The 57,671-nt window shown below is 64.6% G+C and carries 49 protein-coding genes and 2 pseudogenes (2 of these 51 cut by a window edge); 30 read left to right on the top strand and 21 right to left on the bottom strand.

The features are described 5' to 3' along the window. The 3 genes in view from K1X41_RS06355 to K1X41_RS06345 are tightly spaced (at most 2 nt apart) and all read right to left on the bottom strand, a layout consistent with a single transcriptional unit that may run on beyond the window. Window positions 1-682: the 5' portion of a glycosyltransferase gene (locus K1X41_RS06355; protein WP_220175606.1), read on the bottom strand. Its footprint begins 488 nt before the window's first position; the window shows 682 of its 1,170 coding nt (coding positions 1-682); its start codon is at window positions 680-682; its stop codon lies off the left edge, out of view. 2 nt (window positions 683-684) lie between these two features. Next, on the bottom strand, window positions 685-1,857 hold the full coding sequence (locus K1X41_RS06350; protein WP_220175605.1) for a glycosyltransferase: 1,173 nt from the start codon (window positions 1,855-1,857) through the stop codon (window positions 685-687). Then, complete coding sequence (locus tag K1X41_RS06345) at window positions 1,841-3,088, bottom strand: hypothetical protein (protein ID WP_220175604.1); 1,248 nt, start codon at window positions 3,086-3,088, stop codon at window positions 1,841-1,843. Before K1X41_RS06345 ends, K1X41_RS06350 begins: the two co-directional genes overlap by 17 nt. 154 nt (window positions 3,089-3,242) lie before the next feature. On the opposite strand from K1X41_RS06345, the gene K1X41_RS06340 reads away from it, so the two are divergent. Further along, window positions 3,243-3,917: a GCN5 family acetyltransferase gene (locus K1X41_RS06340; protein ID WP_133617698.1), complete on the top strand. Its 675-nt coding sequence runs from the start codon at window positions 3,243-3,245 to the stop codon at window positions 3,915-3,917. 15 nt (window positions 3,918-3,932) lie between these two features. On the opposite strand, the gene K1X41_RS06335 is transcribed toward K1X41_RS06340, so the two are convergent. Continuing rightward, window positions 3,933-4,835, bottom strand: a complete 903-nt coding sequence (locus K1X41_RS06335; RefSeq protein ID WP_133617697.1) for an LpxD N-terminal domain-containing protein — start codon at window positions 4,833-4,835, stop codon at window positions 3,933-3,935. A gap of 108 nt (window positions 4,836-4,943) precedes the next feature. On the opposite strand from K1X41_RS06335, the gene K1X41_RS06330 reads away from it, so the two are divergent. Further along, window positions 4,944-5,900, top strand: coding sequence for a Gfo/Idh/MocA family protein (locus tag K1X41_RS06330; protein WP_133617696.1), 957 nt, complete (start codon window positions 4,944-4,946; stop codon window positions 5,898-5,900). Window positions 5,901-5,996: 96 nt separating this feature from the next. Here K1X41_RS06330 and K1X41_RS06325 read toward each other — a convergent pair whose 3' ends face one another. Continuing rightward, window positions 5,997-6,200, bottom strand: a complete 204-nt coding sequence (locus tag K1X41_RS06325) for a DUF6752 domain-containing protein (RefSeq protein WP_133617695.1) — start codon at window positions 6,198-6,200, stop codon at window positions 5,997-5,999. Next, window positions 6,197-7,774, bottom strand: a complete 1,578-nt coding sequence (locus K1X41_RS06320; RefSeq protein ID WP_220175603.1) for a class I SAM-dependent methyltransferase — start codon at window positions 7,772-7,774, stop codon at window positions 6,197-6,199. The genes K1X41_RS06325 and K1X41_RS06320 overlap by 4 nt, the downstream gene beginning before the upstream one ends. A gap of 54 nt (window positions 7,775-7,828) precedes the next feature. Between K1X41_RS06320 and glf the strand changes: the two genes are divergently transcribed. Continuing rightward, the gene (gene glf, locus K1X41_RS06315) at window positions 7,829-8,968 is read left to right on the top strand and encodes a UDP-galactopyranose mutase (RefSeq protein ID WP_220175602.1); all 1,140 of its coding nucleotides are present in this window, start codon (window positions 7,829-7,831) and stop codon (window positions 8,966-8,968) included. A 734-nt stretch (window positions 8,969-9,702) separates the two neighbouring features. Next, window positions 9,703-12,003, top strand: a complete 2,301-nt coding sequence (locus tag K1X41_RS06310; protein WP_220175601.1) for an S-layer homology domain-containing protein — start codon at window positions 9,703-9,705, stop codon at window positions 12,001-12,003. A gap of 77 nt (window positions 12,004-12,080) precedes the next feature. Here the strand turns inward: K1X41_RS06310 and K1X41_RS06305 are convergent, their stop codons facing one another. From K1X41_RS06305 to K1X41_RS06295, 3 genes are all read right to left on the bottom strand, one after another. Beyond that, window positions 12,081-13,985, bottom strand: coding sequence for a glycosyltransferase (locus K1X41_RS06305; RefSeq protein WP_132206376.1), 1,905 nt, complete (start codon window positions 13,983-13,985; stop codon window positions 12,081-12,083). Window positions 13,986-14,097: 112 nt separating this feature from the next. Next, window positions 14,098-14,421 (bottom strand): hypothetical protein, encoded by a 324-nt coding sequence (locus K1X41_RS06300; RefSeq protein WP_258566678.1) that lies wholly within the window; start codon window positions 14,419-14,421, stop codon window positions 14,098-14,100. Further along, window positions 14,418-15,809, bottom strand: coding sequence for an O-antigen ligase family protein (locus K1X41_RS06295; RefSeq protein ID WP_133617689.1), 1,392 nt, complete (start codon window positions 15,807-15,809; stop codon window positions 14,418-14,420). The genes K1X41_RS06300 and K1X41_RS06295 overlap by 4 nt, the downstream gene beginning before the upstream one ends. Window positions 15,810-15,909: 100 nt before the next feature. Here K1X41_RS06295 and manA point away from each other — a divergent pair, with 100 nt between their 5' ends. The 5 genes from manA (at window position 15,910) to K1X41_RS06270 (ending at window position 22,343) form a co-directional block, all read left to right on the top strand. Next, complete coding sequence (gene manA, locus K1X41_RS06290; protein ID WP_133617688.1) at window positions 15,910-17,172, top strand: mannose-6-phosphate isomerase, class I; 1,263 nt, start codon at window positions 15,910-15,912, stop codon at window positions 17,170-17,172. A gap of 109 nt (window positions 17,173-17,281) precedes the next feature. Further along, window positions 17,282-17,731, top strand: coding sequence for a hypothetical protein (locus tag K1X41_RS06285; protein ID WP_220175792.1), 450 nt, complete (start codon window positions 17,282-17,284; stop codon window positions 17,729-17,731). Then, on the top strand, window positions 17,731-18,669 hold the full coding sequence (locus K1X41_RS06280; RefSeq protein WP_133617686.1) for a bifunctional riboflavin kinase/FAD synthetase: 939 nt from the start codon (window positions 17,731-17,733) through the stop codon (window positions 18,667-18,669). Before K1X41_RS06285 ends, K1X41_RS06280 begins: the two co-directional genes overlap by 1 nt. Before the next feature lie 248 nt (window positions 18,670-18,917). Continuing rightward, window positions 18,918-21,080 (top strand): DEAD/DEAH box helicase, encoded by a 2,163-nt coding sequence (locus K1X41_RS06275; protein WP_133617685.1) that lies wholly within the window; start codon window positions 18,918-18,920, stop codon window positions 21,078-21,080. A gap of 225 nt (window positions 21,081-21,305) precedes the next feature. Next, window positions 21,306-22,343 (top strand): 6-phosphofructokinase, encoded by a 1,038-nt coding sequence (locus K1X41_RS06270; protein ID WP_220175600.1) that lies wholly within the window; start codon window positions 21,306-21,308, stop codon window positions 22,341-22,343. Window positions 22,344-22,366: 23 nt separating this feature from the next. Here K1X41_RS06270 and K1X41_RS06265 read toward each other — a convergent pair whose 3' ends face one another. Next, window positions 22,367-22,642: a glutaredoxin domain-containing protein gene (locus tag K1X41_RS06265; protein WP_132206392.1), complete on the bottom strand. Its 276-nt coding sequence runs from the start codon at window positions 22,640-22,642 to the stop codon at window positions 22,367-22,369. Window positions 22,643-22,928: 286 nt separating this feature from the next. On the opposite strand from K1X41_RS06265, the gene K1X41_RS06260 reads away from it, so the two are divergent. The 5 genes and pseudogenes from K1X41_RS06260 to ilvA all read left to right on the top strand — a co-directional run bounded on the left by K1X41_RS06260 (window position 22,929) and on the right by ilvA (window position 28,719). After that, window positions 22,929-24,317 (top strand): inorganic phosphate transporter, encoded by a 1,389-nt coding sequence (locus tag K1X41_RS06260; RefSeq protein WP_132206394.1) that lies wholly within the window; start codon window positions 22,929-22,931, stop codon window positions 24,315-24,317. Further along, window positions 24,314-24,610: a hypothetical protein gene (locus K1X41_RS06255; RefSeq protein WP_132206396.1), complete on the top strand. Its 297-nt coding sequence runs from the start codon at window positions 24,314-24,316 to the stop codon at window positions 24,608-24,610. The genes K1X41_RS06260 and K1X41_RS06255 overlap by 4 nt, the downstream gene beginning before the upstream one ends. Window positions 24,611-24,766: 156 nt before the next feature. Continuing rightward, on the top strand, window positions 24,767-26,170 hold the full coding sequence (locus K1X41_RS06250; protein ID WP_220175599.1) for an aldehyde dehydrogenase family protein: 1,404 nt from the start codon (window positions 24,767-24,769) through the stop codon (window positions 26,168-26,170). Window positions 26,171-26,280: 110 nt separating this feature from the next. Then, window positions 26,281-27,477 carry an AI-2E family transporter gene (locus tag K1X41_RS06245; RefSeq protein WP_243642973.1) on the top strand — a complete coding sequence of 399 codons (1,197 nt, stop codon included), beginning with the start codon at window positions 26,281-26,283 and terminating at the stop codon, window positions 27,475-27,477. After that, window positions 27,477-28,719, top strand: a pseudogene (gene ilvA, locus K1X41_RS06240) (threonine ammonia-lyase). Before K1X41_RS06245 ends, ilvA begins: the two are co-directional and overlap by 1 nt. A gap of 367 nt (window positions 28,720-29,086) precedes the next feature. Here ilvA and K1X41_RS06235 read toward each other — a convergent pair. After that, window positions 29,087-29,686 (bottom strand): TetR/AcrR family transcriptional regulator, encoded by a 600-nt coding sequence (locus K1X41_RS06235; protein ID WP_132206402.1) that lies wholly within the window; start codon window positions 29,684-29,686, stop codon window positions 29,087-29,089. A 163-nt stretch (window positions 29,687-29,849) separates the two neighbouring features. Between K1X41_RS06235 and K1X41_RS06230 the strand changes: the two genes are divergently transcribed. After that, window positions 29,850-31,562: an amidohydrolase gene (locus K1X41_RS06230; RefSeq protein ID WP_220175598.1), complete on the top strand. Its 1,713-nt coding sequence runs from the start codon at window positions 29,850-29,852 to the stop codon at window positions 31,560-31,562. A 28-nt stretch (window positions 31,563-31,590) separates the two neighbouring features. Continuing rightward, window positions 31,591-33,003, top strand: coding sequence for an APC family permease (locus tag K1X41_RS06225; RefSeq protein ID WP_132206406.1), 1,413 nt, complete (start codon window positions 31,591-31,593; stop codon window positions 33,001-33,003). Between the two features lie 120 nt (window positions 33,004-33,123). On the opposite strand, the gene K1X41_RS06220 is transcribed toward K1X41_RS06225, so the two are convergent. From K1X41_RS06220 to K1X41_RS06210, 3 genes are all read right to left on the bottom strand, one after another. After that, complete coding sequence (locus tag K1X41_RS06220; RefSeq protein ID WP_220175597.1) at window positions 33,124-34,635, bottom strand: aminotransferase class I/II-fold pyridoxal phosphate-dependent enzyme; 1,512 nt, start codon at window positions 34,633-34,635, stop codon at window positions 33,124-33,126. 133 nt (window positions 34,636-34,768) lie between these two features. Beyond that, the gene (gene greA / locus K1X41_RS06215; protein WP_132206408.1) at window positions 34,769-35,254 is read right to left on the bottom strand and encodes a transcription elongation factor GreA; all 486 of its coding nucleotides are present in this window, start codon (window positions 35,252-35,254) and stop codon (window positions 34,769-34,771) included. Between the two features lie 125 nt (window positions 35,255-35,379). Next, window positions 35,380-35,817: a DUF4307 domain-containing protein gene (locus K1X41_RS06210; protein ID WP_258566676.1), complete on the bottom strand. Its 438-nt coding sequence runs from the start codon at window positions 35,815-35,817 to the stop codon at window positions 35,380-35,382. An 85-nt stretch (window positions 35,818-35,902) separates the two neighbouring features. Here K1X41_RS06210 and mca point away from each other — a divergent pair, with 85 nt between their 5' ends. From mca to recQ, 3 genes are read left to right on the top strand one after another with little or no spacing between them, the layout of a single operon-like run. Further along, entirely contained in the window at window positions 35,903-36,772 is an 870-nt protein-coding gene (gene mca, locus K1X41_RS06205) for a mycothiol conjugate amidase Mca (protein ID WP_132206412.1), read from the top strand. Beyond that, window positions 36,769-37,041, top strand: a complete 273-nt coding sequence (locus K1X41_RS06200; RefSeq protein WP_220175595.1) for a hypothetical protein — start codon at window positions 36,769-36,771, stop codon at window positions 37,039-37,041. Before mca ends, K1X41_RS06200 begins: the two co-directional genes overlap by 4 nt. 5 nt (window positions 37,042-37,046) lie before the next feature. Continuing rightward, a complete protein-coding gene (gene recQ / locus K1X41_RS06195) occupies window positions 37,047-39,143 on the top strand; it encodes a DNA helicase RecQ (protein ID WP_220175594.1) in 2,097 nt (698 codons plus the stop codon). Window positions 39,144-39,156: 13 nt separating this feature from the next. Here the strand turns inward: recQ and trhA are convergent, their stop codons facing one another. Beyond that, window positions 39,157-39,876, bottom strand: coding sequence for a PAQR family membrane homeostasis protein TrhA (trhA, locus tag K1X41_RS06190; protein ID WP_220175593.1), 720 nt, complete (start codon window positions 39,874-39,876; stop codon window positions 39,157-39,159). 146 nt (window positions 39,877-40,022) lie between these two features. Here trhA and K1X41_RS06185 point away from each other — a divergent pair, with 146 nt between their 5' ends. The 4 genes from K1X41_RS06185 (at window position 40,023) to K1X41_RS06170 (ending at window position 43,859) form a co-directional block, all read left to right on the top strand. Further along, the gene (locus K1X41_RS06185; RefSeq protein ID WP_207907478.1) at window positions 40,023-40,808 is read left to right on the top strand and encodes an isoprenyl transferase; all 786 of its coding nucleotides are present in this window, start codon (window positions 40,023-40,025) and stop codon (window positions 40,806-40,808) included. Window positions 40,809-40,811: 3 nt separating this feature from the next. Then, on the top strand, window positions 40,812-41,618 hold the full coding sequence (locus tag K1X41_RS06180; RefSeq protein WP_220175592.1) for an SDR family NAD(P)-dependent oxidoreductase: 807 nt from the start codon (window positions 40,812-40,814) through the stop codon (window positions 41,616-41,618). Between the two features lie 94 nt (window positions 41,619-41,712). Continuing rightward, window positions 41,713-43,248: an amidohydrolase gene (locus K1X41_RS06175; protein ID WP_258566675.1), complete on the top strand. Its 1,536-nt coding sequence runs from the start codon at window positions 41,713-41,715 to the stop codon at window positions 43,246-43,248. Next, entirely contained in the window at window positions 43,143-43,859 is a 717-nt protein-coding gene (locus K1X41_RS06170) for a nucleoside phosphorylase (protein WP_258566721.1), read from the top strand. The genes K1X41_RS06175 and K1X41_RS06170 overlap by 106 nt, the downstream gene beginning before the upstream one ends. Before the next feature lie 223 nt (window positions 43,860-44,082). Here K1X41_RS06170 and K1X41_RS06165 read toward each other — a convergent pair whose 3' ends face one another. The 3 genes from K1X41_RS06165 to K1X41_RS06155 all read right to left on the bottom strand — a co-directional run bounded on the left by K1X41_RS06165 (window position 44,083) and on the right by K1X41_RS06155 (window position 45,566). After that, complete coding sequence (locus K1X41_RS06165) at window positions 44,083-44,412, bottom strand: DUF1905 domain-containing protein (RefSeq protein ID WP_220175591.1); 330 nt, start codon at window positions 44,410-44,412, stop codon at window positions 44,083-44,085. Between the two features lie 10 nt (window positions 44,413-44,422). Next, a complete protein-coding gene (locus K1X41_RS06160; RefSeq protein WP_133617672.1) occupies window positions 44,423-44,914 on the bottom strand; it encodes an S-ribosylhomocysteine lyase in 492 nt (163 codons plus the stop codon). A gap of 346 nt (window positions 44,915-45,260) precedes the next feature. Further along, a complete protein-coding gene (locus tag K1X41_RS06155) occupies window positions 45,261-45,566 on the bottom strand; it encodes a hypothetical protein (protein WP_220175590.1) in 306 nt (101 codons plus the stop codon). A 355-nt stretch (window positions 45,567-45,921) separates the two neighbouring features. Between K1X41_RS06155 and K1X41_RS06150 the strand changes: the two genes are divergently transcribed. Continuing rightward, window positions 45,922-46,479, top strand: coding sequence for a phosphorylase family protein (locus tag K1X41_RS06150; protein WP_220175589.1), 558 nt, complete (start codon window positions 45,922-45,924; stop codon window positions 46,477-46,479). A 147-nt stretch (window positions 46,480-46,626) separates the two neighbouring features. Continuing rightward, window positions 46,627-47,334 (top strand): annotated as a pseudogene (locus tag K1X41_RS15445) (GntR family transcriptional regulator); the annotation flags it as partial. A gap of 205 nt (window positions 47,335-47,539) precedes the next feature. Here the strand turns inward: K1X41_RS15445 and K1X41_RS06135 are convergent. Genes K1X41_RS06135 through K1X41_RS06125 form a run of 3 tightly spaced genes read right to left on the bottom strand, consistent with a single transcriptional unit; the run spans window position 47,540 to window position 51,316 of the window. Continuing rightward, the gene (locus tag K1X41_RS06135) at window positions 47,540-49,198 is read right to left on the bottom strand and encodes a dipeptide ABC transporter ATP-binding protein (protein WP_220175588.1); all 1,659 of its coding nucleotides are present in this window, start codon (window positions 49,196-49,198) and stop codon (window positions 47,540-47,542) included. After that, window positions 49,195-50,340, bottom strand: coding sequence for an ABC transporter permease (locus tag K1X41_RS06130; RefSeq protein ID WP_220175587.1), 1,146 nt, complete (start codon window positions 50,338-50,340; stop codon window positions 49,195-49,197). Before K1X41_RS06130 ends, K1X41_RS06135 begins: the two co-directional genes overlap by 4 nt. Before the next feature lie 13 nt (window positions 50,341-50,353). Next, window positions 50,354-51,316 carry an ABC transporter permease gene (locus K1X41_RS06125; protein WP_132206440.1) on the bottom strand — a complete coding sequence of 321 codons (963 nt, stop codon included), beginning with the start codon at window positions 51,314-51,316 and terminating at the stop codon, window positions 50,354-50,356. Window positions 51,317-51,441: 125 nt separating this feature from the next. On the opposite strand from K1X41_RS06125, the gene K1X41_RS06120 reads away from it, so the two are divergent. The 5 genes from K1X41_RS06120 to K1X41_RS06100 form a co-directional block, all read left to right on the top strand. Continuing rightward, window positions 51,442-53,091 carry an ABC transporter substrate-binding protein gene (locus K1X41_RS06120; RefSeq protein ID WP_133617668.1) on the top strand — a complete coding sequence of 550 codons (1,650 nt, stop codon included), beginning with the start codon at window positions 51,442-51,444 and terminating at the stop codon, window positions 53,089-53,091. Beyond that, window positions 53,088-53,657, top strand: coding sequence for a hypothetical protein (locus tag K1X41_RS06115; protein WP_220175586.1), 570 nt, complete (start codon window positions 53,088-53,090; stop codon window positions 53,655-53,657). Before K1X41_RS06120 ends, K1X41_RS06115 begins: the two co-directional genes overlap by 4 nt. After that, on the top strand, window positions 53,654-54,697 hold the full coding sequence (locus tag K1X41_RS06110; RefSeq protein ID WP_220175585.1) for a M17 family metallopeptidase: 1,044 nt from the start codon (window positions 53,654-53,656) through the stop codon (window positions 54,695-54,697). The genes K1X41_RS06115 and K1X41_RS06110 overlap by 4 nt, the downstream gene beginning before the upstream one ends. A 76-nt stretch (window positions 54,698-54,773) precedes the next feature. Next, window positions 54,774-56,132, top strand: coding sequence for an aspartate aminotransferase family protein (locus K1X41_RS06105; protein ID WP_220175584.1), 1,359 nt, complete (start codon window positions 54,774-54,776; stop codon window positions 56,130-56,132). A gap of 77 nt (window positions 56,133-56,209) precedes the next feature. Next, on the top strand, window positions 56,210-57,671 hold the 5' portion of the coding sequence (locus K1X41_RS06100; protein ID WP_133617666.1) for a xylulokinase. Its footprint extends 5 nt past the window's final position; 1,462 of the gene's 1,467 nt are visible here — the first part of the coding sequence; the start codon lies at window positions 56,210-56,212; its stop codon lies off the right edge, out of view.

Raw genomic sequence — 57,671 nt, 5'->3', positions numbered from 1 at the left:
AGCCGGGGTGAGTCTCGGAAAACAGCGCGAATGCCTCGATCAGGATGTCTGCGCCGTGGAGTCCCGTGTAGGTCCCGGCGTAAATGAAGAGTTTCTCGTGCGGGACCTCTCGATATCCGAACACGGAAGTGTCCGCACCGAAGCCAGCAACGTCGATCGGGGTCGTGACCCCAAGCTGCCTGACCCGATCGACGACTCCGTGTGAGATCGTGACGAGCTCAGCGGCACCCCGCATCGCAAACTTTTCGAGCAAGCGCAGCACCTTGACCACGACACCGGAGCTCGTTGCCTGCGCCGCCGCATCAGACCAGATGTCCGCAGCGTCGTAGACATAGGGAATCTGTCGCAGCGCACACACGACTCGGACGACGGCGCCAGTGGTGGGCGGTGGCTCAACAAACACGGCGGCCGGGCGGCGCGAGAACAGCAGCCGGAAGGCGAGCGGGATATCAAAACTCATGTACTGCAGGTAGCCGCGCACGTACCCGTTCGCGTCGCGCAAGACCGGAAAGGTCTTCACCCGCTCGCCGCGCGAGGCTTCGCCTTGACCGGGCAGTGGTTTTGCGGTGAGTACCTCGACCTCGTGGCCCCCAGCCGTCAGCGCGTCAGCGACAGAACCGAGGAAGAACGACGCAGCCGACGGTTCGGGCCGGTAGATCCTGGTAGTAATAATGATCCGCATTGTTATGCGTCCAAAAAGTGCTGCATCAGCGCGTTGCGCGAGTAGTCGCCGCTGTGGAGCCGGCGCACGAACTCGGGCCCCTGCGCCGCGATTTCCCGGTAGTGATCCCGCCTCGCAGCGATGTCACGGAGCATCGATTCAATGGTGCCTGGAGTCGTCTCAGGAATCGGGAGCGCCATGCCGGCGCGAGATTCCACCTCGGCTCGGACCTGGTCACTCACGTGGGCGAGGACGATCCGCCCAGAGGCCATAGTTTCACAGGCAGCGACCCCGTAGTCCGCGCCGCGGAACTGGTCCAACACCACATCTGCGTCTGCGAAGATTGCGGGCATCTGATCGTTCGGGATCCCGCGCAATTCGACATACTCAATGAGGCCTTCATCGTGCAGCCGCCGAGCGATCGGGGCGATGAGCGTTGTGCCCTTCGGAATTGGATTCGTTGGTGCGTGCACGACCTTGAGGCGGTCGCGCACCAGCAGCGGCTCATCGTTCGACCACCTCTCTGGATCAATAATGACTCCGAGGAAATGCGCCTCAGGCACATCAAGTAAGAGGCCCGCGGTCGAGACGAAGGTTGGCACGCCGAGATCGTCGATCAACTTGAGGTTCTTGCTGACGACCTTTTCTACCAGCTCAGGGGCGACCCATTCGTCGGTGTGGAAATAGGACCACTCGTGCAGCTCGGCGTGACGCGAGGGCAAACGAATGTCAGTGCCATGCCCCACGATCGCGAGTTTCAGGCCCGCTTCCTGCAATTCGGCCGCCTGCCGGTACATATCGCCGGAGTAGCGACCACCGAGGATCGGAAAGCACGCCTCGATCAGCACGTGAGTGTACTGCTCGGACAACGTTTCCAGCATCGACCGCTGCCAGGATCGTGAATGCTCAGCAGTCCGCCACGGAACGGTGTAGTCCGAGGCATATCCCAGCGGGTTGTTCGCTTCATGGACATAGTTGCGCGCGGAAACCCGTCCGGTCTCCTCGACTGCGCGGGACCAACGATACCCCTGGCCAGCATAATTCACCGGCCCAACGAGGAGACGGATCGGCATCTGCGGATCGGGCACTGGCGGCGGCGGTGGGACCGCTCCGCGCAGGCGGTCAACGCCGGAGGCGATTGCGTCTTGTGCAAGCTTTGGCGTGAGATTCCAGAGTCGTTCAGCTGCTGGGTGCACCGACCGGGTCCTTTCGATCGTCGAAATGTGCGTCAGGCGCAGCGAGCCAGTGCTCGCGGAGTGCCTGCGCCGACATGCGGCCGTCGTGCACGGTCCGCACAAAGTCAATACTGCGTGTCGCTTGCGCGGAAAGATCTGAGAGTGCCGCGAGTCCCCGCAGCACCTGCTCCAGCGAGTCCGGTGTCGCCTCAAGGATGGGAAGTTCAAGCCCGCTCGCCTCTTGAACTGCCGAGCGTACCTGCGCCGAAACTTGGCCGATTGCCAGGCAGCCAGCGGCCATCGCTTCACACGCGGCAACACCATACGACCCGGCACGGAACTGATCCAAGAGGACGTCTGCCTCAGCAAACACCGCGGGCATCTCGGCGGACGGGACGCCCTGGATCAAACGAAACTCGATCAGGCCCTCGGCTTCGAGTCGTTCGATCGTCGGCATAATCATGGCGGTGCCCTTGTAGGCCGCGACTGAGGGCGCGTGTACCACTCGGAGCGGTGCGGCAGGCGGTCGCGCCACGCGGTTCGGTGCTGCCCAGCGATCCAGGTCGACCATGACGGGACACCAGACAGCGTGCGGCAGATCCACCAGCAGATCGGGAGTGGACACGAACACGGGACGACCGCTGTCGGTGACGAATGCAATATTGCGCGCGGCCAGCTGCTCAGCGCGGGGGAGATACACCGCTTCGTCAGCGTAGTAGGAAAGTGGATTGCCGTCGATGTGTCGCGACGGAAGACGCGCGTCCGTGCCGTGTGCCAGGTACGCAACACTGACACCGCGTGCGCTCAGGGCTGCTGCTTGCGCGGCAACAGAGCGTCCCATGAAGCGACCGAAGGGAGGTTCCTCGGCCTCGATGAGCACGTGGGTTGCGCTCGCCGCAGCCTCGAATTGGCGCTGCTGCCAGTCTGCATCGTTGTGGTAGGTGCCGACCGGCACCAAGAGGTCAGCGTCGAACGCGAATCCACCTGGCACTTCCATCGCCATATTGCGTGCGGAAATGCCAGGATCCATCTTTTCGAGCGCGCGCGCCCACGCCTTGCCCTGGCCTGCGTAGTTCACAGGGGCGATCAGCACGCGAGTGGGGGCATCGGCAAACTCGGTCGCCGGAACCGAACCAAGGGGGGCTGGGCTTCCGAGGCGGCGTGCCGCGATCTTGCCCAGCACGCTCATCGGGGCGTCGGCGAGGCTGTCAATCCAGTGGTTTACCCACGCGGGAAGGCGGTTGCGGTTCACGATGCGGGAAAAGCCACTCGGTTCAGTGTTGCCATGCGTGCAATCCTACCGCGGGGTCTCGTTTCCGAACCCGGGTCACGTAGCATGGGGAAGATTGTGTTCTTGACAGACCCGAGCCGGCGCAAGCTGGCCGCGACCTGGACGGTAGGCCGGCGTGACCTCAACTGCAACTGAAACGTACGACTACTCGCTCAGGTCGTACGCCGACACGCTCCGTGCGTATCGCGAGGCCGGATACGCGGTGACCGGGTTCGAACGGTACTTGGCTGCCCCGCAGGAGAAGCACCTCGTATTGCGACACGACATCGACAACACGATTGAGCAGGCCATGCGCGTGGCGCGCGTTGATGCTGAGGCTGGATGCTCGTCGACGTTCTTCCTGCGCGTGCACGCGCGCGGCTACAATCTCATGAGCTTGCAGTCCCTGCAGTTCATTCAGGAGATGGAGGCGCTTGGCCACGAAGTCCAGCTCCACCTCGAAGGTGGTCTGAGCGACTGGCTCGGCGGGGACAACTGGTCTTGGGCTGAACGCCAGCGCGCGGTGTTCGAAGCAGCGGTGGGGCGCCCACTCGGCGGATTCAGCTCTCATGAACCGGCTCGTATGGGTGGCATGGACTTCGCGAACGCGCTGCGCGAAAAGTGGAACGACACCGTCGCTTATCACGCTTACGAAGAACGGTTCATGATGCCGAACATGAAGTACCTGAGCGACTCCAGCGGGCGCTGGCGCGAGGGGCACTTCGGCCAGTGGGTCGGCAAAGAGCCGCTCATGCAGGTGCTCACGCACCCGTTCTGGTGGTTCGAGAAAGTCCCAGCCGAGAACTACTAGCGGCCCGGCGCGGCGCTACTTCTTGTTGTCGCCGAGCCGCTTCGCGGGGTTCCCGACCCGGACCTCGTTCTCCGGGATCGACTTCAGGGCTACCGCCCCGATCCCGAGCAGGGAATCCTTGCCGAGCGTGAGCCCCTGAATGATTGAGGCGTTCGGACCTATCCAGACGTCATCCTCGACGACGACGCTGCCGGACACCTCTGCGCACGCAGTGATGATCACGTTGCGGCCGATCCGGCAGTTGTGCGCAATGTGCACGTGGTCATCGATCTTCGTGTAATCCCCGATCACGGTGGGAGCGATCGTGCCGGAGCACACCGTGGTGAAATTGCCGACCTCGGTGTGAGCGCCCAGGCGCACGGAGCCGATGTGGGGCACATGGAAATTGTTGCCATTGGCGTCCTTCTCGATGCCGAAGCCCTCCTCGCCCACCACTGCCTGGCTCTTCACCAGCGCGTGCGGGCCGACCACGACGTTGCGCCCGATCACGACGTGATCCCGAATCTCCGCGTGTGCTTCGATGATCACACCGGCTCGGATCACGCTGTACTCGCCGATGTGTGCAGTGTCGTGCACGATCGCCGTCTCGTGCACCCGGGCGGTCGCAGCGATCCCCGGTTCCATCTGTGGGGCGAAGTGTCGCGCCACAGTCTGGCCGAATGCGGCGCGCGGGTTGGCTACGGGGATGATCGCACCTCGTGCAGGAGCAGGCAATTCGACTCCTTCGGGCGCCAGCACTACGGCGCCAGCGGCGAGTGCCGCGCCGAGCGGTGCCGCAAAACGCTCGACATCGCCGACGAAGGTGAGCGTGTCTGCGGTGGCGTCGACAAGTGGAGCCGGGACCGAGATTCTGAGGTCCGCGCCAATGAGATCGGCGGTGAAGTCGTCTGCGAGCGCGCGAGCGGTGAGGTCCGTCATGTCCCCCACTGTAGCTCGGCAAGGGAATCCCTGCTTCGGACCCCGTAAACTGGAGAGGTTCGTCTCGACGCCTCGGGAACGGATCGCTGGAAGTGTTGGAGGAGACGCATGGCAAACCCGAACATCGTGCTTTTCGGAGCTGGAACGATGGGCCGCAATCACGCTCGGATTATTTCCGCCTCCGCGCGCGCCAACCTCGTCGGCATCGTCGACCCGTTCGAGCAGAACGGGCGCGCGGCAACTGACCTCTACGGCGGCGACTGGTTCCCAGCAGCCGAGGAAGCGCTCAAGCACGCTGACGCGGTGGTTGTCGCGGCGTCGACCGAGTACCACTACGACATCGCGCGTCAGATCTTGGACGCCGGCATTCCGGTGCTCATTGAAAAGCCGATCTGCCCCTCGCTCGAGCAGACCGAAGAGATTCTGACCATCGCAGAGCAGCGTGGCGTCCCCGTGCAGTGCGGCTTCCTTGAGCGCTATAACGCCGGCGTGATCGCCGCGGAGTCGCTCATCGAGGATCCAGTGTATGTTCGTGCCGAGCGGCACTCGCCGTACTGGGCGCGCATTAAGACCGGTGTTGCCTGGGACATGCTCGTGCACGACGCAGACCTCGTGTCGCGTCTCTTCGGTTCAGTGTCTCCGTCCACTGTGAGCGCAGAACTCGGGTACTTCCATCCGGAGTCGCAACCGGGAGCTGAAGACGTCATCGACATGACCCTTCGGTTCCCGAACAACGGAATCGCCTCCGCCTCTGCGAGCCGGATCGGTCAGCGTAAGGTGCGTCGTCTCACGATCCAGTCGCTCACCTCCATGGTTGAGGTGGATCTGCTGCTCCGGAGTGTCACGAAGTATCGTCACGCCAATATCGAGAGCACGGATGGCCGCGCCGGATTCAAACAGATGACGGAGATGGAGGTGCCAGAGGTCTCTGGCCTCGAGCCCCTCGCAGCGCAGTTCGAGCACTTTGTTGATCTCGTCCAGGGTACGGTCGACATGGACGAAGAGAGACGGAGCATTCTGCCTGCACACCGCATCATCGCGTCGGCGCTCAGCTCCGAGGCCTAAGCGTCGCTCTCGGCCCCTGGAATGATCCCGCGCGACTGCGCGTCGGTGGTCGCGTGAGCTTTCGGGCCACGTGATCAGCGGGCACGCCGCTCACCGCTACGGAGACAGCTGCTGCTCCACCAGGTCGACGAGTTCGGCGACACGGAGGCTGTCGCGGCGAAGCTCATCAAGTTCGGCCTCGAGCTGTGTGATGCGCTCGCGCTCGGTTTGTAGCTCAGCTTGCAGGCTGCGAATGTGTGCGCCGGAGAGGCGGTTGCGGAGCCGGGTGAGCGGACTGGCCGTGGCGTGTGGTTCTTTCATGCTGCCCTCCCTGGGCGTGAGGTAGGAGTTGCGTGAGAGCCGAGGTGCACTCTGGCCCCGATCGGGCGGCGCTCAGCGAAACTCGGAGCAGTTACGGGGAGCGGCACAAATTCGACGCGGAGTCCGTAGGACGCAGCCTCGGCGCTGAGTTCCCCTTCAGTGAGGTGCCAGCCGGTTGGGTCATCGAAGTGAACGTCTGGTGCATGGTGAGCATTGAAGGTGAACCGAGCGCTGCCACCGCTGCGGAGCGCCATTCGCAGGAGACGCCACCCCTGTTCCCGGCCGCGGTGTCCGAGCTGTTCGAAGAGATGGTTTGCAACGGCATCAAAAGGGCCCGAAACTCCGTTCGCCCGGGGTGCAGCGAGCGCCGTGAGCCGGTAAAAGTTTGTGTGGGCGAACGTCACAGAATCACCGTTCATCGCTCCAGCGCGACTCACGTGCAGGCCCACATCTGAATAGTCGAGTCCGAGGGCGTTCGGGCCAGGGTGGGCTGCGGCGAGAGCACGCGTCAAGACGCCGTCTCCGCAACCCAGATCGACCAGGGTCGACGAGGAGAATGCTGCGACTTCCGCGAGTAGCCACGCTGCACCAGAGGCCCACTGTGGATCTCCGCCGCGGACGGCGCCGTGCGCAAACCGCTCGTCCCAGAACTCACGGTGCAGATTAAAAGATCCGAACCAGTTTTCAAACCGGCGGCGAGTCGCCACCGGGGTCTCGAGCACATACCCAGGGATCGGCGTACGCCAGTTCGCATCGTAGTTTACGGTGAGCCAGCGTGCCGGGTCCGCCGGGGCAGGGAACTGCAGTCGGTTGATCTCAACGGATCCGAACGGGAGGAGTTCGTCGCGGCGCATGTCACCCCGGACATGGAACGGTTGATTGATTTTCCCGTCTGTCGTGAAGAACGCGGCAAACACGTCGATGTAGTGCTCTACGGCGCCGCTGTCGTCGCGGAACAGCAATTGCATATGTGTTGCGCTGTGGCGACGCAGCTCGTAGCCTGCTGCAACGAGTTGAGATCCAACGCGGAACGCTTCGACCGCGACATCTGCGGGCGAATCATGTTCTGAGAGATACGCAATATCTGCGTCGTCATCGTGGGGGAGAAGCTTTCCGGTCCGCACCGCTCCGAGCAGCGTGCCGCCAACAACGAAGGGTCGCAGCCCGAGCCCTTCGAGCAGAGCTATGAGTCGTGCAGAGCGTTCAAGGATGAGCTCCTGGACCTCTTCACCCAGGGCTTCGAGCGCGACACCGAGCCGACCCCACTTGTTAATCACAAGCGGAGCGCCGACCTCATCGGTGACCCTGGTACGTCCGGCCTCATCGTCAAACATCGTCTCGGACGCAGCAAGCTCGACGCTGGAGCCGGAGTCGTGCACGCTGAGTCGAGTACGTCCAGTAAGGAATGGCTGGAGCGCTTGCGGCCACGCGAATCGGTGCGGCCCACCGGCCGGATCCTCGTCACGAACATCGATCGACCACACGCGTGCGCCGTCAAAACAGATATCGATAGATGCGGTGCCAGCAGAGATCTCATCGACGATGAGGAGAAGTGGGGTGGCGGATACGTTCATAGAATGAGTGCCGTTCGGCGAATCTCACCATTCTAGCCTCGTATGATGGAGATCATGGATCTTCTCGTCGTTGGATCAGGTTTCTTCGGGCTCACGATTGCTGAGCGCGCCGCAAGCGCTGGCAAGAAAGTGGTCGTCATCGACCGCCGCTCACACATTGGCGGCAACGCCTACTCCGAAGCGGAGCCGGAAACTGGGATCGAAGTGCACCGCTATGGTGCCCACCTGTTCCACACTTCGAATGAAACGGTGTGGGAGTACGTGAATCGCTTTACGAGCTTCACGAATTACGAGCACAAGGTGTACTCGAATTTCCAGGGCGAGGTCTATCCCCTCCCGATCAACCTCGGGACCATCAACCAGTTCTTCCGTGCCGCCTATGGCCCGGACGCTGCGCGTGCACTCATCGCTGAGCAGGCAGGCGAGTTCGACACGAAATCGGCACAGAACCTCGAAGAGAAGGGGATCTCGCTGATCGGTCGCCCACTCTACGAGGCGTTCATCCGCGACTACACTTCCAAGCAGTGGCAGACGCCGACAACCGAGCTGCCGGCCGAGATCATCAGCCGACTGCCCGTGCGGTACACCTACGACAACCGCTACTTCAACGATACGCACGAGGGTTTGCCGACTGACGGCTACACGGCCTGGCTGGAGAAGATGGCGGATCACCCCAACATCGAAGTGCGCCTCAACACTGACTTCTTCGATGAGTCGCAGCCGCTCAACAAGCGGGCGATTGCTGGCACGGTGCCCGTGGTCTACACGGGGCCGGTTGACCGCTACTTCGACTACGCGGAGGGCGAGCTCAGCTGGCGCACGCTCGACTTCGAGCAGGAGGTGCTCCCGACCGGAGATTTCCAGGGCACCAGTGTCATGAACTATGCGGGATCTGACGTGCCCTACACGCGCATCCACGAGTTCCGCCACTTCCACCCTGAGCGCGAGTACCCGGCGGACAAAACAGTCATCATGCGCGAGTTCTCGCGGCCTGCAACCAGGGACGATGAGCCCTACTACCCAGTCAATACTCCCGAAGATCGTGAGCGCTTGCTGAAGTATCGCGAGTTGACGAACGCCGAGAACGGGGTGCTATTTGGAGGGCGACTGGGGACCTATCAGTACCTCGATATGCATATGGCCATCGGCTCGGCGCTGACAATGTTCAACAACAAGCTGTCCGAGATGCTCTAGTACGAGATCTCCTCTTCACGCCGGTGGGGTCCGCGTCTGCGGATCCCACCGGCGTTGTGCTGCGTGTAGCAACACCTCGCACTGCGCTGTGAGATGCGCCATTTCCGCAGTGTCGCGGAGAGAGGGCTGGGCCTGCGCTCTGCGAGTAGGCGTCCAGAATGCTGATCCGAACATGGGTATTGCTCGCAGCTTGGGCACGGCAGAGGGCTGGGAGTAGTGCCGGTGTACGCTTTCGCAGTCGGTGCTCGCACAGGGGGCTCGGCCGTTGAAACTCAGCCACCACCTCGTCTCCGCACAGGCCACTCGTCGTGGTTCGGGCGAGTTCAGGGAACGATTGGAGCTCTTGGCACGAGTTCCGCCTGATTCCGGATCGAGTGTGCGCTGCTCGCGTGTGGTTCACCCCGGGAATGAGCGCGGAGGAAATCGCTCTGATGACCCTCCGTGAAATCTCGGATCTTGCCGGTTTCATGCAAAGCGTGAAGCGCGCAATCAGGATCTTGGCCCGATTGAGTTCCCTTCGCTTGGCTGCGCCGTATGCATTCCGAATTCACAGGAATCAGTGTGGCCGATTAAAGTAGCTGTGCGGGGATTCCCGACATTCCACAAGACGAGAGGGTGCCGTGCGCTCAATCCCTACAGTTCTCTTGGGCAGCGCCTTGGCGCTTCTGCTCGCCGTCAGTGCGGCGCCTGCCAATGCCGTTCTGCCTCCGCAGGGAGATCCTGCATCGCCAGAGATGAGTGAAGTGCTCCCTGGCGAAGTGGCACCCGACTCAGCAGTCTCAGAGGAGCTGCCAGCCACTCCAGAGGCAACGGAACCTTCAGTCTTGGACGATCCTGCGACTGATTCGACAGACGAACCTGCCTCCGCCACACCGCCGTCTGGCGAGCACGCTGAAACGACGGATGCAGCGGACCACGACGATGCCGGTACCGAGGACTCCTCCGAGATACTCTCCGTATCGCCCGAAACCCTTCCGGTGACAGGCTTGATCGTCGTGATTCCAGGCGAAGCGCCGAGCAGCCAGCGCCCACTTGCGGGGTCTGAGGCGGATGGGCACGTTGACGGCACCGATGGCGTCGAACGCGACGCGGCTGCGACCGTGTCTGACCGAGTCATGGTTGCTACAGATGAAGGTCCCCTTGTGGAGATCGATCCTGCGCTCGCTGGTGCTGAACCGGAGACCGGGGAGCGATTCGAGGGGCTCGTTGAGCTCGATGAGACGATCCGTGCGACCATTGATGCTCAGATTGCCGAGGGCGGTGCGCTTGCAGTCGGCGACGCCCTCGAAGCTGTGGGCCTCGCTGCATCCGCGTCGCAAGTGTTGGCTCCTGTTTCAGGCTCTGTTGTGGAAGAGTCAGTCGTGAACGCTGCACCTGCCACGAAGGCTCACGATGTGGACCTGATCTTCTTCACCGGTGGCGCGAATCCCTCGGACAACGATCTCAAAGCGCTCGTGACCTCCGCCAGCACCTACTGGAAGCAGCAGACGAACGGCGCGATCAGTCAGCTGAAGGTCAATTACAAAGCGAAGAAAGCGCCAACAGGAAACACGAAAACGCTGCGGTGCAGCCCGAAGTACACTGAGAACCTCTGGAACCAAGGCGCGAAAGCCTTTGGCAAGACTTCGCAAAGCTATCTCACCTCTGGGCGGCACCTTGTCGTGATCGTCGATGACAATTGCGGGTCCCTTTCGGGCGGTGTCGCCGGCTGGGGCACATACGGGAAGAGTCTTCACTCTGGCGGCATGGTATGGGCAGATATCGGACAACGAGGCGGTGCCGCTGTCTCACTGGCGAATGGCCTCATCGCTCACGAAATCGGCCACAATCTGAGCCTCGGCCACGGGAACACCCGGTCATGCACCGGGTCCGCCACAGACGCGAAGCAGTCGTCCGCTGGCAAGCCGGCCTCGCCCTGTGTGGACCTTGAGTACGGTGACGTCTACAACGTCATGGGGTATGGCTCAAGCGTCGGTGGAGTGAAGCCTCCTGCGCTGCCGATCTCTCAGAAGAGCATGTTGGGAGTAGCACCGGCAGGCTCAGTGAAAACGGTGAACGCAGCGGGCGGTCGTTCGCAGACCTTCACGCTCCAGCCGGGTGGAGGGCTCTCGGGGCTCCGAGGCTTGAAAATTGAGAGCCCCACAGGGGGAAGCTACTTCGTTGAGTACCGCAACATGTCTGGGCAAGATTCGGGTCTCGGGCTCCAAGCAGATTCCTGGCTCTATTTGGACAGCGGTGCGCAACGCACCTTCATTCGAGACCAGGGCGTGCGGATCATGCGGACGCACACGCAGGCGTATAGCTCCACGCAAAACATCCGCACGAGCACTGTGATCCCGGTTCGAGACACGGTCGGTGGCCGCGATGGTTTGGCGCAGCTGATGCGACCGGGCAAGAACTCTACGCCGTGGAATTCTACGGCCCGCGTTTCCGTTGTATCCACCGGGGCCACTGCCACAGTACGCGTTGACTTTACCCCGTTTATCGATGTGCCGTACGTCCACAAATTCGCCACGGAAATCAACTGGATGAGCACATCCGGGCTCTCTACTGGTATCGACGCGGGCGGTTCGCAGCGTAAGTATGCGCCAAGTGCAAACGTAACTCGCGAAGCCATGGCGGCGTTCCTCTATCGGCTCGCGGCTCCGTCGAATTACACAGCCCCGCAAACCTCTCCGTTCAAGGATGTGCCCAAGAGTCACCAGTTCTACAAGGAAATCGCGTGGATGTACACGTCGGGACTCTCGACTGGAATAAGTGTGGCGGGAGGTCGCAACTACGCCCCGAAGTCGAGCGTGACTCGCGAAGCGATGGCTGCGTTTATGTACCGGCTGAAGGGTGCGACGTATCCTGGTGCGGCCCAATCTCCGTTCACAGACGTGAAAAAGGGACAGCCGTTCTACAAGGAGATCACCTGGATGTATGACGCAAAACTCACCACTGGAATCGTCGTGAATGGGAAGCTGACCTACAACCCGAAGGGGAAAGTAACGCGAGAAGCGATGGCCGCATTCTTGCACCGCGCGACGCACTAAGCGCGAGGAGAAATGCCAACGGCGCCGGGATCATCGTGATCCCGGCGCCGTTGGCATTTCAACACCAAGCCAGTGACTTAGCGCCCGTCGAAGGTCTTGCGCCACTCCTCAACCGAAGTGATCTGCGGCAGCGCAGCGCGGTACTCCGCTGAGAGCCGATCCCAGTCTTTGGCAATCTTCCGGCTCAAACTCCGGGATTCGCGCAGCAGACGCCGGAACTTTGCCTTGTCGTGGCGGTACCACATCTTTCCGCTACCGTCAGCTGCGCCAACGATCACGCTCGAGTGGTGCGGGATTCGCCACCACAGGGCGTCGCGCTTCGAGTACTCCAAATCGGGCGCGAGCTGATCCGCTTCCGCGCTTTCGCGGCGCCAGTGCTTTGGCACCAAACGGAGCGTGAACAGTCCGAGCTTCACCCCGGTGGGGTAGTCCTTCGGCTTCTCCAGCAGCGGCAGCGCGCGGCCACCGACGGCAATGGGGGTCTCAGGATCTCCCGGCCGGTACACGTGGGTCTCGGGGAAGTCCTTGGCTCGTGCGCGTGCCGCCGGCATGTCCTTCCCGATGTCGTCGTGCATGCCAGCCGGGCCGCGCAGCACAGAGCGCATGCCGTCCACGGCGAGCTGCGTTGCGTAGTACTGCATGTTGAGCAGCTTCTTGAGATCCTGTCTGCCCGCGTTCTGCAGCAGCTTGCCGCTCCCTGGCCGGTCCGAGTGCAGCAGTCCCGCCACGATCCGGTTGCGAGTGTGGAAGAACGCCTGCCAATCTTGCGAGTCGTCCTTGTCAAGCCAGGAGACGTGCCACAGTGCGACGCCGGGGAGCGACACCGTGCGGTACCCGGCAGCCTTCGCCCGCAGCCCGTACTCGGCATCGTCCCACTTGATGAAGACCGGAAGCGAGAGCCCGATTTCGGCAATGATCTGTTTCGGGATCATGCACATCCACCAGCCGTTGTAATCCGCGTCGAGGCGGGCGTGCATCCACTTCGTCTGCCGGAGGTTGCGCTTGCGGAAGTCGTGGCGGTGCTGCTCCTCGAATGACGGCCCCCACATAAAGGGATCTGGGCGGACCACCTCAGCCCACGCGTGCAGCACCGGCTTGTCGAGGAGATCGAACATGTGTCCGCCGACGATCACGGGCTCGCGGCTGAATCGACCGAACTGTAGCGCTCGCAGCGCGCTCTCGGTCTCGAACTCGACATCGTCGTCGAGCAGCAGGAGGAAGTCGGTGTCTTCCCGCTCAAGCGTCTCCGCCATCGAGCGCGAGAAGCCGCCCGAGCCGCCGAGGTTGCCCTGCTCGATCACCTGCAATTGCTCCCCGAGCGCAGCAGCGACGGCGTCGAAGCCTGCTTCATCGCGCACCTTCTGTGTGCCCTGGTCGACGAGGAAGATTCGGTCGATGCCCGCAAGCAGCGCTGGGTTCTCCGCAATGTTGGCGAGCGTTGCAACGCAGTAGTCCGGCTTGTTGTAAGTCGTCATGCCGAGGCTCAGCTTGCCAGTGAGCTTCGGCTCAGCATCGGTGGTCCACGCGCCGGATTCGAGCACGAGGTCATCGGTGCTCGCGATCAGATCGAACCAGTACCAGCCCCCGTCGCTGAACATCGTCAGCGGGAGTTCGAAGACCGACTCGACGCTGCCGGTGACGGGGCGTGAATCGACGCGCTGCTGCACCCCGCCGGCATTCGAACGATAAATGATGATCGTGCCAGGGCCGCTCGTGCGCAGGGTGAGCCGGACACTGTCGACGACGGTCCAGCGCTGCCAGTAGGCCGCGGGAAATGCGTTGAAGTAGCTCGCAAACGAGACCCGCTGGCCGGAACGGACGCGCGAGCTTGAACGTGAGATGACGTTGTCAATGTGTGCGTTCTCACTGAGCCGAACGTGCCGGCCCCCGATCTTGGACCAGGTCTCCGCGTCTGCATACAGCGGCAGCACATCAGGGTCCTGTGAGAGCGGGAAGACGATCGACTGCAGCGTTGTCGGCATGAAAGACACGCCTCACTTTCCGGAAAGCTCGGGAATAGGCCAGCGGCTAGTCTACCGCCGGTTCCTGCTCATTCCGTGGTGAGGTGCTCGCCTGCCCGCCACACGGCCACGGTCAGCTCGGGGACAGCCGCCGCGATGATTCGCAGCAACTCGAACTCCACGCGGTCCGCGTTGCGGCGGTGTGCCTCCGCTTCCGGCCCCCAGCGCGCGCAGCGAGGCGGGCGAGGCCGAACTCGGCGAGCCGGCCGCTGTCCTCGAGGAGCTCATCCCGCAGGGCAAGCACCACGAAATCGTCGACTTCAGGAGCTTCCTCCACAGCAATCGCCGGATCCTCGCCGCCGCGCACGCGCCGCTCGAGGATGGTGTCTCGTTCGAGCCGGGCATCGCTCCGGAGCTGCTGGAGCCGATCCGCGCTGACCTGCAACATGGCGCTCATCGTGGGCTCGTTGGGATCGCACCGGTAACGGGATCGCGTGGGATCGGGATTCGGCGCCACGGTTGTTTGCGCGGTTCGGCGTCGAGGGACGGGAGCTGGAAGTCATACCGGGACTTCACTGCGATGAGCACGAGGAGCACCCAGTTGCCCTCGATCAATAGTCTGCTTTCGGTGAGCGACTGCACCAGCAGCGCCACGATCACGAGGAACGGCCAGAGTGCGCTCGTTGCGTAGGGCAGCGGCGGGCCGAAGCCGCGTCGCGGGGCGTCGACTGCCCGGAACCAGACCCGCCACATTGTGAGCAGCACGAGCGGAACGAAGGCGAGTAGCCCGGCAATGCCGAGCTGGAACCATACGTCCAGCCACGCGTTGTGCGCGCTCATGACGGGGATTCCAGCTTTGGAGTCGAGAGACTTGAACGGTTCGGCCCACGGGGCCCAGTAGCTCACCCAGCCCCAACCGAACCACGGCCGTTGCTCGGCGAGGTCAATCACACGCTGCCAGGTTTCGAGCCGTCCGGTCATGTCGCCGCTCTTGCCGAGCAGCCCAAACACGAAGTCGCGAGCAAACAGCACGAGTCCGAGCGCGGCCGCGAACAGCGCGGCCCCGACGATGTACAGGGGCACGCGGCCCTCAGGTCCCAGCCTGCGCGCCCACAGCGCGAGTGTCAGCGCAATGAACACGGCGAGGAGGGCCACCCACACGGTGGCGCCGCGGGTGAGCAGGATCACTGCTGCTGCCGCGACCACCCACACCCATCCGGTGAAGCGGCCGACGAGACCGGCGCGAAGCTGGATCCCGAACACGATGAGGCCGAGCAACCCGATGAACCCGAAGAGCACCGAACTGGCGACAATGCCCTGAATCGGACCGCCTGAGAACAGGAGATCGCGGCTCCAGTAGAGCAGCTTGGAGATCTTCTCGCCTGCTTCGGGGCGATCGATGAAGTTCTGGAACACGGGCTCGCGCACGAAGATCGATACCCACAGCTCGAACGCGAACGAGGCTCCAATAATCCAGCGCAGTGCGGTGCCGAGGGTGCGGAGCACCTCATGCCAGGTGAGCACGTAGGCGAGCACGATCGCCAGAATCGTCGTCGCGATCTGCGCGAGCACACCGAGCACGCTTTCGAAACGATATTGCGACCAGATGATCGAGACAACGGCGAGCGTGAGGAACCAATAGAGCGGACTCGGGAGGCGATACCATCTGAACCGCTCAGGCTTTTCCCGCAGGAAGATCCAGATCCCGATCCCAGTGAGCGCTCCGGCGATGGCGAGGAAACCCCACCAGCCCACGATGTTTCGTACGCCGTTGCTGCCGAGAGTCAGCACGAATACGCCGATTGCGTACGCGCTGACTCCGAGCCTCGTCCTGCTGTCCGCCATAGTCGGTATGGTAGAGCATGGCGTGTACTGGGACGCCGTGTGGCCCCCGATCGCACGACGCGGTTTGACTGATTGCGCCATGTGAGCCGCGAGGAGCGACGTGCTGATCTTCATCGAAAACACCCCGCGCGCGTACGCGTGGGGTTCGATGGACGCGCTCGCGGAAATGCTGGGGACCGAGCCAACGGGAGAGCCGCAGGCTGAGCTCTGGCTGGGCACGCATCCCGGCAGCCCTGCGCACGTCGCGAAGGCGACGCCCGTCGGCCAGACCTTGATCGACCTGGTGGAGAGCGATCCCGAGCGCTACGGCGTGCATGGCGGCCCGCTGCCATTCCTGCTTAAAGTGCTCGCGATCGGCGCTCCGCTGTCTCTGCAGGTGCACCCGGATCTGGACCAGGCTGCTGCCGGCTTCGCTGCGGAAGAAGCGGCGGGGATCCCGCGTGATGCGCGCGAGCGCAACTACGGTGACGCGAACCACAAGCCCGAGCTGCTCGTGGCCCTGAGCGAAGTCACCGCGCTCAGCGGATTCCGTCCGCTCCAGGATGCACGCCGCGATCTTCATGCGCTCGCGGCGGCCGCGCGCGCCGCCGACGAAGTCGCGGGGGCAGACGCGTTTGAGGCCGCGGCCGCGAGACTGGACCGTGCTGAGCCGGAAACGATGCGTCGCAGCTTCTTGGAATGGGCGTTCAGCGACGATGCGGCCTGCGCCGCGGCGCTCGCGGCGTTCCCCGCCGTGCTGGCCCGCCTCACCCCGGACGTCGACGTCTCGGCCGAGCGCCTGACCGCGCTGCACGAGCTCTGGAACACCCACCCGGCAGATCCAGGCATATTGGTGTCGTTGATGTTGCATCTCGTGCGTCTCGCTCCCGGCGAGGCACTGTTCCTCGGCGCAAGACAGCTCCACGCCTACCTGAGGGGGATCGCCGTTGAAGTGATGGCGGCTTCCGACAACGTGCTTCGTGCGGGGCTCACCGAAAAGCACGTCGATGTTGCTGAGCTCTGCCGCGTGGTGGACGCCGCGGAGATGCGCGAACCACGATTTTCGAGTCTCACGCTGCGTCCCGGTCTGACAGCCTGGCGGCCCGATGTGCCCGATTTCCAGCTCCTGCGCGCGAACCTCTGCGACCCGGACGGTGAGACCGCCTCGAACGCCCACGAGAGTGCCCCGGTCATCGAAGTGGAAGCTACGCACCCAATCGTCCTCGTCGTCACCGTTGGCCGGATCCGGATCGAGCGGCTCGCAACTGAATTTGCAGAGGTGGCGTCTGCGCGCCGTGGCCAGTCGCTGTATGTTTCGGCGGGCGAGCCGATCCGGCTCACCGGCTCGGGTGAGGTGTTTCTCGCCACAGTGGGCGACTGCTGAGACCACTGGCAATCGGGCAGCAGCCAAGACGAGTACACTGAAGCGCGTGTCAAACCGTGCATCCTCCGGCCCAGGAACCTCCGCAAGCTCTGCAACGGGCGGCGAACGACTGAGCGGGCTCGGACGAATCCTCATTACGGTGTATCTGGTGCTCGCGCTCGCCGCAACGTTCCGTTCGGTGTATCAAATCATCTCGAAGTTTGACGAGGCGCCAGTGGCCTACACGCTCTCTGCTGTCTCTGGAGTGGTCTACATTGTTGCGACAGTCGCCCTCATCATGGGTGTCCGCGCCGGTGCGCGCGCGAATGGCCGGATCTGGCGCGGGATCGCGTGGGTCGCACTCGTGTTCGAGCTGTGCGGAGTGCTCATCGTCGGCACCCTGAGCCTCACGACTCCCGAGTTCTTCGCGCACCCGTCGGTGTGGTCGTTCTACGGCAGCGGCTACCTCTTCATCCCGCTGGTGCTCCCTGTGCTCGGCCTGATCTGGCTCCGCCGCACCGGTCGCAGCTCCGATATCAGTCGCGCAGCCGCACCTGCTACCACGAAAGACCACGTCTGATGCTGGTTATCGAATCTCTCGCGGACATTCGGCCGTCAGACTTTGCTGCGGGCAGCTGCGTCGCGATCGGCAAATTTGATGGGCTGCACCTCGGGCACCAGTCGATTCTCGACCGCCTCCAGATTGAGGCGCGCGCTGAGGGCCAGCTGGCCGTCGTTTTCACCTTCGCGAATAACCCGCTCAGCTACCTCAATCCTGAGCGCTGCCCACAGTCGCTCATGAGCCGTGAACAGCGGCTCGAGGCATTCGAGGCCGCGGGTGTTGATGTCTGCGTCATGGTTGAGTTCGACGCCGAGTTCTCCGCGATCCCCGCCACCGAGTTCGTCCGGGACGTGCTGGTCGAACGATTGCACGCGCGCCACATCATCATGGGGGCCGACTTCCGCTTCGGCCATCGCGGGGCGGGCGATGGGGTCTTGCTTCGCGAGCTTGGGGAGACGCACGGCTTCACGGCCGAAGTGGTCGAGTGGGTGGAGGATCCCACCTCCGGCCCCGTCTCCTCGTCGGCAGTGCGGGACGCGGTGCTGCGCGGTGATGTTGAGACTGCTGCACGGATGCTGGGACGCTCGCCCGCCGTGCGCGGCGAGGTCGTGCACGGTGACGCGCGAGGGCGTGAGCTCGGGTTCCCCACTGCGAACTTGGGCGGGACGATCGAGGGCCTGGTCCCAGCTGACGGGGTGTACGCGGGCTGGGTGCGGATCGGAGCCGAACTGCTCGTCGCCGCGATCTCCGTGGGGAACAACCCCACGTTCACCCCGAACGAGCAGTCACGCGTGGAAGCCTTCGTGCTGGACTTCGATCGTGATCTCTACGGCCAGCGTATTGACGTGCGCTTTGCACACCGTCTCCGTGGGACCGAACGCTTCGACTCGCTCGACGCGCTCCTCGTGCAGATGCACGCCGACGTCGCGCAGACGCGACGCTTGCTGGGGGCGTAGCTTCTCTCAGGCGTGGTGGCAGGTCCACACATTTGCGCCTGCTTCGCGGCTCACTCGCACTCTGACGCGCCCGACTCGGCGCGGGTGCTGCGGGACTCACACCGCTTGGTGGTACCATCGACCGTACGGTCGCACCCGCGAGTGTTTGCGAGCCCCATGCCGCGCATGAGGTCAGGCTCGTTCACTCCTGTGCTGGCCCGCGGCTCGGTACGCGTTCCGAGTCCGTACCACGCCGATCAGGAGATCAATTGGCATCCAACACTGCCACGCGTCAGTCCGCCGCGAAGAGTGCGTCATCACGCAGCTCCAATGCGTCGTCGCGTTCGAACGGCCGCCGTAAGCACACCCACAACGAGGGCATCATCCCGCTGCTCGCTCGCGCCGTGCGCGAGGTCGAGGCTTCTGCCCAGCGCGGCAAAGCCACCCCTGCGAACCGCACCAAGTTCCACGTCATCGCACTGTTGATGCGCGAGGAGCGGGCGCGCATCAAGACTGACGAGACCGTGAGTGATTCGGAGCGCGCTGAGACCCTCAAGCGACTCGATGGCGTCGCCGCGATCCTCGCGAAGACCGCCGCCCGCGACACGAGCCTCATCACGCTCCTCGAGCCGACGGCGCCCATCACGGAGGCGACGCGTCAGCTCAAGCGCAAGATGCTCGTGCAGGCCGGCTTCGACCTCCCTGAAGAGGAGAAAGTGGCGCCGGAGCCGGTGAAGGCCTATGTGCCACCGGAGCTCGCTGAGCGTCAGGTCGAGCCAGCTGGGATCGAGGTACGCATGCTTGCGAACCCGTTCCTCGCCCCCAATCTCGCACCCCCGAAGCAGCCGACCCCGGTCGTGCGTCTCGCAAACTGGGAGCTGCTCGGCCCACTGCTGAAGGCATTTGAGCAGGGCGGTGCTGGCTCCGCGTGCATGGAACTGCCAGAGCCGCCAGTGCCGGATCGGCTTGCCCCGGCCGGACGCGAGCTGATGGACCACCAGGCGCGATTCCTCGCGAGCGTTGAGGAAGGGCACCGCAGTTTCCTGCTCGCCGATGAGCCCGGCCTGGGCAAGACCGCACAGTCCGTGATCGCGGCGTCCGTCGCCGGGGCCTACCCACTCCTCGTGGTCGTCCCGAATGTCGTGAAAATGAACTGGGCTCGCGAGGTCGAGCGGTGGACACCGCAGCGTCGCGTGACAGTGATTCACGGCGACGGTCGCGATATCGATGCATTTGCCGACGTGTTCGTTGTAAATTACGAGATTCTCGATCGGCACCTGAGCTGGATCTCCCGCTTTGGGTTCAAGGGCATGGTGGTCGATGAGGCCCACATGATTAAGAACGTGCAGTCGCAGCGCTCGCGGAACGTGCTCGCGCTCGCTGAGAGCATCCGGGAACGTACGCCAGGTGTTTCTCCGCTCCTCATTGCGCTCACGGGCACCCCGCTCATCAACGACATCGATGATTTCCGTGCCATCTGGCGTTTCCTGGGATGGACCGACGCAGAAAAGCCGGGGCCTGAGCTGATGGCGAAGCTCGAAAGCAACGGCTGGACGCCAGCCGACGCTGCGTTCTACCCCGAGGCCCGCCAGAGCGTGGTGGATATGGGGATTGTGCGCCGCCGCAAGATCGACGTTGCGGCCGATCTGCCGGCCAAGCGTGTGGTGGATCTGCCGGTTGAACTGGATGACGAGTTCGGCCGGAGCATCCGTGACGCTGAGGCACAGCTCGCGCGCAAGCTGCTGGATCGCTTCACCGCGGTCAAGAACGGCAAACTGGGCGACAAGCTCAGCGACGATGCGATCGTACGCATGGTGTGCTCGCAGGAGCTCGAAGAGTCACACGCCTCGGCGGACGGCCTCAACGTGTTCACGATGGTGCGCCAGATCGGCCAGGCGAAGGCGTCGCTCGCGGCAGACTACGCCGCGCAGCTCGCGCGCTCGGTCGGCAAGGTCGTGTTCTTCGCGAAGCACATCGATGTCATGGATCGGGCAGAGGCGCAGCTCGCCGAGGCTGGCCTCACCACTGTGTCGATTCGTGGCGACCAGACCGCGACCTTCCGCCAGGAGCAGATCGACGCGTTCAACAAGGATCCCAAGGTCTCCGTCGCGGTGTGCTCGCTGACGGCAGCTGGCGTCGGAGTGAATCTCCAGGCGTCTTCGAACGTCGTGCTCGCGGAACTGAGCTGGACGGACGCCGAGCAGACGCAGGCCATCGACCGGGTGCACCGCATCGGCCAGGACGAGCCGGTGACCGCCTGGCGCATCGTCGCTGCGCAAACGATCGACGCGAAGATCGCCGAGCTCATCGACGGCAAGGCTGGGCTCGCCGCACGCGCGCTCGACGGTGCCGAGGCGAAGCGCGACGACGAGGACTCCGTGCAGCTCCTCGCCCTCATTGGAGTGCTGCAGCGCGCGATCGCGTCCGCGTAGTCCCTCGCAGTTGTGACCGATGGGTCCCAGGAGGTTGTTTCCCGCTCGGGGACGCAGCCAACTGGGACCCATCGCTCGTACCCGGGGAGTGCGCCCAACCCGTGCGTGGCCGTTTCTTGCCCGGAAATGGCGTGATTCGCGCTGTTGCGATCATTCACGCCACCGCTACCATGAGACGGGTCTGCTGGGATATACCGCCGAGCGGCCGGATCTACAGGGAGTGTCATGCGCATAGGTGTGCTCTGCTCGGGGGGCGACAGCCCGGGGATGAACGCGGCGATCCGCGGAGCCGTGCTCCGTGGAGTCGAGGTGAACGGCTTCGAGATGGTCGGCTTCATGGACGGCTGGCGTGGCTTCTTCGAGGGTGACTTCATCGAGCTTGATCGCCTCGCGGTGCGCGGTATTTCCCCGCTCGGCGGCGTGATTCTCGGCACGAGCCGCGTTCCACCGTTCCCCGATGGGAACGCGACCCCCGCGGCCCTGCAAGCGGTCATCACCCGCATGGCGGAGCTCGGCATCGACGGCTTTCTGCTCATCGGAGGCAACGGCACCCAGACGGTTGCTGAGCTGCTGACACGGGCAGGTGTGCCCGCGATTGGGCTGCCCAAGACGATCGACAATGATCTTGGCGGCACCGACTACACCTTCGGCTTCGACACCGCCGTCTCGATCGCGGCCGAGGCCATCGACCGGCTCCGCACCACGGGGGAGTCTCACCGCCGCTGCATGGTGCTTGAAGTCATGGGGCGCGATGCTGGCTGGATCTCCCTGCACGCCGGTATGGCGGGCGGCGCGCAAGTGATGCTTATTCCCGAGTTTCCGGAGTCCATCGAGCAGATCAGCGAGTGGGTCCTCAGCGTGCGCGATCGTGGCCGTTCGTCTCTCGTCGTTGTCGCCGAGGGCTTCAAACTTGAGGGAGTAGCACACGCAACCGTGCGCGACGGGCTCGATGGCTTCGGCCGGCCCAGGCTCGGCGGTGTCGCTGACGTGCTGGCGCCGCTGATCGAACAGCACACCGGCATTGAGACGCGCGCGACGGTGCTCGGCCACGTACAGCGTGGGGGATCACCGACAGCGTTTGACCGAGTGCTCGCGACCCGCACCGGGATCGCTGCCGCTGATGCCGCTCGCGACGGGCAGTGGGGCACGATGGCGGGCTTGACGGGTGACCAGATCACCATGGTTCCGCTGGCTGAGGCGGTCGGGCAGTTGAAAACGGTGCCTGCGGCGCGCTACGACGAGGTCAGACTCAACTTCGGCTAGCTCAGCGCGGTGCAGCGCAGTGGCTAGTGTCCGAGCCGCGCCTTGACATCGTTCAGCGACGGGTTCGTCGCGGTTGTGCCATCAGGGAAGACCACCGTGGGGACGGTCTGGTTCCCGCCGTTCGCCTCCATCACGAGTTCTGGAGTGCCCGGCGTCTGTTCGATGTCGATCTCGGTGTATCCGATGCCGGACTTGTCGAGCATCAGTTTGAGGCGTTTGCAGTAGCCGCACCACTCAGTGGAAAACATCGTGATCGCACCAGCTTCGGGTACGAAATCTGTCAGCTGAGCCGTGCTCATTGGGCCTCCTCGTGGCGTGGTGTGGCCGTTAGTCTAGCCCTGCCCGCCGTGCCTCAGCTGGGCACCAGCGCGTGTGGGCCTGCACGACCGCCTGGCCTGGAAAATCCTGGTGTTCGAGCCTGGGTGAACGGGAGGTAAACGCAGCTTTCTCAGCTTGACCTGCACACCCCGAGGTGGAACCATAAGTGTGGCGCTTGCGTGTCAACACATCCCAACTGAACGTTCGGTGAAGTTCTGGTGACATCACGAGCGTTTCACGGCCCATATTCTCGAACGAAAGACGCCGGTGGAACTCACTCTCGTCGTGCTGCTGGTCATCGTACTGGCCCTTTTCTTTGACTTCACGAACGGCTTTCACGACACCGCGAACGCGATGGCTACGCCCATCGCCACGGGTGCGCTGAAGCCGAAGACTGCGGTGATGCTCGCCGCGATCCTCAACCTCGTCGGCGCCTTCCTCTCAACTGAGGTGGCGAAGACGATTTCTGGCGGCCTGATCAACGAGGGCGACGGCGGAGTGCTCATCACGCCAGCGATGATCTTTGCCGGTCTTATTGGCGCCATCGTGTGGAATCTGCTGACCTGGCTGTATGGTCTGCCCTCGAGCTCCTCGCACGCCCTGTTCGGCGGCCTGATCGGCGCCGCGATTGTCGGCGCTGGATTCTCTGCCATCAACGGCGGAGTATTCCTCTCGAAGATCATCATTCCCGCGCTGGCCGCTCCGTTGACCGCGGGCATCGTTGCGTTTACTGCGACGAAGGTGGCCTATGCAATCACCCGTCGTCACGACGGGAAGCCTGATGGGCGTGGTCGTTTCCGCTACGCGCAGATTGCTTCGTCCTCGCTGATCGCCCTCGCGCACGGCACGAACGACGCCCAGAAGACCATGGGCGTCATCACGCTCACGCTCGTGGCCGCTCAGATGCAGGAGCCGGACACCGGCCCCCATCTGTGGGTCATTGTGACCTGTGCCCTCGCGATCGCGATTGGCACATACTCGGGCGGCTGGCGCATTATTCGCACCATGGGTGCTGGCCTCACCCAGGTGAAGCCGGCGCAGGGTTTCGCTGCGGAGACGGCAACCGCTGCAACGATCCTCGCGTCGAGCCACCTTGGATTTGCACTCTCGACCACGCAGGTCGCCTCGGGGTCCGTGATTGGTTCTGGCCTGGGCCGCCGTGGCTCGTCGGTGCGCTGGCGCACAGTGGGCCGAATTGCGTCCGGCTGGCTCTTCACGCTGCCGGCAGCCGGAGCGGTAGGCGCGATCGCGGCGCTCATTGCACACATCGGCATCGTCGGCATTCTCATCGATGCGGTGCTCGGCCTCGGGTTCATTCTGTTTATCTTCTGGCGCTCCAGCCGCAACAAGGTCGATCACTCGAACGCGATCCCGGTGCCAGACGTCGCTGAGTCCGGGTACGCTGTGCGGATCCGGAAATCGAAGGTCAAGCCCATCAGGACGAAGACGGGCACCATGCCGCAGCTCACTCCGACAGCTCAGTCCGCGGTGCGGGCCGACGTTGCCGCGAAGGAGGCCGAGAAGGCCGCGCGCGACGCGGAGAAGGTCGCCAAAGAAGCGGAAAAGGTGGAGCGTGCAGCAGAGAAGGCGACGCGCAATGCTGCTGCCGAGTCCGCTGACACCGCTGACGAGTCAACGACTGGAGAAACCCGATGACTATCGAGTGGGTCTCATTCCTGATCGTATTCGGAACAGCGCTGCTCTCGGCAGTGTTTGTTGTCGCGCTCTACTCGCTGGGGATCCGGTTCCTGGCGACGCCGCCGCCTCCTGCCCTCGGACCGGATGGTGCAGCTGTGCCCAACGGCCCGTCGCGCGATGATGAGGATGACGACGTCGAGGCGGAGCGCCCGCGCTGGGCCACGATCGCGGCGAACATCTGCTTCGGGCTCTCGGTGCTGGCAGTGCTGGTGGGGATCTTCCTCATCATTCCCGCGCTCCACTTCTGGTAGCGGCCTGATCCCGGCGGAGACGGCACGGGCTCGCTCCGTTTCCCGCCGGGTGTCGGATCTCCTGGGTCCCCAATCTCCTGGATCCAGCACCCGGCCGCTGCGTCGTGCCGGCTGGGATCAGTGCTCCCTCAGACTCCGCGAGAGTAGGGTGATGGCATGCGCCACACCTCACTGGAACGAATCCCCGGAATCGTCGCGGGACTGCGGCACAGTTTTGCCCAGGGGGTGACGCGGCCTGAATCATGGCGCCGCGCACAACTCGAGCGGATGCGCACGCTGCTGCTCGATCGCGGCGACGACTTTGAGGCCGCGCTCGCGCACGATCTCGGGAAGTCGGGAGCTGAAGCCCAGCTCACGGAAATCGGGTTTCTCGTCGCAGAACTCGACTACGCACTCGCCCATCTGAGCGGATGGATGCGCCCGCGCCGCGTGAGTGTCCCACTTGCCGTGCTCCCTGCCTCGGCGCGAATCGTGCCGGAGCCGCTCGGCGTCGCACTCGTGATCGCGCCGTGGAACTACCCACTCATGCTCGCGCTCTCGCCGGTCATCGGAGCGATTGCCGCAGGCAACGCGGCCGTGGTCAAGCCGAGCGAGCTGGCCCCTGCCACGGCTGATCTCATTGCGAAGCTGGTGCCCGATGTGCTGGATCGCCGGGCGATCGCCGTCGTCACCGGCGGCGTGCCAGAGACGACAGCCCTTCTCGCTGAGCGCTTCGATCACATCTTTTACACCGGCAACGGCCGCGTCGGCCGAATCGTCGCCCGGGCCGCGGCTGAGCACCTCACACCGATCACACTTGAGCTGGGCGGGAAGTCGCCCGTGTATGTTGACGACACCGTTCCTATTGCGGAAACTGCGCGCAGGATCGCGTGGGGGAAGTTCATGAACGCGGGGCAGACGTGTGTCGCGCCCGACTACGTGCTCGGCTCACGCGCAGTACTGCGGAAGCTCGGTCCTGCCCTCGTCGATGCAATTCACGAGCTCTACGGAACTGCGAGCGCAGGCAACTCCGATTACGGGCGGATCGTCACCGACGCGCAGTTCGAGCGCTTGGTGGGTTACCTCGGCGACGGGGAGGCGCTCTCGGGCGGGGAGTACGATGCGAGCCAGCGCTGGATTGCGCCAACAGTACTGAAGGACGTCTCGCGTGATGCGAGCGTGATGCAGGAGGAGATCTTCGGCCCGATCCTCCCGCTGATCGAAGTTGCTGATCTTGATGACGCCATTGCCCTGGTGACCGAGCGTGAGAAACCGCTCGCCGCGTATGTGTTCAGTTCGGCACGGGCTGTGCGGATGCGCTGGGAAACGGAGACGAGTTCTGGCGCGCTCGCGTTCGGGGTGCCGGCACTGCACCTCGTGGCGCATGAGCTCCCGTTCGGCGGGGTGGGAGAGAGCGGCATGGGTGCCTACCACGGTGAGCGCTCGTTCCTCACCTTCAGTCATGAGAAGGCCGTGCTCTCGAAACCGCTGCTCCCTGAGACGCTCGCCGTCACGATCATGCCGCCGTTCACGAAGAACAAAGCAGACCTTGCACGCGGTGGGCTGCGCCGGCTCCTGTGACGCGGGGGCGGGCACGACAGGATGCCGGAGGCCCGGTCGAGCTGTGGCACTGGAGTACCGGATTTGCGCAGAACGCGGCTCGTGCATGTGACGATCGCTAGGATTGTGCCGTGGACGAGCAGAGAAACCTTGGGGGTACGCCTGAAGTGGGCGATGCCGCACACGAGCTACCCCTCGGAATGAGGGTCGCGGCCGCGTGGTCGTGGCGCCTGATCCTGATCGGACTCGCCTGTGCTGGGTTCCTCTGGCTGATCGTGCAAGTGCGGATCATTGTGATCCCCGTCTTGATTGCCATCCTGCTGACGGCCCTGCTCGCGCCAGTGGTTGAGTGGTTCGTGAGCCGCGGTGCCCCGCGCTGGACGGGCGTGGTCGCGGCGCTCCTGCTGTTCGTTTCTGCGGTGTGGATCTTGATCAACCTCATCGTCACTCAGCTGCGCAGCGGACTCGATGATCTGGCCTCGCGCTCAGAGGACGTCTGGTGGGAAATGCTCCACTGGATCGAGGACAACAAACTCGGGATCACCGCGGAGCAGATTTCCGGCTTCTTCACCCAGATCATGAAGGCGCTGCAAGACAACCAGGGTGAGATTTGGAGCGGTGCGCTGGGCGTCGCAACGTCTGCCGGGCAGTTCGTCACCGGGCTGCTGCTCACCATCTTCTCGCTGATCTTCCTGCTCATCGACGGCAAGCGCATTTGGTACTGGGTCATTGGGTTCCTGCCGGCCCGCGCCCACGCTGGTGTCGATGCCGCGGGACGGAACGGCTGGGTCTCTGTCGGCCAGTATGTCCGTGTACAGATCTTCGTCGCGTTCGTCGATGCCGTGGGTATCGGGGTGGGAGCGGCGCTGCTCGGGGTTCCGCTCCCGATTCCGATCGCGGTGCTCGTCTTCTTGTTCTCCTTTATTCCGTTCCTTGGTGCGATTAGCACCGGCTTGCTTGCCGCCTTCATTGCGCTCGTGTACAACGGTCCGGTGAACGCCCTGCTGATGCTGGGTGTCGTTATTCTCGTGAACCAGATCGAAGGCCACGTGCTGCAGCCGCTCGTGATGGGCAACGCGGTAAAGGTCCACCCGCTTGGTGTGGTGCTCGCGGTGTCGACCGGCGCGCTGCTCGCAGGCATTCCAGGCGCCCTGTTCGCCGTGCCGCTCGCTGCGGCCGCGAACTCGATTGTGAATACGCTGGTGAAGCGGCAGTGGGAGAGTGGCACTGACCCAGTCGCCGAGTACCACCGGCGTGAACGCACCTCGCAGCAGGCGAAACATCGAGCGAGAACGATCGCCAAACTGACACGCAAGGAAGGACACTGATGAGTCACACCACGACGGCACCCACGCTGGAGGAGTTCGGCCACGCACTCGAGGTGGTGCACCGTGTCACACGACGCACGCCGCTCGAATCGTCGCGTTTCCTCGCGGAGATTCTGGACGTGCCGCGGGTCTACCTCAAGTGTGAAAACCTGCAGCGCACCGGGGCCTACAAGCTGCGCGGCGCGTATCACCGCTTGACGCAGCTGACCCCTGAGGAGCGCGCACGCGGCGTCGTTGCCGCATCGGCTGGAAACCATGCGCAGGGCGTCGCGTTCGCAGCGCGCGAGCTGGGGATCACCGCCACAATCTTCATGCCGCTCGGAGTTGCACTGCCCAAGCTGCAGGCGACGCGGAACTACGGCGCAAATGTGGAGCTGGTGGGTGCGTCGTTCGATGAGACGAACCAGGCAGCGCAGGCATTTGTGGCCGAAACGGGTGCGATCTTCATCCCGCCGTTTGATGATGCAGCGGTGATCCAGGGCCAGGGGACCGTTGCGCTGGAGATGCTTGAGGTCGCGCCGGAGATTGAGAACCTGGTCGTGCCGATCGGCGGCGGCGGGCTGATCGCGGGTGTTGCGGTGGCCGCCAAGCTGTGGGCGGCCGAGCATGGTCGTGAGATTCGTGTGATCGGTGTGCAGGCCGAGAACGCCGCGCCGTACCCCGTCTCCCTCGCGGCAGGCGAACCGGTCACGATCAAGACCAAGTCGACGATTGCCGATGGCATCGCCGTGGCGCGGCCCGGCGTGCTGAACTTCGATCTGGTGCGTGACTACGTGGACGAAGTCGTGACCGTCAGCGATGACGATATCGCGCGCGCGATCGTCATGCTGCTGGAGCGCGCAAAGCTCGTTGTCGAGCCAGCCGGTGCCGCCGGTGTGGCCGCGATGCTGACCGGACAGTTGAAGGTAACCGGGCCCACCGCGACGATCCTCTCGGGCGGCAACATCGATCCGCTGCTGCTGCAGCGCGATCGGGCATGGCCTCGCCGCGGCCGCGCGCTACACGAAACTCCGCATTCTGCTCCCCGACGTGCCGGGACAGCTCGTCCGCACGGCCACGATTGTCGCTGAGCAGAACGCGAACGTGATTGAAGTCATCCACACGCGCCACGCGACCGAGCTCCCGGTGAGCGAGGTTGAGCTGGAGCTGCACGTCGAGACGCGGGGCGTCGAGCACGGCGAAGCCGTCGCCCAAGCGCTGCGCGACGCGGGGTACACCGTGCGGGTGGGCGAGCGCTACTAGCCCGAGCTCAAGCCCGAGCTCAAGCTCAAGCCTGAGCTCAAGCTCAAGCCTGAGCTCAAGCTCAAGCCTGAGCTCCAGCTCCCGCGGTGTGGACCCCGCGGTGTGCACCCGTGGCGTGTTGCACCGGCTGCGGTCGAGGAAGTCTCTCGACCGCAGCCGGAGCACCTTCGGAAGAGGTGCGTGTGAAGGGTGGATGGAGCCGCGGACGCGAGTACATGCTGAGCGCGCGGGGCTGCGCACGCTCATCACGTGCGTGGGGATCGTGAGCGAAGCCGGTGAGGTGATCGGCTCCTTCGGCCTCGACGGGCGAAATGCACTCCCACCAGTTCGCCGCAGTCACACGGCACGCGTGGAGCGAGGCGCGCCCCTACTCGGGCAGGCGGGCCCCCGCTTGTGCGGCATAGAGGGCGATTGCGCGATGCGCGTCGGCAACCGTGATGCTGCCTCCGGCGACGATGTGTAGCCCGTACGCGTCTTCGAGCGCCACGAGGTTCATCGCGGTGTCTGCGAGCGGGCCGGTGAGCGCGAAATCGCCGCTCGCTACGCCCTCGGTGAGGATTCCGGTGTAGAGGTCCAGCTGTTCTTGGTACAGCCGCTGCACGAGCTCGTCGTGCAGCGGGGACTTGCCTGCCAATACGTCGAACTCATAGAGCAGTCGCATCAAGGCATCGTCTGGCCCGCTGGGAAGCCCGGCCGAGATCGCAGCAGCGAGCTTGTCTGCTGGGGTGTCATGCCGTGCGACGATCGCGGCACGCTCGGTGCCTACCCGCGCCATGCCCGCCGCGTGTGCTTCGACCAGGATCGCGTCGAGGTCGTCGTAGTAGTACAACAGCGCGCCGCGCGTGACTCCAGCTTGGTTCGCGACGTCGGTGAGTGAGAGGTTGCGCAGCCCGTGAGCGGCGGCGGCGGCCAGTGCTGCGTCGACAACTTCGATTCGGCGCTGCTTCTGTGTGCTCGGACGTGCCATAGCAGCCAGTATGCCAGGGAACACGGGGGGTGCGGCGCGATCGAGTGCCGTTATTTGACATTTGAGTAAATTAATTTACTCTTGAGTAAAATAACTCGTTCGTGATCCAGCGGGCGCCGCACCGCGAGCACCGAATCGTGAACCTCGAAGCACAGGAGCAGACATGGCCGTCGATACCCTTTTCACCGGAGGGCGGATCCGCACCTTCGATCCCGCTCGTCCCTGGGTCGAGGCGCTCGGCGTCACCGGCGACAAGATCAGCTATGCGGGCTCCGCGGCTGACGCTCCGGCTGCCCGGCGCACCGTGCAGCTGGAGGGCCGCCTGCTGACCCCAGGCGTCGCCGACACACACAACCACCTCCTGCTTGGCTTCGATGACCTCGCGGTGAGCCTCGACCAGGTGCAGAGCCTCGACGTCGTGCGCTCCCGCATCGCTGAGTTCGCTGAGGCCCACCCCGAGCTCGACTGGATCTGCGCGGAGAACGCGCTCTACTCTGTGGTCGAAGGTCGCCGCCCGAACGCGGACGACCTCGTCGGTGTGACCGATCGCCCCGTGTTCATCACGACCTATGACCAGCACTCGGTGTGGCTGAACCGCCCGGCGCTCGCGAAGCTCGGCATCCTGAACGGCGCAGATATCGCGTGGGGCAATCCCGAGATCGACTCCATCACGGGCGAACCCACTGGCTGGGTCACCGACTTCTACACCAGCGCCATGACGATCGCCGGCCTCGCTGAACTGCAGCGCGACATTCCCATGTACTCGCCAGATCGCCGCTACCGCAAGATTACGAACAGCCTTGAGATGGCTGCCAAGGTCGGCATCACCACCGTCGTCGAGCCACAGGTGCCGCTCGCAGAGCTCGACTTGTTCGCGCGCGCCGAGCGTGAGGGCAAGCTCACCTCCCGCACGATCGCAGCAATTTATCACGCGGTCGGCGCTGACGGTGAGTTCCGCTCCCGCATCACCGAGGCGATCCGCGAGACCCCGCAGCACGACCGCTTCACCCTCGGCCCGGTCAAACTCTACGCCGACGATGTGATCGAGCCGCACACCGCAGCGATGCTGCAGGACTACGCGAACCGTCCGGGACACCGCGGACACCCGAGCCTTGAACCCACTGAGTTCACCAAGCTCTTCGTCGAGCTTGATCGCCTCGGCTACCAGGTGCACACGCACGCCACGGGCGACTGGGGGATCCAGCTCACGCTCGACTCGATCGAGGCAGCGCAGCGCGCCAACGGTGCCCGCGACGCGCGCCACGGCATCGTGCACGTCGAGTGCCTGGCCCCCGAGGATCTCCCCCGATTCCAGCAGCTCGACGTGGTCGCCGCGATGCAGCCGCGCCACGCGTCCCCCGATCTCGTGGCAGGCACCTGGATGGAAAACGTGGGGGAGGCTCGCTGGGATCGCGCCTGGCGCTTCAAATCCATGATTGACTCCGGCGCACGCGTGACCTTCTCAAGTGACTGGCAGGTGGGCGAAATGGATCCGCTCGTCGGTCTGTACAGCGCGATGACCCGCGCCCGTCTCGACGGCCAGGATGCCTGGACCACGAACGAGCGCCTCGATCTCGACCGCGCCCTCCGGGCATACACGACTGGAGGAGCAGAAGCCTTCCACCAGGAGGACACCCGCGGTGTGCTGCGCGAGGGAATGCTCGCCGACCTCGTCGTCTGGTCGGGCGATCTCTACGCGATGGAGCCAGCCGAGCTGCTCGCGCAGCAGGCGGACCTCACCATCGTTGGCGGATCCCCGATCCACGATGCCCGAGGTGAACTCGGCGGCGTCGCCGCTGCTGCCCTGGCGCAGGATCCGGCCGGCGCAGGGCAGACCTGCGCTGAACCGCACACCGAGCACGGACACTCCCACTAACTCCATCACCCACTGAGAGAAGACCCAGATGTCATCGTTGCCATCCCACTCCGCCGTCGCCGCGGGTGATGATCAGATTGCCCACGCCGTTACGCATCAGCCTGGCGCGCTCAAGCGCACCTTGAAGCTGCGGCACCTCGTGTTCATCGGACTCGCGTACATGGCGCCGCTCGCGGTGTTCGACATGTTCGGGATCGTCGCTGCCGAGACCGACGGACACGTGCCGCTCGCGTACCTCGTCGTGATCGTCGCGGTGCTGTTCACCGCGTTCAGCTACTCGCGCATGGTGCGGTTCTTCCCGATCGCGGGATCCGCCTACACCTACGCGAAAGAAGCGATTAACGCACACCTCGGTTTCCTCGTCGGGTGGGTGGCAACGCTGGACTACCTGCTGTTGCCGATGATCAACGCGATCCTCTCGGCGATCTACATGGGCGCGGTATTCCCTGAGGTGCCGTTCTGGGTCTGGGTCGTGCTGACGGTCGCGGTGTGCACGGTGATGAACCTCATCGGCGTGAAGCTCGCCGCGAGCATGAACATCGTGCTGGTCGGGATCCAGCTTGTCGTCGCCGTCGTGTTCGTGGTGCTCACGATCGTGAACATCTCGAACGGGGCAAACGGCTCGGAGTTCACGATCCGGCCGTTTATCTCCAACGACATCCAGCTTGCCGCGATCAGCGCGGGCGCCGCCATTCTCGCGCTCTCCTTCCTCGGTTTCGACGCAGTGTCGACGCTTGCGGAAGAAGCCGAGCGACCGGAGCGCGACATTCCCCGTGCGATCTTCATCATCATCGGCGTTGCTGGCGCCTTCTTCATCACGGTGACCTACGTGATGCAGGTGCTCTTTCCCGATGTGTCATTGCTCGGCGACATCGTTGGTGCCTCGCCGGAGATCGCGAAGTACATCGGCGGTGCTGCGTTCCAGGCGATCTTCGTTGGCGGCTACATGATGGCCGTGCTGGGCTGCGGGATCACACAGCAGATGAGCGCCGCGCGCCTGCTCTACGCGATGGGCCGGGACGGCGCCCTGCCCAAGCGACTGTTTGGGAGCGTGAACGAGCGCACTGGTGTCCCCGTTGTGAACGTACTCATTGTCGCGGCGATCGCGCTCACCGCGCTGTTCGTTGACCTGGATCAGGCGGCGTCCATGATCAACTTCGGCGCGTTCATCGCCTTCACCTTCGTGAACCTGTCGGTAATCTTTGTGTTCTTCCGCTTCCTGAAGCGCCGCGGCCCTGGCGCCTGGGCCACGTTTGTGGTGGTGCCGGCGATCGGCGTGGTGATCAACGTCTGGCTGTGGCTCAGCCTCGACTCGATCTCGATGATCATCGGCGGCATCTGGCTCGCCGTTGGTGTGGTCTACCTCCTGATCAAGACGCGCGGTTTCCGCGCCCCGGCCCCGGATCTCACCGGACCGATCAACATCGGGATGTACGAGTAGGGCCGGTGGCCGCTCGGGGCCGCTCGGCGTTCGCGCCGGATGCGCGCTGACGCGCTCAACACAGCTGCGCGTCAGCCCTCGGGAGCGGCCACGGGCTGGCCCTGGGAGCCCTGTGCAGGCTCAGCGCCGCACGACGCGGAGCTGCGTGACCGCATGGTCAGCTGCGCCTCGAATATAGCTGCCGGGCAACTTCGCCGTGTCCCGCAAGTACGCGAGGAGCTCGGCGGTCAGGAGCTCGCCTGGCACGGCGTTCGGGATGCCAGGCGGGTAAGCGGCGAGCATCGCTGCTGAGATACGGCCGACAGCCTCTGAAGCACTCACCGACTCGCTCGGCGCGAGATAGGCCTCGCGCGGCGTCAGCAGCTGCGCGCCGGGTGGGGGTGCCGCGGGGAGCGGGGCGCTTGCGGCGGGCGCTGGGCTGGATCCAGCGGCCTGCGGTGGCGCAGCGCGATCGATCGCCGCGAGCAACCCTGCGACGTCGGGGGTGCCGCGCGGGCCGATGAGCGCGACAATCGCGGTCGGTGCCGCGATCTCGACGAAGGCGGGCTCCTCTGCGCGCGAGAGCGCGGTCTTGAGCGCCGGCCCGGTGATGCCGCGGCCGCGCACATCGATCGAAACATGGAGTGGGTCAATCGCGACAGCGCCGGGCCGGGCGAGAAAATCTGGTTCCGCGAGTCGGAGGCCAGACGCATCTGTCACGAGACGACGCAGCAGGGCAGCCGCTTCGAGTGCCTCGCCCATGGCGGCCTGTCCGGTCGCCAGCTCTGAGCGCGCGATGTCGAGCGAGGCGAGGAGCAGCGAGTTGAGGCTCGTTGACTCGGTCAGCCGGTAGGCGGCTTCGAGCGCCGGTTCGAGCACGCTCGCGTGGGGGGTCTCACAGAGGTGCAAGAATGCGGTCTGGGTCAGGCTGCCGCCGAGTTTGTGGATGCTCGAGAGCACGATATCGGCGCCCTGCCGCGTCGGAGACTCAGGCAGCTCGGCATGGAAACCGAAGTGGGCACCCCACGAGCCATCGACCACGAGTGCCGCCCCGTAGCGTCGGCACGCCGCAGCAACAGCGGGAACATCAGCGACGACACCGAAGTAGCTGGGGGACACCATGACGAGCGCAGCGTACGGGGTGCCGGCCGCTGTGGCTTCTGCAAGGGCCTGTTCGGCAGCCTCCGCCGTGATCCCGTGCGCGATCTTGTGATCCGGATCGGACTCGGGGAAGAGGTACTCCGGGGTCGCCCCCGACATCACGAGGCCGTCGTAGACACTGGAGTGGCAACTGCGCTGCACGAGCACGCGGTCGCCGATCGCGGCAAGCGCCTGCATCGCCATCCTGTTGCCCTGCGACGCGCCGTTCGTGAGGAACCAGGTGGTCCTGGCATCCCAGGCCGCCGCGGCCAGCTCCCGTGCGTGGTCGAAGGCGTTTCCCGCCCCGAGGTCAATGCCCTCAACGAGTTGCGGAATATCAAGTTCGAGCGCTCGGGCACCGAGGAAGTCGCGGAGTCGATCCGATCCGCCAGCCTGCCCGGTGGCGTGGCCGGGGATCATGAACCGAAGTCCGTCTCGGTCGCGGTGCGCGATGAGCGCCTCAGCGTAGGGCGCCGCACGCTGGTCGAGCGGGGGCTGGTCGTGGCGCGTCACCGCGCACTGAGTTCTGGCGCGCGGAGTGCTGGCACACCGAGTGCGGGCACACGGAAAGCGGGCGCACCGAGAGCTGGCACACCGGTCAAGCGACGTTGCTCGTGGTTCACGGGTTCCGTTCTGGCGGCAGAGACTACGCCGCGTAGGTGTCGACGGCGAGGATCTTGACTGCGATCTCGGTGCCGTTGGGAGCGGAGTAGCTGACCTCTTCGCCCACCTTGCGGCCAAGAATTGCAGTACCCAGAGGGCTCTCTGCGCTGTACACGTCAAGATCAGAGCCATCGGCGAGCTCGCGGTTGCCGAGCAGGAATCGCTCTTCGTCACCAAAGATGTCCGCGGTGATGACGGTGCCGATCTCCACCACGCCACTTGCCTGGGGAACTTCGCCGACAACAGCGTGCTTCAGCAACGATTCGAGATCGCGAATTCGCGCCTCCATCTTGCCCTGCTCATCTTTGGCGGCGTGGTAGCCACCGTTCTCCTTCAGGTCGCCCTCCTCGCGGGCGGCCTCGATGCGAGACGCGATATCTTTGCGGCCAGCGCCGGTCAGCTGTTCCAACTCGCCAGTGAGTCGGTCGTATGCGTCCTGCGTGAGCCAGGTCTGCGTGGGCTCGGCCATGGTCGATCCTCGTTTCGGTGAGAGCGCCTGAGCGCTGGGGGACACGCAACGCCCTGACCGAGCCAGGGCGCTCCTCTCAGCGTAGCAGTGCGATCACGGATCGTCGCGGAGGCACGAGAGCGAGGCTACGAGCCCTCGACGACCCAGCAGGCGCGCGCGGTGGCGGCGGTCGAAGGGTTCGTCGTGACGAGCCGGGTGGTGACCACATGTGTGCGCTTCTCGGTCACGGGCAGTTCAACGATCTTCCAGCCGACCGTGGCTTTTGCCGGGTTGAGGGCCTCAACCGCGCACGCGACCGGGGTGTTCGCGGGCGCCGTGACTTCGAACTTCACGTCGAGAACCAGGTCGTTCTGCTTCGTGTACCCGATGTCCTGCACCGACACCTGGTTGGCGCTCTGCCATCCAGAAAAAATGAGAAACGCGATTCCCGCGATCACAAGGAGGCCAGCGGCGGCCCACGCGAAGCGGCGGTCGAAGCGCCTACTGCGTCCGGTCCCGTAACGATCCTCGAGTCGCTGCGTCGACGGAGATTCCGCGTCAACGGCGGCGGCCGTATCCAACACGGGAACCTCCGATCCAGACTGGGTAAACTGAGTGATTGTTGCCAGAGTACCGGGAACCTCCCGAGAAGCACGTGAGAGGAAGCGCATGACGCTCAGGCTCATCGCGGTGCACGCGCATCCCGACGACGAATCAAGCAAGGGTGCTGCCACGTACGCCCACTATCTCGACCTCGGCGTCGAGGTGCTCATTGTGAGCTGCACCGGCGGCGAGCGCGGTGACGTGCTCAACGAACTCGTCGCGCGGGATCCGAAGAGTCGCCGAGATCTCGCAGGCTTGCGCCGCGACGAGATGGCGCGTGCCCAAGACATCGTCGGTTTTGAACACCGCTGGTTGGGATATGAGGATTCAGGGCTGCCTGATGAGGGCGAGGCGCTGCCAGCCGGATCCTTCGCTCACATCCCAGCCGAGGTGTCGGCAGAGGCGCTCGTGCGCACGGTGCGTGAGTTCAAACCGCACGTGATGATCACGTACAACGAGCAGGGTGGGTACCCGCACCCGGATCACATTCGGTGCCACGAGATCAGCAAGATCGCGTGGGATCGCTCGGGTGATCCAGCGGCGTTCCCCGAGGCAGGCGAGCCGTGGGCGATCGGCAAGCTCTACTACGAAGAGATCTTCAACGGCGAGCGGATCAACACGGTGTACCAGTGGCTCGTCGATCACGAGCCGACATCCCCGCTCGTTGGCCAGTTTCAGGAGCTGCGCGAGCGGATGGGTGGCCGCGGCAATCGCAGCACCGCCCGGATCGACGTGGGTCGGTTCTTTGAGCGTCGCGACGAGGCGCTCCGGGCACACGCGAGCCAGGTGCCGCCCGACAGCCCATTTTTCTTCTGGCCGAACGAAGTGCAGCGGCAAGCATGGCCGTTTGAGGACTATCGGCTCGCGGCTTCGCGGGTCGCCACGAGTGAGTTTGAAGCCGATCTGTTTCAGGGGATCGCAGAGGAGGACGTATGAGTCTGTTAGGTATTGCGCTCGGCGTAGCGGAAGACACTGAGTTCGATCCGAACCAGGTGACCCCCGGTGTCGAGGGGTTCATCTTCACCGGGTTGATGGCCGCGCTGATTATCGGTCTGGGCTTTCTGCTCGTCAGCCGCTTGCGCCGCAACGCGTACCGGCACGAAGTGCGTGATCAGATCGCGTCCGAGCTTGCGGGGCCCGATGCTGGCACGACCGAGGGTGCCGCTGGCACCGAAGCCGGCGCAGGAACTGAACAGCGGAACTGAGTTTTATGGGCGGCGAGGGCACGCAGACCGAAGCCGATCAGTGGGGCGCGTCGGGAGGATTTGACGACGTCGAACGCTGGCCGGGTGAGGCATGGGGAGCCCCGCCGCCCGATGCTTTCCCCGGTTCCGGGGGTGGAAGCGGGCTCGCATCGGGATCTGGCGCCGGGGTGGCTGCGGGAACGGAGCCTGGGCCCGTGGGGGCTGCCGTACCTCCGGGCATGCACTCGGCAGCGCACTCAGCGTTCGGCACCGTGCAGGTGGTCGGCCAGGACCCGCGCGAGGTGCTCGCGGGAGTGTTCGGCTACGACGCATTCCGCGGCGAACAAGAGGAAATTGTTCGCCACGTCATCAACGGCGGGGATGCCGTCGTGCTCATGCCCACCGGTGGGGGCAAATCGATCTGCTATCAGATCCCCGCGCTCGTGCGCGAGGGCACCGGAATCGTCCTTTCGCCGCTCGTCGCCCTGATGCACGATCAGGTCGCTGCTCTCGCTCTCGTGGGCGTGCGCGCGGCCGCGCTGAACTCTTCGATGAGCTTGGAGGAGCGCCGGGAGGTCGAACAGGCGTACCGTGCAGGTCAGCTCGACGTGCTCTACCTCGCGCCAGAGCGACTCTCGGCTCCCGGCACGATCGATTTCCTGAGGCAGGGTCGGATCGCGCTGTTCGCGATCGACGAAGCGCACTGTGTGTCCCAGTGGGGCCACGACTTCCGCCCCGACTACCTCCGCCTCGGCGCGCTCGCGGAGTACTGGCCGGACGTGCCCCGGATCGCGCTCACTGCGACGGCAACGCCTGAGACACACCGCGAGCTCACCGAGCGGTTGCACCTCGAGAAGGCGAAACACTTTGTGTCGAGTTTCGACCGGCCCAATATTCGCTACCGGATCGAGGCGAAGCAGAGTGTCCGCGCGCAGCTCATTGCGTTCATCCGCGGTGAGCACGCGGGCGACGCCGGGATTGTGTACGCGTTGAGCCGCAAGCGCGTGGAGCAGACCGCGAAGGCGCTGAGCGAGGCTGGGATCGACGCGGTTCCGTACCACGCAGGGCTTCCCGCAGAGGTGCGGCTGCGCGCGCAGACTCGATTCCTTCGCGAAGACGGTGTTGTGGTGGTGGCCACGGTTGCCTTCGGGATGGGGATCGATAAGCCGGACGTGCGTTTTGTGGCGCATATCGACCTCCCGAAGTCGATCGAGGGGTACTACCAGGAGACCGGTCGCGCTGGCCGAGACGGATTGCCCGCTCAGGCTTGGCTCGCGTACGGCCTCGCTGACGTGGTGCAGCAGCGGCAGCTCATCGAGTCAGGAGATGGGGACGCCGCCACGCGGCTCAACCAGACCAGACACCTGAACCAGATGCTGTCCCTCTGCGAGGGCGTCACCTGCCGACGTCAATTTTTGCTGAACTATTTCGGCCAGCAGGGGAGCGCGACATGCGGCAACTGCGACGTGTGCGTGAATCCACCGAAGCTGTGGGACGCCACTGTCCCGGCGCAGATGCTGCTTTCGACGGTGCTGCGCACACAGCGTGAACGCAACCGCACCTTTGCGGCTGGGCAACACATCGACGTACTCCGCGGCACAGCTTCCGATCGGGTCACCCAATTGCGGCTCGACGAACTCACCACGTGGGGGATTGGTGCAGAGTGGACGGTGGCGCAGTGGCGCGGCGTCGTGCGTCATTTGCTCGCTACCGGAGTGTTGGAGGCGCGCGGCGAGTGGGGCGTCCTCGCCCCCGCTGAAGCTGCGAAACCCGTGCTCCGGGGCGAGGAACGGGTCATGATGCGCGAGGAAGTGGTCGTGCGGGCAGCCACACGCGGCCGCGGCACACGCGGTGCGATCACCTCCGGATCACAACGCTCAGCGGCAGCCGCAGACCTCACTCCCGAACAGGCAGCCGTATTCGAGCGGCTCCGTGCGTGGCGCGGCGAAGAGGCGAAGCGACAGGGCGTGCCCGGCTACGTGGTGTTCGGCGATGCCACTCTCGCGGCCCTCGCCGTGCACCTCCCGCGAACCGATGAAGAGCTGCTCGCGATCTCCGGGATCGGCGCGGTCAAGCTCGAGCGGTATGGCGCTGCGGTGCTGTCCAAGCTGGGGGCGGAGTAGTGCGCGCGGGCGCCTACCGGAGATAGACCGGATCGAGCGCGACAAGGAGCGCAGCGGTCCAGTGGCACAGGAACGCGATCGTCGTGAGCGCGTGGAAGATCTCGTGGAACCCGAAGACTCCAGGAATCGGGTTCGGTCGTTTCATGCCGTACACCACTGCGCCGAGGGTATACAGCAGCCCGCCCACGACAACGAGGACCATGGCCGCGAGGTTCGCGTGCGCGATATCGACGATGTACATCATCGCCGCCCAGCCGAGCAAGACATAGAGCGGCACGTAGAGCCAGCGCGGGGCGCCGATCCAGAACACGCGGAACCCGATTCCGAGCAGTGCTCCAGCCCACACCAGTGTGAGCAAGAGGATCCCCTTCTCAGGTGGGAGCGCGAGGAGAGCGAGCGGCGTGTAGGTGCCGGCGATGAGGAGGAAGATGTTCGCGTGGTCGAGACGGCGGAACAGCTGTTTCGTGCGCGGGCTCCAGTCAATGCGGTGGTAGAGCGCTGAAATGCCGAAAAGCAGCAGGCTCGTCAGCATGAACACGGCCGACGCCCACTTCGCGACCGGACCCTGCGCGAGCGCGATCAACACGATCCCACCCACCACCGCGATAGGGAATGTGCCAGCGTGGATCCACCCGCGCCACCGAGGCTTCTCGTCTGCCGCTGCGAGCAACGGCAGTGCGATCGGATCCGGCTCACTATCGGGGAGCAGGCCGTTGCCGCCGGAGGAGGTCATGCTTCGAGTGTATGGTCCCCACAGATCCCAAGGGGCATATATGTGGGATATGCCTATGCCTCAGTGGGGGCGCACGGATCCGACATCGCTTCCGACACCGGCCCATAGCCAGGCCCCACCCGGCCGTGGGACGGTACACTCTGAGGGTGAAGCCCCAGCCGTCGACGCCACGCACCGGTTTCCTGTACCGGCTGTACCAGCGGCGCCTGCGCAGGGAGATCGACCTCACTCGCGTCCCCCAGCACATCGCCGTCATCGTTGATGGCAACCGGCGCTGGGCAAAGCAGCGGCTGCAAGAGCGCGCAGCATTCGGACACCGCGCCGGCGCGCAGAAAGTACCGGAATTCCTGGGGTGGTGTGAGGAAGCCGGGATCCACACGGTCACGCTGTACCTGCTTTCCTCCGACAATCTGAAGGCGCGCGATCGCCAGGAGCTCGACGATCTGCTCGACATCATCGCCGAGCTCGCCACGCAGCTCGCACACAATCCGAAGTGGAAGGTGAAGCACGTCGGATCCTGCGACGGGCTCTCCGAGGGGCTCGCACAGGCGCTCGCCGCAGCTGAAGCAGCAACCGAGCATCACACCGGCCTCCACATCAACCTCGCCGTCGGCTACGGGGGTCGCAGCGAGATCACCGCGGCCGTGCGCAGTGTGATTGCCGAGCACCAGGCGGCCGGTGGGTCTATCGATACTCTCGACGAGCGGCTGACCCCGGAGACGATCGGGGAGCACCTCTGGACGCGCGGACAAGCAGATCCTGATCTCGTGATCCGCACCTCAGGCGAGCAGCGCCTCTCCGACTTCATGATCTGGCAGTCAGCGCACTCGGAGTTCTACTTCGTTGAAGCGCTGTACCCCGACCTCCGTGAGGTCGATTTCCTGCGCGCCCTGCGCGACTATTCATTCCGCCAGAGACGACTCGGAGGCTAGAACATGGTGACGCGACAGGATCCCGCTCTCCCGGACCTCACCGGACAGCGCGTGCTCGTGACGGGTGCCTCAGGCGGCGTCGGCGGGGGCATCGCGCGGCGCTGTGCAGCCGCCGGTGCGCGGTTGGCGCTGCACTACCGAGGTTCGCCGGAACCCGTGTTCGAATTGGTTGAGGAGCTTCGGGATCGCGGGGTGACCGCGGTTGCGGTCCGTGCCGACCTCGCGCTCCCCGATGCAGCAGCTGGTCTGATTGCTGACGCGGTTGCCGCCCTGGGCGGACTTGATGGGCTCGTCAACAATGCAGGAATCCAGCCGCTCACGCCGCTCGCCGACACGTCACGCGAAGAGTGGGATGAGGTGCTCGGCACGAATCTCGGCGCCGTGTTCGAACTCTCACGTGCGGCGGCTGCGGCGATGGTGCAGGAAGACACTCCGGGCGACCGCTCCGCACGCAACCGCTGGATCACGCACATCGCCTCCATCGAAGCCAGTCGTCCGGCGCCCGCGCACGCGCACTATGCGGTCGCGAAGGCCGGTCTCGTCATGCACGCGCGCGCCGCGGCGCTCGAACTCGGCCCCGCCGGAATCCGCGTGAATACCGTATCGCCTGGCCTCGTTGATCGCCCTGGCCTTGCCGAGGCGTGGCCGGAGGGCGTGGCGAGCTGGCTCGCGCACGCACCGCTCGGCCGGCTCGCGACCGCAGAGGACATCGGCAACGCTTGCGTGCTCCTGGGATCTGACGGCGCCGCATTCATCACAGGGCAGGATCTCGCCGTTGACGGCGGCATGCTCGCCACACCCGGCTGGTAGCCCGCGCGCCGGTACAGTTGGCGAGAACAGAAGCGATACTGGGATCGACACCGAGGGGCACCTCCGGATCGGCCCGAACAGGGGAGGACCCGCGATGACCGAGAACGTCACGGTGCTGCGCGCCGAGGCCATGCTGACGCCGACAGGAGCGGTGGCTCCAGCTGAGCTGGAAATCGACGCGACAGGACGGATCAGCTACGCCGGAACCCCGCGTGCCGCCGCAGATCGACCAGCCGGCGCAAGGGTGCGCGAGCTCGTCGGCCAAGTGTTGATGCCGGGGCTCGTGAATGGCCACACGCACTCAGCGATGACGCTGCTGCGAGCGGTGTCGGATGACGAGGGCTTCATGCCGTGGCTCGCAGCGGTGCAGGCGCTCGAACAGCACCTCACCCACGACGACGTGGTGGCCGGATTGCAGCTCGCACTCGTCGAGATGATCGAAACCGGGACGACGTCGTTCGCAGATATGTACCACTGGGATGCTGAACTGATCGAGGTGGTGCGTGCCGCTGGCATGCGCGCAATGATCGCGCCAGCGTCGTTCTCAGCGGAGATCGTCGGGTTCCCCGGCGTCTCTCCTGCGAATGGGGCAGCGGTCACGGCACTCACCGAGCAGCTTGCGGAGCAGTACGCCGCGGATCCGCAGATCCGGATCGCGTTTGGCCCGCACGCCCCGTACACCTCCCCACCCGAGTTCCTGAGTGACATCACCGAGCGCGCTGTGGCGCGAGGAATCCCGATCCACACGCATATCTCGGAGTCCGCCGCCGAGGTCGCCCAGATCCAGGAGCGCTACGGTGCGACTCCCGCCGCGCATCTGGACCGTATTGGACTCTTCGCCGCGGACGTGCTCGCTGCGCACTGCGTGCACCTGACACCGAGTGAGATCGAACTCTTCGCGCGTGCCGGTGCCGCGATCAGCCACAACCCGGTCTCGAATCTGAAGCTCGGGAACGGTATCGCGCCGCTTCCCGCGTGGCAGGCCGCCGGGATCAGACTGACGCTCGGCACCGACTCAGTCGCCAGCAACAACACCCTCGATTTGTTCGAGGAGATCAAGACGGCCACGATCCTGCACCGCGGCGCCCACCAGGATGCTGCGATTGTGCGCGCGTCTGACGTGCTCGACATCGCGACCCGGCGTGGTGCCGAGGCGATTGGATTCTCTGAGACTGGGGCGCTCGAAGCAGGTATGCAGGCCGATGTGATCGCGCTCGACATCACCGGATCTGCTGCGACGCCATTCGATCCGGCAGCGCTGGTGTCCCACCTCGGCTTCGCCGCGACCGGTGCGGATGTGCGCCACGTCTTTATCGGCGGACGCCACGTGTACGCCGACGGTGCGCATCTGACACTTGACGCCCCTGCGGTCCGGCGCGCGCTGCGGCCGTCCGGATGCGCCTCGCGGCGCTGGCTGCCACGCCAGCGTAGCCGCCACGCACCCTCGTACGTTCCCACTTCCGAACCACTCCGAAAGGCCCCATCATGGCACCCGTCCGACTTCCCGCTGATTCCGAACTCCCGCTGCTGCGCACCCGCGTCTCGGATCTCGCTGACCGCGCCCTCGTGGTCGGCGATCCAGGCCGCGCTGCCCGCGTTGCTGAACTGCTTGATGATGCGCGCCAGCTGACCGCAAACCGCGAGTACCACGTCTACTCCGGGCAGTACCGCGGCGTGCCCGTCACCGTCGCATCACACGGCGTCGGAGCCGCTGGCGCGGCAGTGTGTTTCGAGGAGCTCGCGCGCGGTGGGGTGTCCCGCATCATCCGCTCGGGCACCGCGGGCGGCATCCAGCCGGAAGTGGTGGACGGCGCGATCGTGGTCGCGACGGGCGCCGTGCGCGCTGACGGCATCAGCCACCAGCTCGTGCCGACCGAGTTCCCCGCGATTGCGACGCCGGAGCTGACGATTGCGCTGCGCGCCGCCGCCGCTGAGACCGGGTTGAAGACGCACACCGGCATCGTGCTGACCGGCGACATGTTCTACCCGAGCGATGTCATCACCGGTATTGACCACGCAATGTGGCAGCGCGCAGGGATTGTCGCGGTCGAGATGGAGGCCGCTGCGCTGTTCGTGATTGCTGCGCTGCACGGAATCGAATCTGGCGCCGTATTCGCGATCGACGGCAACCCGCTGAACGCGGCCGACGAAGCAATGGACGGCTACGACCCCTATCGCGAGATCGTGACCCAGGCTGTCGACGGCGCTCTGAAGTGTGCCCTCGACGTGCTCGTCTCCTAGCGCGCGGAGCGGCTCTGCCTGCCTGCCTGCCTGCTTGCTTGCCTGCCTCGCAGCTTCCGCGCGAAGGGCCTCCTTCGCGTCTGAATCTCGGCACGAGCGCAAGACGCTGACGAGAGCCCCCGAGGTCGGGGCAGCTCCGGGGATGCGGGGCGGAGTCCGCTTCTGGAAGCGTGGCCAGGGGCCAGGGGCCAGGGGCCAGGGGCTCGTGGCCCGTGGCCAGTGACTAGAGGTCGAGAACCGTGAGGCCGATCGTGACCTCACGGCCGAGTTCGATCCCCTGGGCCTCGCGCACGGCGCGCTTGAGCGGGAGAATGTAGCCGGGCTCGGGCGTCTCCTCGTCCGAGCCCGAGGCCTCGCGTGCTGCGCTCGGGAAGATTGACGTGCGCCACCGCGTCACCCCAATCCGGGCCTCTACCCGGACCGCACCAAACCCCGCCCGCGGACGCGGGATCTCAGCGATGTCGGCCGCGAGCGGGGCTGGCAGATCTACGAAGACCCAGAGTTGAGAGCGCGCTTCCCAGCGATACGGGGTCGCCGCGAACTCGATGTCCACAGTGCGTGCGTTACGCGATCCTGGAGCGGTCGAACGCGTCAAGGCTGATCCCGCGTTCGAGCACTACCTGTGCCCACTCCTTCGCCGAGTGCAGGCTGTGGTCGCGGTAGTTGCCGCAGCTGATCGCCTCGGTGCCGGGGACATCCGCCCAGGTGACGCGGTGCGCCAGATCTTCGAGTGATGATTTGATCGCTGCGGCAACGATCTCCGTGGAGGGCTCGCCCCACGCGATCAGGTGGAACCCCGTGCGACAGCCGAACGGGGAGATGTCGATGAGGCCGTCAAAGCGTGTGCGAAGCAGCGCTGCCAACGTGTGCTCGATCGTGTGCAGTCCGGCGGTCGGGATCTCTTGCTCGTTGGGCTGCACGAGTCGGATATCAAAGTTGGAGATCGCATCGCCTTTCGGCCCGCGTTCCACTCCAATCAGGCGCACGTAGGGTGCCAGGACTTTGGTGTGATCGAGGGAGAAGCTCTCCACCTCGGCAAGTTCAACGTCGCTCATGCGGCCAGTGTACCGATGGCCGCTCGCGGGGGAAGCGGAGCGCGTCACGCGGCGACACACCTCGCGTGACCGCTCGATTGTGGGGCTGACGCTCGGCTGTGGCACACGGCTGCTCGATCACCCTGCATAGCTCGAGTTCAGGAGGGAAATTCGAGCTCGCGCAGCACGCGCTGGGCGATTCTCTCCTGCGTGAACTCGAATCTCCTGCGCGAACTCGAGGGCTGTGGGCGGAGCTGGCGCGGGGACGCCTCGGTGCGCACGAAGCCGCAGGACGCCACAACGCCGGGCAGCGCGGATCCGAAGATCCGTGCTGCCCGGCGTTGTGGTGCGGCGTCTGCCGCCGCGGTTAGGCGGCGCGTGCCAGGTCGCTGCGCGTGAGTGCGATGCGGGTCAGCTCACCGGCGGCGGCTGGCTCGACGCGCACGTCCCACCCGGAACGGGTGAGCCGCTCAAGGTCGCGGCGTGCCTCAGCGGGACGGTCGGTCTCGACGAGGTACAGGGTGCGGCCTGAAGTGCGGTACACCGAGCGGTGCTGTGCCCAGCCGGGCACACGCATCTCGGACTCGTTGCCGAGTGAGTGGTACGGCGTCCGCAGCGTTGCGCGCTGCGACTTCGCGGCGTCGCGAGTCATATGTGTTGAGTGATAAGTCATGATGTGTCCTTTCGCGCCGCACCATCATGGTGCGGAACCCGCCAAGTCTTTCTCGCGGGTGCGGGGCTCGGGAACGAGCCGGGGCTTCACTACCTCAGGAACTGTGCACGGAGTGCGTCCTGAATGACGGCGAAGCAAGATGCAAGGCCCTATGGATGACCGTGGAGCATCAGAAGCTGCGAGCTGCATATCGCGGAGTGGGAGGCATTCCATCGAGATTCGAATCCATCGAGATCTGAGGAAAATCACGCGAACTGCTTGCGAGCTTGCCTCAGTTTAGAACAAGTCTTCGAAAAACGCTAGTCTTGATCCGAATTTCATTTACGAAGCGCTCCGGCGCAGGGGAGAATCAGCCATGTCGGAGTCCACCACACTGCTCGTATTCGCCCACAGGGACGAGGCATTTGCGTTCGCAGATGTGCCCCACCTCGTCACCGGGGTCGGGAAGGTGCAGGGCGCTGTGGCGCTTGCGGCGGCCCTTGCCGAGACCCCCGTCGACCGCGTCGTCGTGCTGGGCACGGCGGGTGTCGTTGGTGACGGCCCAGACCGCTTGAGCCTCGACGAAGTAGTGCAGGTGACGCGTGTCGTGCAGCACGACTTCTCACTGCCCTCACCGGAGCTCACCCCTGCGGGCGAGGTTCTTCTGCCCGAGCGGACGGCAACGATTGCCACGGGCGACGTATTCGTGAAAGATGACGCGCAACGCGCACACATTTCGAGTCTCGGCGCCGAGCTCGTGGACATGGAGGCCTACTCCTATGCCACCGTGTGCGCCCGATTCAGTGTCGCGCTCCAGCTCTTCAAGATCCCGTCTGATTTCGCCGACAGCGCGACAACCGATGAAGAGTGGGACACGATCGTGTTCCGCAAGAGCGAGCAGCTCCGCGCGTTCTGGGATGCTCGGTTGCGCTAACGCCAGCGCTTGAGCGCTCTGCACCTCTGCGCCTGCGTGCACTCTCGCGCACATCTGGTGCGGGGTCCGGGCGCTGCCTTCCGGGCATTCACTGAGGAGGTGCCGCGCGCACGACACTTCACTTGCTATTCTGAGTTCATTGAATGAATGCTAACTATGCACAGTGAGCAGGGAGTCCGCATGAGCGAAGTTCGAAGCAACGTGAGAGGGGCTGAGGCCCCGGTCCGCGAACTGCGGTATCAGCGCGTGTATGACCTGGTGCTGCGGTTGATCGAAGAAAACGGTCTGCGTCCAGGCGACAAACTCCCCAGCACGGCAGAACTGACGAAGCTTGCCGATGTGAGCGTGATCTCGGTGCGCCGTGCGCTCGACGAACTCGATCATGACGGGGTGATCGAGCGCCACCAGGGGGTCGGCACCTTCGTAGCAGAACCGAAGCTCGTCAGCGAGCCTGGCCGGTCAGGCGCGCTCCTGGGGACCATCTCGGACGATGCACGCACGGTAGCATTCGAGACGCGTCTCGTCGGCCTCTCCGTGGGCATGCCTGGTCTGAACCACGTGCGTGCCCTGAACATTCAGGAGGGGCAGCCGGTCTGGGAAATCAGCCGAGTTCGTCTGCGCGGCGGGCGTCTGACCGTCGCAGAGCGGGCGACGATTCCGCTCAGCCTCGTCCCCGCGATCGACGAAGAACAGCTTGCCGATGGCAGTTCGCTCTATGAGTTGCTCGCGCAGCGATACGGAATCGTGGAAGCCTACGCGGAGCAAGTGTTCCAAGTTGATCGCCCCAGCCAGTGGGAGCGCGAGCAATTGGAACTCAGCCCCACAGACGTGGTCATGCGCGTCCGCGGTGTGAGTTACACCGAAGACGATGTCGCGTTCGACTCCTACCAACAGACATACCGGGCAGACGAGTACGTGTTCTATGTGCAGGGTAGGCGCAGCGACTCCCAGCTCGTGCGGCCGGGCGCTGGAGGCTCATGGGCGGTGCGGAGCCTGGGCAGCGCCCAGCCTCCGCAGCGGCGGCCGCCGAATAGTCGCGGCGGCCGCGCTCCGGGACGCGCTACGCTTCGACGGCTCGGCGGGCCGCGCGCGCTGGGTCGGGGCTCGGAATGCTGTCGATCAAGAGGCGGGTGTACGGCTCGCGTGGCCGATGCACCACGTCCTGCGGCGCCCCGGACTCAACGATTTTGCCTCCGCGCATCACGATGATCCGGTCTGCGTACTCAGCCGCCGTAGACAGGTCGTGGGTGATCATGAGGATCCCCAATCCCTGTTGCTCCTTGAGGTCGGCGAGCAGTCTCAAGACGCCGGAACGCACTGAGACGTCAAGCATGCTCACCGGCTCATCTGCGAGCAATAGTGAGGGCTGGAGGACGAGCCCTGCAGCAATTGCCACTCGCTGGCGCTGGCCGCCAGACAGCTGATGGGGATACCGGTCGATGAAGCGCTCGGGAGGCGTGAGCCCCACTGACTCGAGCGCGGACACGACCAGATCCCGCCGCTCCGCGCGGCTTCCGCCCACCCGGTGGATCAGGAGCGGCTCCTCGAGCGTATCGCCGACGGTGAATCGGACGTCGAGCGACTCGTACGGGTCTTGAAAGATCGGCTGTACGCGGCGCCGGTGCCGCTTCCGTTCTGACCTGCGAGCCCCCAACACCGGTGTTCCATCGAGGTCGATCGTGCCGCGGGCTCCCGGAATCAGGCCGAGAACGGCCTGGAGTGTCGTCGTCTTGCCGCATCCTGACTGCCCTACGAGTGCGACCAGTTCACCCCGGGAGACGGTGAACGAGACATCGTCCACAGCGTGGGTGACCGGTTTGCCCGGATAGTCGACAGACAGGTGCTCAACGCGAAGAAGTGGTGTCGCATGTGGCGCAATCGTGCCGGAGCCCGCAACCATCTCGATGTCAGGCGTTGACTCGAACAGTTCCCGGGTGTAGTCCGAGCGCGGGGCGCGATACAGCTGCTCCACCGTCCCGGTTTCCACGATCACACCGTCGCGCATCACGGCCGCACGCGAGCAGCTCTGCGCTACGACGCCGAGATCGTGGGTGACGAGAATCACCGCGAGTCCAAGTCGCTCGGAAAGATCAACGAGAAGTCGCAGAATTTGAGCCTGCACCACAACGTCAAGTGCGGTGGTGGGTTCGTCTGCGAGCAGCACCTTGGGATCGCAGGAGAGCGCCATGGCGATCACCGCACGCTGCTTCATCCCGCCAGACAGCTCGTGCGGGTACTGCCCCTCCGTACCTGCGGGGAGGCCGACGAGCTCCAGCAGTTCGAGCACCCGCGCCTGTATTTCAGGGCCACTGCGTCCGTGGAAGCGGAGCGCTTCTTCAATCTGCCAGCCGATGGTCTTCACCGGGTTGAATGCGCTCATTGCCCCTTGGAAGACCATCGCGATGTCGGTCCAGCGGTGCGGCCGGATTCCGGCGTCGCCCCCGTTCAGGATGTCGGTGCCGGCAAAGCGGACTTCGCCTGCAACTGTGGCATTTGCGGGGAGGAGACCGAGGGCTGCGAGGATGGTCGTCGTCTTCCCGCACCCGGACTCGCCGACGAGTCCGATGCGCTCGCCTGGCGCGACCGTGAGGTCGATTCCACGGACGGTTTCGATCTCGCTCCCGTCGTCGGAGCGAAACCACACATGCAGGTTCCGGATTTCAAGCGCAGGTGTGGGGACTACGTCGGAGTTCCCCAGAGAGGACGGAGTAGGGATCATGCGCGGTCTCCATTCGTGTCTGGCTGCACCGGATCGGCGCCGGGTGGCGGCGCTGGCTGGGCCGGATCGGCGCCGGGGCTCGGCGCTGCGGGCTCCGGCTCCGGGGTGCTGGCTGAGTCTTGCTCGGCGGGCCGGGCGGAGCCCGGTGTCTCCTGCGCAGCAGCGATCCGGCGCTGCGCCCGTGATCGCCGGTCGATCTCGACGGTGGAACCCAGCGGGCGCACCGCCCAGGTCCGCAGTGCGAGATGCGAGATCTTGAGGCGAGGGTTGAGCGCGTCTTCGATGGCTCGGCCCAGCAAGTAGCAGCCGAGAATCAGGAGGGCGACGGCGATTCCAGCTGGAACGATTGCCCACCACGCTCCCGTGCTGATTGCGGCTCGGCTGAATGCTCGCTCCATGATCGTGCCCCACGTGATGGCGTTCGGGTCGGAAAGCCCGAGGAACGCGAGCGCGGTCTCGTTGAAGATGGCAACGGTGATCGCCAGTACTCCGCTTGCGGCGAGAAGTGGCCCAAGCTGGGGGAGGATATGGCGCAGGATGATCCGGGTGTGGCCGCCGCCGATCGCCTCCACACGCCGGACATACACGCGTTCTCGGATCGATTTGACCTGGGATCGAACGATGCGGGCGGTCGCGGTCCACATCAACGCGCCAATCACCACGATCACGTGGTCGAGGCTCGGCCCCCAGACAGCAGCGATCACGATCATGAGCACGATCTGGGGAATCACGAGGAAGTAGTCGGTGATTCGCATGAGCACGGTGTCGACCCAGCCGCCGAAGTATCCGGACAGGATTCCCACGCTTGTGCCGATGATGAGTGCAATCGCAGCGGCGGTGAACCCGACAAACATCGAGACTCTGCCGCCCTCGAGCACCAGGGTGAGGACATCGACGCCGCCGTCGTCACAGCCCAACCAATGCTGAGTTGACGGTGGCTCAAAGACGCCGCAGGTGACCGCGCGGCTTGAGTGCGGGGTCATGAGCGGAGCGAAGAGTGAAATCAGGATGAACCCGATGATGATCGCGATTCCGATGATTGCGCTGGGCTGCCGTGCCGCAGTGAGAAATGCCCCCCGCTTGCGGGTCTGGGGGCGCTTCTTTCGCGGGAGTGAGAACAGTGTGGTTCCTGGGGTAGACATAGATGCTCCACTCTCAATTCGCTACGCGAGGATCAATCCACGCGTAACTGAGGTCGGCGAGGTAATTGCAGACGACAACGATGATGGTGATGATGAGGAAGCCGCCCTGGAGCATGGGGTAGTCGCGCTGGAGCACTGCTTCATACAGTGCGCGCCCGATCCCCGGCCAGGAATAGATGACCTCGATGAGGATCGCGCCGCTGACAACTGTGCCGAGTGCGAGCGCGATCATGGTGACCGTCGGCAGCATGGCATTGCGGATTGCGTAGGAGCGGATGATGCGGCCGCGGGAGAGCCCTTTGGCACGAGCCGTCAGAATGTAGTCCTCGCCCAGCGTCTCGAGCACTGCTGAGCGCATGATCAGAAGGTTCTCTGCGTACAGAGTGAGCACGAGCGTCGCCACTGGCAGAATAAGATGTCTCGCCTGGTCCAGGAATTGATCCCACGGGCCAGCGGCCGCCGCAAATGGATCGCTCATGCCTGCCGAGGGCAACACTCCTGCGAAGGCGATGAGGAGCATCGCGCCGAGGAACTGGGTGGGGAACGCGTAAAACAGCACGGAAATGTTCGTCATCGTGTGGTCAAAGATGCTGCCGCGGCGCACTGCGCTCAGCACGCCGAGCAGGATCCCGATGATGAGCGCGATGATTGTGCCGGTGAGGACGAGCGGCAGCGTGTTCATGAAGGCGTGAGAGAGATTCTCCGCGACCGGCTGCCGGTTGTTGAAAGACACCCCGAGGTTGCCGGTGAAGAGTCCCTTGAGATACAGCAGGTACTGCTCCCAGACGGACTTATCGAGTCCAAACTGCTTCTCGAGCGCTTCTTTGAGTTCAGGCGATGCGTTGGGCACCCGCGAAATACGTGTCACAGCGGATCCGGGAAGTACCCGAAAGAGGACAAAGTTCAGGGATATGGCGACGAACACGGTGATCAGTGCAAACACCGTGCGGTGCCAGATGTATCTCCCTCGATGCATCAGCAGTCCTTTCCATGGCCGGTTGAAATGCGTCTATCGGTGGTCGCACCTACATAGTATGCTAAGTGTACTGAGATCCTAGGGCGTCGGAGTCGACTGGATCAAGAGCAATGAGGAGCTGATCAATGAAGATCTGGACGCGAAGAGCTGCAGCGGTGATGATTGCAGCAGTGTTGGCACTGACAGCATCGGCCTGCGCACCAGGCGGATCAGGGGCGGGTGAGAACTTTCTTCGGGTCGGAACTACGTCGCTCGTTGACTCGCTGAACCCCTTTGTGTCTGACTCCGACTACTCGAGTGTGCTCTATCAGTATGTCTATCCGCACCTCACCGAGTACGACGAGAATCTCGAGATCGTCCCCTCGTTCGCCGAATCATGGGAATCGTCGGAAGACGGCAAGACCTGGACGTTCACGACCGTTGCAGATCAGCAGTGGTCAGACGGGAAGCCTCTGACGGCCCGAGATGTGGCGTTCACCGCGAATATGATCGTCGAGCACCAGGCTGGGCCGACAGGCATTCTGGCAGGGTGGGTTGCTCACCTGCAGACGGCCGAGGCGATTGACGACACCACCGTGGTGTTCCACTACGAGTCGCCGGTGGCCAACGTGCTGACCCAGGTTCAGGCGCTGCATATCCTTCCCGAGCACATTTGGGCCCCACTTGCCCAGGGGGACGGCAGCGAAATCACCACGTTCGACAATGCTGCGCCGATCGTCTCTGGCGGCCCCTTCATCATGGAAAAGTACGAGAAAGATCAGCTCATGATGTTCTCGGGCAATGAGAACTGGTACGGCACGAAGCCCAAGATTGATGGGTTCGGCTTCCAGTTCTTCGCGAACGATGACGCAATGGTGTCCGCTCTGAAGAGCGGCCAGGTCGACATGATCGGCCAGATGACGCCGCCCACTGCCGTCCAGACCCTCAAGGATGCGGGGATGACCGTGGAGACGGGCCCGAGCGTGACCATCAAGAATGTCATCATCAACACCAACCCAGACAAGCCGGAACACCGAGAGCTGCTCGTCCCCGAGGTGCGCCAAGCGCTGGAGTATGCAATTGATCGCAGCGAGATTGTCGATCAGACGTATCTGGGCCATGCCGCACCGGGCGGAGCGCTCCTGTCACCGGCCACGGGATTTGCAAATGAATCTATTTCAGGGTTGCCGTTTGACATCGCTGCGGCGAATTCCATCCTTGACGGGCTGGGATATGCACGCGGTGCCGATGGGATCCGAGTGGCCGACGGTGTGCCGATGAAGTACGAACTGGTGTTCCCCACAGAGGAAAGCGGGTCGGGCGACCGGGCATTCCAAACCATGCAGCGCGGCTGGGAGGAGATCGGAGTGCTCGTGGAACAGCGCAAAATGGATCCTGATGCGGCCTGGGACGCGATCACCGCACCCGACAACCAGTACCTCGAGTACGACATTGCGATGTGGAACTGGACACCCCCAGTGGAGCCGGACTTCATCTTGAGCACCCTCACCTGTGGCTCATGGGGAAACAACTCTGACAGCGGATACTGCAACCCACGCTACGACGAACTTTATGCCGCGCAGGCCATCGAGCTCGATGAGGCGAAGCGCCGGGCGATCATCGACGAGATGCAGCAGATCATCTTTGACGATCGTCCGTACATTGTCTACGTCAATCCTCAGGTGATTGAGGCGCACAGTCCTCAGTGGACCGGCTTCGTGCTGTCGCCGCTAGTGGGGTCCATTAACAACCTCTCGACGCAAACGCTCACCTCGGTTGAACGGGTTGCCTCGTGACCGCCGACACGGGCACCGTGCACTACCTCTTGCTTCCCAGCCTCCCTGCGCCCGGGGGTGCGGCAGCTGCAGAATCTCCAGAGCTTGCCAGCGGTCTGGCGGCGGGCAGAGCCGCGCTCGCCGTCGCGCTCTTCGCGAGCGATGACGCGGCACGCACGGACGTCGCGGCGGCCGAAGCGCAACTCGTCGCGTACCTTGACGCGGGCGGAGTCGCCAGGAGCGCTGGCAGTGCGGCTGCCGGCGGAGCGGCCCGGTTCGTTATCTTGACCGCAGCCGGGCCTCGAACGGTGGTTGCCTGTCATGTCCCAGCTCGCAGGACGGGCCCCGGCGCCCCGGGAGACCTCGAACGCCTCGCTGAAGCCGGCTGGCGCTTCGGCGCTGCAGCACCGGGTGGGACTCTGTATTGGCCCGCGGGTAGTCGAGTGGGTGACGCGCTCCCGCGCGAAGACGCGGACGAATGGGGAGGGTTGCGGGACGCACAGCGCGAGGCGCTCTGGCGTGGTGCGGTGTTGGGGGTGCGGACCCGGCCGAGGACGACGGCTCTGAACACGCGGCGCGCGCAGTGAGGCCGATCTTCGGCGACGGAGCCGTGGTGTCGGATCGAGCGCAGCGTCAGGCTGCGGCAGTGGCCTGGGTGCGGCGGTTGACCGAGCGCCCGCCAAATCTGCTCGGGCCAGCAGAGCTCGCCGCAGAGATTTCAGCCCTTGCGGAGGGTGCAGGGGTGCAGTGTGAAGTGTGGGCGGGAGACGAGCTCGCCTCGCGCGGGTTCGGTGCCACGATTGGCGTCGGGAGCGGGAGTGATCGCGCACCCCGCGTCGTTCGGCTGACGTGGGGAAGTGATGCGGCAGCTGCGGCAACGCTCGGCCTCGTGGGGAAGGGAATCACGTTCGACTCGGGCGGGCTCAACGTGAAACAGGACTCAAGCGAGATGTCTTGGATGAAGGCCGATATGGCCGCCGCAGCTGCAATGTCTGCTGCGCTCGTGTTGAGCGCGCAAGCCACGGGCGCAGACCTCGCGGACGGGCGTCGGGTGGAAGCAATTCTCCCGCTGTGCGAGAACGTGATATCTGGGACGGCGCAACGCCCGGGAGATGTGGTGACGCACCCGGGCGGGGCGACCAGTGAAGTCGTCGATACTGACTGTGAGGGGCGCCTGGTGCTCGCGGATGGGATCGCGTGGTGCCGCGAACGTGGTCACGCCGTGATCCTCGACGCTGGCACACTCACCGATGGCGGAGCGGGGCTTCGGGCGTCGGGGATCTGGTCGAACCATGAGGGTCTGGCGCGAGCAGTTGAGCACGCTGGGCGTGTGGCTCTTGATCCGGTGTGGCCCATTCCGCTGCCCTATGGGGAGGAGTCTGCCCTGGAGAGTCGGGTGGCGGGGGTGCGAAATGCCCCGCTTGACCGGCCGGACATGGGGCGGCACGCGGCGAGCTATCTCGGTGGCTTCGCGGGAGATGTGCCGTGGGTGCACATTGATCTCGGCGGCACCGCGTTTCTCGAAGCGCCTCTTGCGGGTCGTCCCGAGGGGGCGACGGGGGCAGGCACGCTCGTGAGTGCCGAAGTGGCCGAGGCGTGGTTGCGAGGCGCACCGCTCATTGCTTGACTTCCCGCTCAGAATGCTTAGTATATTAAGTGGCTTCACTCGGAAGCCTCGATGTTGAGATTTTGAAAGGGCTGACGTGGATATCACCTTCGACACACAGTTCCCGGAGCGTACCGCGCGGTCGCGCGAACTCTTTGAGCGTGCCAAGCTCACGATCCCTGGCGGTGCGGGCAGCACCGCCCGGCTGCCGCGCAATGGCTGGAATCCCTACCCCCTGTTCATGGAGCAGGGACGCGGCTCGCGTATTACTGACGTCGACGGGAACGAGTACGTTGACTATCTGCTCGGCCTTGGCCCAGATATCCTCGGGCATCGCCACCCGGTCGTGACCGAGGCGGTCGTCCGCGCGATTGAGGATCAGGGCACGAGCTTCGGCCTCCCGTACGAGCTCGAGATTGAAGCCTCAGAGAAGGTGGTTGCCGCGGTGCCCGGCGTAGAGCAGGTCCGGTTCGCGAACTCCGGATCAGAGGCCGTGGGGCAGGCAGTCCGGATTGCCCGCGCGACGACCGGACGGCGCATCATCGTGCGTTTCGAAGGCCTCTACCACGGCTGGCAAGACAGCGTCTACTGGTCCAACCACGTCGATCTGGATCAGGCGGGCCCCGCAGAGAGCCCACGGCCGGTCGCCATGGGCCTCGGCGTCCCCGCAGAACTCGCGGACACGCTCGTCGTGCTCACCTGGAACGACGCCGAGAGTTTCGTGAAGCTCATGGCGGAGCGCGGTGAGGAAATCGCCGCGGTGATCACAGAGCCCGCAGTGCTCAACACTGGCTGCATCCTGCCCGAGCCTGGCTATCTTGAGCTCCTGCGGTCTGAGACCGAGAAATACGGTGCCATGCTGATCTTCGACGAGGTCATCACCGGCTTCCGGATCGCACGCGGTGGTGCTCACGAGTACTACGGAGTCATTCCGGACCTCACCACCTACGCGAAGGGAATCGGGGGAGGGTTCCCCGTTGCGGCAATCGGCGGCACGAGAGAAGCGATGCGGCTGATCGCTGACGGCACCTACTCGCACTCTGGCACCTACAACGCGAACACGGTGCAGTGCGCTGCCGTCTCCGCGACGATGGATCTGATCGCAGAGCCGGGGCTCTACGAGCGCCAGCGTGCGCGCGGTGAGCGGCTCGCACGAGGGCTTGAAGCTATCGCGAATGAGAACGGAATCGACGCGTACGTGACCGGACTCGGCACTGTGTTTCAGCTCTGGTTCGCGGACGGTCCCATCAAGAACTGGCGTGACGCGGTGGCACACACCCGTGAGGGCGTGTTCAAGCGCTGGTACGAAGAAATGATCGTTCGCGGAGTGCTGTTCCACCCGCTGCAGTTCGAGAACCTGTTCGTGTCCCTCGTGCACGACGAACGCGATATCGACGACACGCTCGAGGCAGCATCCGGCGCGATGAAGGTGCTTGCGCGGGAGTTTCGACGCTAGTGTGCGAACGGGGCTGGCTCGGCGCACGCCGCAGACCAGCCCCACCCCAATGATGGAACTCCGAGGGAAGGACAGCTATGGCCCAGCGCACGGGGATCGCGATCGGCCTTGATCTGGGCACGTCGAGCCTGAAAGCGATCGCGGTCGAGATCGAAACCGGCAGGGTCATTGAGCGGGTACGGCAGCCCTACCCCACCCACCGGCCTGAGCCGAGCGCGGCGGAACAGGCGCCTCGGGACTGGATGGCCGCCGTCGTCGGAGCGCTGGGGAGACTCGCTGCGGCCACCCGCGCTGCTGACTGGGTCGGGATTGCACTTTCCGCAATGCTCCCGACGATGGTGCGTCTCGACGCGTCGGGAGAGCCCATTGGCAACGCAATCGTGTGGGAAGACAACCGAGCTGAACCGGAGGCGCGGCACCTGCGGGAGCACTATCCCGAGGCCACTGCATACGCTCGCACCGGCCAGCTCATGGATGGGCGCTACCTGGTGCCGATGTCCGCACGGTTGGCGCGCTTGGACCCGGCGAGTGCGGAGCGGGTGGCGAGGATCGTGGGGGCAAAAGACTATGTCTTTGCGCAGCTCACCGGTGAACTGCTCACAGATCCGAGCACTGCTGCAGGCTCCGGGGTGTACGACCTGGCCCGGGGCGAGTACGCCACAGGAGCGTGGGGAGCGCTTCCCACGGTCGCCGCTGCCACAACGCTCAGAGGCCTGCACCCCGGTGTGGCGCGCCTGGTTGGCACGGCGCCTGGAATCCCAGTTGCTCTGGGAGCGGCCGACTCCGTGCTGGGCGCCGAAGCGCTCGGCGCGCGGCCCGGCCACGACATTGCGATCATCTCCGGCACGAGCACGGTCGTTCTGGGCCTGCGTGAGACGCTCGCCCTCGAACCGAAGAATCGTGCGCTCGTGACCCCGCTGGCGCGCGGCGGATACGGTTTCGAGATGGACCTCGTGGCGACAGGCTCCGCGTTCCAGTGGCTTGCGCAACTCACCGGAGCTGCTTCGCCCGCGGTGCTGCTCGAAGAGGCAGCGCCGATTTCACCGATCGAAGCACCGGAAACGCTGCCCTTTGTCGGACCGGGGGAGCAGGGTGCCCTCTGGGACTCAGCGTTGCGCGGAGCCTTTCTCGGGCTCACGCTCGGAACAACCCGAGGTGCGCTCATGCGGGGTCTCATCACGGGAGTCATTCTGGAGCTTCGGCGCTGTGTGGCAGTGCTCGCGGAATCGCCAGATGCCAGAATCTTAGTTGCGGGAAGTTCGCTCTCTTCCGAACTCATGCTGCAGGATCTCGCCGATGCGACAGGTCTCCAAGTCGCGGCAGATCGCAGCGACGCGGACCACTCGGCCCTCGGCGCGGTGGGAGTGCTGCTCGACGGCCTCGCACTCCCCGCACTTCCCCCAATCACCACGTTCGAGCGCTTTGATCCCCGCCCCGATCGAGCAGTGATGTGGGCCGAGCTTGCTGCCCGACAAGAGACGGCTATCGCACGCGAGCGCGAGCGCGTCGCGGGAGAAAACGCGGGAGAACGAGAGACAT

The sequence above is a fragment of the Leucobacter luti genome (genome assembly GCF_019464495.1).
Lineage (GTDB): Bacteria > Actinomycetota > Actinomycetes > Actinomycetales > Microbacteriaceae > Leucobacter > Leucobacter luti_A.
Note: the sequence above shows the minus strand (reverse complement) of the source record. Positions and strands in the feature narration are given on the sequence as shown.

Bases quoted from the DNA above. Each gene is read 5' to 3' on its own strand.
- K1X41_RS06335 (WP_133617697.1), bottom strand. From the start codon at position 4,835: ATGACGGACCTCACCGCTCGCGCGCTCGCAGACGACTTCACCGCCGAT.
- K1X41_RS06330 (WP_133617696.1), top strand. From the start codon at position 4,944: ATGGCAAACCCGAACATCGTGCTTTTCGGAGCTGGAACGATGGGCCGC.
- K1X41_RS06325 (WP_133617695.1), bottom strand. From the start codon at position 6,200: ATGAAAGAACCACACGCCACGGCCAGTCCGCTCACCCGGCTCCGCAAC.
- K1X41_RS06320 (WP_220175603.1), bottom strand. From the start codon at position 7,774: ATGAACGTATCCGCCACCCCACTTCTCCTCATCGTCGATGAGATCTCT.
- glf (WP_220175602.1), top strand. From the start codon at position 7,829: ATGGATCTTCTCGTCGTTGGATCAGGTTTCTTCGGGCTCACGATTGCT.
- K1X41_RS06310 (WP_220175601.1), top strand. From the start codon at position 9,703: ATGAGTGAAGTGCTCCCTGGCGAAGTGGCACCCGACTCAGCAGTCTCA.
- K1X41_RS06305 (WP_132206376.1), bottom strand. From the start codon at position 13,985: ATGCCGACAACGCTGCAGTCGATCGTCTTCCCGCTCTCACAGGACCCT.
- K1X41_RS06300 (WP_258566678.1), bottom strand. From the start codon at position 14,421: ATGAGCGCCATGTTGCAGGTCAGCGCGGATCGGCTCCAGCAGCTCCGG.
- K1X41_RS06295 (WP_133617689.1), bottom strand. From the start codon at position 15,809: ATGGCGGACAGCAGGACGAGGCTCGGAGTCAGCGCGTACGCAATCGGC.
- K1X41_RS06280 (WP_133617686.1), top strand. From the start codon at position 17,731: ATGCTGGTTATCGAATCTCTCGCGGACATTCGGCCGTCAGACTTTGCT.
- K1X41_RS06270 (WP_220175600.1), top strand. From the start codon at position 21,306: ATGCGCATAGGTGTGCTCTGCTCGGGGGGCGACAGCCCGGGGATGAAC.
- K1X41_RS06265 (WP_132206392.1), bottom strand. From the start codon at position 22,642: ATGAGCACGGCTCAGCTGACAGATTTCGTACCCGAAGCTGGTGCGATC.
- K1X41_RS06255 (WP_132206396.1), top strand. From the start codon at position 24,314: ATGACTATCGAGTGGGTCTCATTCCTGATCGTATTCGGAACAGCGCTG.
- K1X41_RS06250 (WP_220175599.1), top strand. From the start codon at position 24,767: ATGCGCCACACCTCACTGGAACGAATCCCCGGAATCGTCGCGGGACTG.
- K1X41_RS06235 (WP_132206402.1), bottom strand. From the start codon at position 29,686: ATGGCACGTCCGAGCACACAGAAGCAGCGCCGAATCGAAGTTGTCGAC.
- K1X41_RS06230 (WP_220175598.1), top strand. From the start codon at position 29,850: ATGGCCGTCGATACCCTTTTCACCGGAGGGCGGATCCGCACCTTCGAT.
- K1X41_RS06225 (WP_132206406.1), top strand. From the start codon at position 31,591: ATGTCATCGTTGCCATCCCACTCCGCCGTCGCCGCGGGTGATGATCAG.
- greA (WP_132206408.1), bottom strand. From the start codon at position 35,254: ATGGCCGAGCCCACGCAGACCTGGCTCACGCAGGACGCATACGACCGA.
- mca (WP_132206412.1), top strand. From the start codon at position 35,903: ATGACGCTCAGGCTCATCGCGGTGCACGCGCATCCCGACGACGAATCA.
- K1X41_RS06200 (WP_220175595.1), top strand. From the start codon at position 36,769: ATGAGTCTGTTAGGTATTGCGCTCGGCGTAGCGGAAGACACTGAGTTC.
- recQ (WP_220175594.1), top strand. From the start codon at position 37,047: ATGGGCGGCGAGGGCACGCAGACCGAAGCCGATCAGTGGGGCGCGTCG.
- trhA (WP_220175593.1), bottom strand. From the start codon at position 39,876: ATGACCTCCTCCGGCGGCAACGGCCTGCTCCCCGATAGTGAGCCGGAT.
- K1X41_RS06180 (WP_220175592.1), top strand. From the start codon at position 40,812: ATGGTGACGCGACAGGATCCCGCTCTCCCGGACCTCACCGGACAGCGC.
- K1X41_RS06175 (WP_258566675.1), top strand. From the start codon at position 41,713: ATGACCGAGAACGTCACGGTGCTGCGCGCCGAGGCCATGCTGACGCCG.
- K1X41_RS06160 (WP_133617672.1), bottom strand. From the start codon at position 44,914: ATGAGCGACGTTGAACTTGCCGAGGTGGAGAGCTTCTCCCTCGATCAC.
- K1X41_RS06155 (WP_220175590.1), bottom strand. From the start codon at position 45,566: ATGACTTATCACTCAACACATATGACTCGCGACGCCGCGAAGTCGCAG.
- K1X41_RS06150 (WP_220175589.1), top strand. From the start codon at position 45,922: ATGTCGGAGTCCACCACACTGCTCGTATTCGCCCACAGGGACGAGGCA.
- K1X41_RS06135 (WP_220175588.1), bottom strand. From the start codon at position 49,198: ATGATCCCTACTCCGTCCTCTCTGGGGAACTCCGACGTAGTCCCCACA.
- K1X41_RS06130 (WP_220175587.1), bottom strand. From the start codon at position 50,340: ATGTCTACCCCAGGAACCACACTGTTCTCACTCCCGCGAAAGAAGCGC.
- K1X41_RS06125 (WP_132206440.1), bottom strand. From the start codon at position 51,316: ATGCATCGAGGGAGATACATCTGGCACCGCACGGTGTTTGCACTGATC.
- K1X41_RS06120 (WP_133617668.1), top strand. From the start codon at position 51,442: ATGAAGATCTGGACGCGAAGAGCTGCAGCGGTGATGATTGCAGCAGTG.